General features: G+C 38.5%; 60 protein-coding genes and 1 tRNA gene (1 of these 61 running past the window's edge). 27 read left to right on the top strand and 34 right to left on the bottom strand.

The genetic code is table 11. The features are described 5' to 3' along the window. Positions 1 to 35 precede the first annotated feature (35 nt). The 11 genes from ABVM49_RS08025 to ABVM49_RS07975 all read left to right on the top strand — a co-directional run bounded on the left by ABVM49_RS08025 (position 36) and on the right by ABVM49_RS07975 (position 9,389). Complete coding sequence (locus tag ABVM49_RS08025; protein WP_035325323.1) at positions 36 to 413, top strand: PH domain-containing protein; 378 nt, start codon at positions 36 to 38, stop codon at positions 411 to 413. 325 nt (positions 414 to 738) lie between these two features. Beyond that, positions 739 to 3,159 carry a TonB-dependent siderophore receptor gene (locus ABVM49_RS08020; protein WP_405201432.1) on the top strand — a complete coding sequence of 807 codons (2,421 nt, stop codon included), beginning with the start codon at positions 739 to 741 and terminating at the stop codon, positions 3,157 to 3,159. Positions 3,160 to 3,218: 59 nt separating this feature from the next. After that, positions 3,219 to 4,358 (top strand): PepSY-associated TM helix domain-containing protein, encoded by a 1,140-nt coding sequence (locus tag ABVM49_RS08015; RefSeq protein WP_405201431.1) that lies wholly within the window; start codon positions 3,219 to 3,221, stop codon positions 4,356 to 4,358. A 304-nt stretch (positions 4,359 to 4,662) separates the two neighbouring features. Continuing rightward, positions 4,663 to 5,634 (top strand): PIN domain-containing protein, encoded by a 972-nt coding sequence (locus ABVM49_RS08010; protein ID WP_405201430.1) that lies wholly within the window; start codon positions 4,663 to 4,665, stop codon positions 5,632 to 5,634. Between the two features lie 141 nt (positions 5,635 to 5,775). Next, complete coding sequence (locus ABVM49_RS08005; RefSeq protein ID WP_405201429.1) at positions 5,776 to 6,549, top strand: hypothetical protein; 774 nt, start codon at positions 5,776 to 5,778, stop codon at positions 6,547 to 6,549. A 176-nt stretch (positions 6,550 to 6,725) separates the two neighbouring features. Then, positions 6,726 to 7,097, top strand: coding sequence for an NUDIX hydrolase (locus ABVM49_RS08000; RefSeq protein WP_405201428.1), 372 nt, complete (start codon positions 6,726 to 6,728; stop codon positions 7,095 to 7,097). Positions 7,098 to 7,109: 12 nt separating this feature from the next. After that, on the top strand, positions 7,110 to 7,241 hold the full coding sequence (locus ABVM49_RS07995; protein ID WP_405201427.1) for a hypothetical protein: 132 nt from the start codon (positions 7,110 to 7,112) through the stop codon (positions 7,239 to 7,241). 10 nt (positions 7,242 to 7,251) lie between these two features. Next, positions 7,252 to 7,563 (top strand): immunity 53 family protein, encoded by a 312-nt coding sequence (locus ABVM49_RS07990; RefSeq protein WP_021778320.1) that lies wholly within the window; start codon positions 7,252 to 7,254, stop codon positions 7,561 to 7,563. Positions 7,564 to 7,636: 73 nt separating this feature from the next. After that, complete coding sequence (locus tag ABVM49_RS07985) at positions 7,637 to 8,122, top strand: MepB family protein (RefSeq protein WP_405201426.1); 486 nt, start codon at positions 7,637 to 7,639, stop codon at positions 8,120 to 8,122. A gap of 75 nt (positions 8,123 to 8,197) precedes the next feature. Beyond that, entirely contained in the window at positions 8,198 to 8,761 is a 564-nt protein-coding gene (locus tag ABVM49_RS07980; protein WP_405201425.1) for a TetR/AcrR family transcriptional regulator, read from the top strand. Between the two features lie 70 nt (positions 8,762 to 8,831). Continuing rightward, on the top strand, positions 8,832 to 9,389 hold the full coding sequence (locus ABVM49_RS07975) for a carboxymuconolactone decarboxylase family protein (protein WP_405201424.1): 558 nt from the start codon (positions 8,832 to 8,834) through the stop codon (positions 9,387 to 9,389). A 150-nt stretch (positions 9,390 to 9,539) separates the two neighbouring features. Here the strand turns inward: ABVM49_RS07975 and asnB are convergent, their stop codons facing one another. Then, positions 9,540 to 11,210, bottom strand: coding sequence for an asparagine synthase B (gene asnB / locus ABVM49_RS07970; protein WP_405201423.1), 1,671 nt, complete (start codon positions 11,208 to 11,210; stop codon positions 9,540 to 9,542). A 252-nt stretch (positions 11,211 to 11,462) separates the two neighbouring features. Here asnB and ABVM49_RS07965 point away from each other — a divergent pair, with 252 nt between their 5' ends. Next, the gene (locus tag ABVM49_RS07965) at positions 11,463 to 11,999 is read left to right on the top strand and encodes a DUF2911 domain-containing protein (protein WP_405201422.1); all 537 of its coding nucleotides are present in this window, start codon (positions 11,463 to 11,465) and stop codon (positions 11,997 to 11,999) included. Positions 12,000 to 12,158: 159 nt separating this feature from the next. Here the strand turns inward: ABVM49_RS07965 and ABVM49_RS07960 are convergent, their stop codons facing one another. The 13 genes from ABVM49_RS07960 to ABVM49_RS07900 form a co-directional block, all read right to left on the bottom strand. Continuing rightward, positions 12,159 to 12,689 (bottom strand): hypothetical protein, encoded by a 531-nt coding sequence (locus tag ABVM49_RS07960; protein ID WP_375253434.1) that lies wholly within the window; start codon positions 12,687 to 12,689, stop codon positions 12,159 to 12,161. A 5-nt stretch (positions 12,690 to 12,694) separates the two neighbouring features. Then, positions 12,695 to 13,954, bottom strand: a complete 1,260-nt coding sequence (locus ABVM49_RS07955) for an asparagine synthetase B (RefSeq protein ID WP_405203665.1) — start codon at positions 13,952 to 13,954, stop codon at positions 12,695 to 12,697. Between the two features lie 156 nt (positions 13,955 to 14,110). Further along, positions 14,111 to 15,667, bottom strand: a complete 1,557-nt coding sequence (gene dnaB, locus ABVM49_RS07950; protein WP_021778311.1) for a replicative DNA helicase — start codon at positions 15,665 to 15,667, stop codon at positions 14,111 to 14,113. A gap of 167 nt (positions 15,668 to 15,834) precedes the next feature. Further along, positions 15,835 to 16,788: an acetyl-CoA carboxylase carboxyltransferase subunit alpha gene (locus ABVM49_RS07945; protein WP_021778310.1), complete on the bottom strand. Its 954-nt coding sequence runs from the start codon at positions 16,786 to 16,788 to the stop codon at positions 15,835 to 15,837. An 80-nt stretch (positions 16,789 to 16,868) separates the two neighbouring features. Continuing rightward, a complete protein-coding gene (locus ABVM49_RS07940) occupies positions 16,869 to 17,774 on the bottom strand; it encodes a DMT family transporter (RefSeq protein ID WP_405201421.1) in 906 nt (301 codons plus the stop codon). Then, positions 17,761 to 18,837, bottom strand: a complete 1,077-nt coding sequence (locus tag ABVM49_RS07935) for an LptF/LptG family permease (RefSeq protein ID WP_021778308.1) — start codon at positions 18,835 to 18,837, stop codon at positions 17,761 to 17,763. Before ABVM49_RS07935 ends, ABVM49_RS07940 begins: the two co-directional genes overlap by 14 nt. Continuing rightward, on the bottom strand, positions 18,838 to 19,968 hold the full coding sequence (tgt, locus tag ABVM49_RS07930; protein ID WP_021778307.1) for a tRNA guanosine(34) transglycosylase Tgt: 1,131 nt from the start codon (positions 19,966 to 19,968) through the stop codon (positions 18,838 to 18,840). Positions 19,969 to 20,043: 75 nt separating this feature from the next. Next, complete coding sequence (locus tag ABVM49_RS07925; RefSeq protein WP_405201420.1) at positions 20,044 to 21,279, bottom strand: Nramp family divalent metal transporter; 1,236 nt, start codon at positions 21,277 to 21,279, stop codon at positions 20,044 to 20,046. Continuing rightward, entirely contained in the window at positions 21,276 to 21,845 is a 570-nt protein-coding gene (locus ABVM49_RS07920; protein WP_405201419.1) for an RNA polymerase sigma factor, read from the bottom strand. The genes ABVM49_RS07925 and ABVM49_RS07920 overlap by 4 nt, the downstream gene beginning before the upstream one ends. Then, positions 21,836 to 22,951 (bottom strand): glycosyltransferase, encoded by a 1,116-nt coding sequence (locus tag ABVM49_RS07915; protein WP_405201418.1) that lies wholly within the window; start codon positions 22,949 to 22,951, stop codon positions 21,836 to 21,838. Before ABVM49_RS07915 ends, ABVM49_RS07920 begins: the two co-directional genes overlap by 10 nt. 12 nt (positions 22,952 to 22,963) lie before the next feature. After that, positions 22,964 to 23,161 carry a hypothetical protein gene (locus ABVM49_RS07910; protein WP_021778303.1) on the bottom strand — a complete coding sequence of 66 codons (198 nt, stop codon included), beginning with the start codon at positions 23,159 to 23,161 and terminating at the stop codon, positions 22,964 to 22,966. Positions 23,162 to 23,236: 75 nt separating this feature from the next. Beyond that, positions 23,237 to 23,998, bottom strand: coding sequence for an anti-sigma factor domain-containing protein (locus ABVM49_RS07905; protein ID WP_405201417.1), 762 nt, complete (start codon positions 23,996 to 23,998; stop codon positions 23,237 to 23,239). Next, positions 23,995 to 24,549, bottom strand: a complete 555-nt coding sequence (locus ABVM49_RS07900) for an RNA polymerase sigma factor (RefSeq protein WP_021778301.1) — start codon at positions 24,547 to 24,549, stop codon at positions 23,995 to 23,997. Before ABVM49_RS07900 ends, ABVM49_RS07905 begins: the two co-directional genes overlap by 4 nt. Before the next feature lie 123 nt (positions 24,550 to 24,672). Here ABVM49_RS07900 and ABVM49_RS07895 point away from each other — a divergent pair, with 123 nt between their 5' ends. After that, positions 24,673 to 25,185 carry a fasciclin domain-containing protein gene (locus tag ABVM49_RS07895; RefSeq protein WP_405201416.1) on the top strand — a complete coding sequence of 171 codons (513 nt, stop codon included), beginning with the start codon at positions 24,673 to 24,675 and terminating at the stop codon, positions 25,183 to 25,185. 65 nt (positions 25,186 to 25,250) lie between these two features. Here ABVM49_RS07895 and murB read toward each other — a convergent pair whose 3' ends face one another. The 3 genes from murB to ABVM49_RS07880 all read right to left on the bottom strand — a co-directional run bounded on the left by murB (position 25,251) and on the right by ABVM49_RS07880 (position 27,981). Continuing rightward, complete coding sequence (gene murB / locus ABVM49_RS07890; RefSeq protein ID WP_405201415.1) at positions 25,251 to 26,270, bottom strand: UDP-N-acetylmuramate dehydrogenase; 1,020 nt, start codon at positions 26,268 to 26,270, stop codon at positions 25,251 to 25,253. Continuing rightward, on the bottom strand, positions 26,270 to 27,460 hold the full coding sequence (locus ABVM49_RS07885) for a pyridoxal phosphate-dependent aminotransferase (RefSeq protein WP_405201414.1): 1,191 nt from the start codon (positions 27,458 to 27,460) through the stop codon (positions 26,270 to 26,272). Before ABVM49_RS07885 ends, murB begins: the two co-directional genes overlap by 1 nt. Before the next feature lie 134 nt (positions 27,461 to 27,594). Beyond that, positions 27,595 to 27,981: a DUF1573 domain-containing protein gene (locus tag ABVM49_RS07880; protein WP_405201413.1), complete on the bottom strand. Its 387-nt coding sequence runs from the start codon at positions 27,979 to 27,981 to the stop codon at positions 27,595 to 27,597. 180 nt (positions 27,982 to 28,161) lie between these two features. Here ABVM49_RS07880 and ABVM49_RS07875 point away from each other — a divergent pair, with 180 nt between their 5' ends. After that, positions 28,162 to 30,795 carry a valine--tRNA ligase gene (locus tag ABVM49_RS07875; RefSeq protein ID WP_405201412.1) on the top strand — a complete coding sequence of 878 codons (2,634 nt, stop codon included), beginning with the start codon at positions 28,162 to 28,164 and terminating at the stop codon, positions 30,793 to 30,795. A 74-nt stretch (positions 30,796 to 30,869) separates the two neighbouring features. On the opposite strand, the gene ABVM49_RS07870 is transcribed toward ABVM49_RS07875, so the two are convergent. The 6 genes from ABVM49_RS07870 to rsfS all read right to left on the bottom strand — a co-directional run bounded on the left by ABVM49_RS07870 (position 30,870) and on the right by rsfS (position 35,641). Beyond that, the gene (locus ABVM49_RS07870) at positions 30,870 to 31,130 is read right to left on the bottom strand and encodes an acyl-CoA-binding protein (protein WP_405201411.1); all 261 of its coding nucleotides are present in this window, start codon (positions 31,128 to 31,130) and stop codon (positions 30,870 to 30,872) included. Further along, a complete protein-coding gene (locus ABVM49_RS07865; RefSeq protein WP_405201410.1) occupies positions 31,130 to 31,780 on the bottom strand; it encodes a phosphatidylserine decarboxylase family protein in 651 nt (216 codons plus the stop codon). Before ABVM49_RS07865 ends, ABVM49_RS07870 begins: the two co-directional genes overlap by 1 nt. Next, positions 31,770 to 32,573 carry a phosphatidate cytidylyltransferase gene (locus tag ABVM49_RS07860; protein WP_021778293.1) on the bottom strand — a complete coding sequence of 268 codons (804 nt, stop codon included), beginning with the start codon at positions 32,571 to 32,573 and terminating at the stop codon, positions 31,770 to 31,772. The genes ABVM49_RS07865 and ABVM49_RS07860 overlap by 11 nt, the downstream gene beginning before the upstream one ends. A 1-nt stretch (position 32,574) precedes the next feature. Next, complete coding sequence (locus ABVM49_RS07855; RefSeq protein ID WP_021778292.1) at positions 32,575 to 33,189, bottom strand: LUD domain-containing protein; 615 nt, start codon at positions 33,187 to 33,189, stop codon at positions 32,575 to 32,577. 114 nt (positions 33,190 to 33,303) lie between these two features. Then, positions 33,304 to 35,259: an ATP-dependent zinc metalloprotease FtsH gene (gene ftsH / locus ABVM49_RS07850; RefSeq protein WP_021778291.1), complete on the bottom strand. Its 1,956-nt coding sequence runs from the start codon at positions 35,257 to 35,259 to the stop codon at positions 33,304 to 33,306. Between the two features lie 10 nt (positions 35,260 to 35,269). Next, complete coding sequence (gene rsfS / locus ABVM49_RS07845; RefSeq protein ID WP_035325363.1) at positions 35,270 to 35,641, bottom strand: ribosome silencing factor; 372 nt, start codon at positions 35,639 to 35,641, stop codon at positions 35,270 to 35,272. Between the two features lie 83 nt (positions 35,642 to 35,724). Between rsfS and ABVM49_RS07840 the strand changes: the two genes are divergently transcribed. The 4 genes from ABVM49_RS07840 to ABVM49_RS07825 all read left to right on the top strand — a co-directional run bounded on the left by ABVM49_RS07840 (position 35,725) and on the right by ABVM49_RS07825 (position 40,669). After that, a complete protein-coding gene (locus ABVM49_RS07840; RefSeq protein ID WP_375252068.1) occupies positions 35,725 to 36,456 on the top strand; it encodes a biotin--[acetyl-CoA-carboxylase] ligase in 732 nt (243 codons plus the stop codon). 73 nt (positions 36,457 to 36,529) lie between these two features. Further along, positions 36,530 to 37,405, top strand: coding sequence for a lipoyl synthase (gene lipA / locus ABVM49_RS07835; RefSeq protein ID WP_375252069.1), 876 nt, complete (start codon positions 36,530 to 36,532; stop codon positions 37,403 to 37,405). Positions 37,406 to 37,409: 4 nt separating this feature from the next. Further along, positions 37,410 to 38,411, top strand: coding sequence for a type I glyceraldehyde-3-phosphate dehydrogenase (gap, locus tag ABVM49_RS07830; protein WP_375252070.1), 1,002 nt, complete (start codon positions 37,410 to 37,412; stop codon positions 38,409 to 38,411). Between the two features lie 38 nt (positions 38,412 to 38,449). Beyond that, the gene (locus ABVM49_RS07825) at positions 38,450 to 40,669 is read left to right on the top strand and encodes a response regulator (protein ID WP_405201409.1); all 2,220 of its coding nucleotides are present in this window, start codon (positions 38,450 to 38,452) and stop codon (positions 40,667 to 40,669) included. Positions 40,670 to 40,705: 36 nt separating this feature from the next. Here ABVM49_RS07825 and lpxK read toward each other — a convergent pair whose 3' ends face one another. After that, positions 40,706 to 41,725, bottom strand: a complete 1,020-nt coding sequence (lpxK, locus tag ABVM49_RS07820; RefSeq protein ID WP_405201408.1) for a tetraacyldisaccharide 4'-kinase — start codon at positions 41,723 to 41,725, stop codon at positions 40,706 to 40,708. A 33-nt stretch (positions 41,726 to 41,758) separates the two neighbouring features. On the opposite strand from lpxK, the gene ABVM49_RS07815 reads away from it, so the two are divergent. The 3 genes from ABVM49_RS07815 (at position 41,759) to msrA (ending at position 44,439) form a co-directional block, all read left to right on the top strand. Then, complete coding sequence (locus ABVM49_RS07815) at positions 41,759 to 42,853, top strand: Nif3-like dinuclear metal center hexameric protein (RefSeq protein WP_405201407.1); 1,095 nt, start codon at positions 41,759 to 41,761, stop codon at positions 42,851 to 42,853. A gap of 3 nt (positions 42,854 to 42,856) precedes the next feature. After that, on the top strand, positions 42,857 to 43,636 hold the full coding sequence (locus ABVM49_RS07810; protein WP_021778283.1) for a zinc ribbon domain-containing protein: 780 nt from the start codon (positions 42,857 to 42,859) through the stop codon (positions 43,634 to 43,636). A 146-nt stretch (positions 43,637 to 43,782) separates the two neighbouring features. Continuing rightward, entirely contained in the window at positions 43,783 to 44,439 is a 657-nt protein-coding gene (gene msrA, locus ABVM49_RS07805) for a peptide-methionine (S)-S-oxide reductase MsrA (RefSeq protein WP_405201406.1), read from the top strand. On the opposite strand, the gene ABVM49_RS07800 is transcribed toward msrA, so the two are convergent. Then, positions 44,436 to 45,239: a class I SAM-dependent methyltransferase gene (locus ABVM49_RS07800; RefSeq protein WP_405201405.1), complete on the bottom strand. Its 804-nt coding sequence runs from the start codon at positions 45,237 to 45,239 to the stop codon at positions 44,436 to 44,438. The two genes, msrA and ABVM49_RS07800, sit on opposite strands and share 4 nt — an antisense overlap. Before the next feature lie 16 nt (positions 45,240 to 45,255). Between ABVM49_RS07800 and ABVM49_RS07795 the strand changes: the two genes are divergently transcribed. The 4 genes from ABVM49_RS07795 (at position 45,256) to ABVM49_RS07780 (ending at position 48,945) form a co-directional block, all read left to right on the top strand. After that, positions 45,256 to 45,909, top strand: coding sequence for a flavin reductase family protein (locus ABVM49_RS07795; protein WP_405201404.1), 654 nt, complete (start codon positions 45,256 to 45,258; stop codon positions 45,907 to 45,909). A 62-nt stretch (positions 45,910 to 45,971) separates the two neighbouring features. Next, positions 45,972 to 46,790: a 3-deoxy-8-phosphooctulonate synthase gene (gene kdsA, locus ABVM49_RS07790; RefSeq protein ID WP_021778279.1), complete on the top strand. Its 819-nt coding sequence runs from the start codon at positions 45,972 to 45,974 to the stop codon at positions 46,788 to 46,790. A 104-nt stretch (positions 46,791 to 46,894) separates the two neighbouring features. Beyond that, positions 46,895 to 48,340 carry an RNA polymerase factor sigma-54 gene (gene rpoN / locus ABVM49_RS07785; protein WP_405201403.1) on the top strand — a complete coding sequence of 482 codons (1,446 nt, stop codon included), beginning with the start codon at positions 46,895 to 46,897 and terminating at the stop codon, positions 48,338 to 48,340. Next, the gene (locus tag ABVM49_RS07780; protein ID WP_405201402.1) at positions 48,340 to 48,945 is read left to right on the top strand and encodes a hypothetical protein; all 606 of its coding nucleotides are present in this window, start codon (positions 48,340 to 48,342) and stop codon (positions 48,943 to 48,945) included. The genes rpoN and ABVM49_RS07780 overlap by 1 nt, the downstream gene beginning before the upstream one ends. Before the next feature lie 28 nt (positions 48,946 to 48,973). On the opposite strand, the gene ABVM49_RS07775 is transcribed toward ABVM49_RS07780, so the two are convergent. From ABVM49_RS07775 to ABVM49_RS07735, 9 genes are all read right to left on the bottom strand, one after another. Further along, on the bottom strand, positions 48,974 to 49,681 hold the full coding sequence (locus ABVM49_RS07775) for a porin family protein (protein WP_405201401.1): 708 nt from the start codon (positions 49,679 to 49,681) through the stop codon (positions 48,974 to 48,976). Positions 49,682 to 49,775: 94 nt separating this feature from the next. Then, positions 49,776 to 50,249, bottom strand: coding sequence for an ExbD/TolR family protein (locus ABVM49_RS07770; protein WP_405201400.1), 474 nt, complete (start codon positions 50,247 to 50,249; stop codon positions 49,776 to 49,778). A 24-nt stretch (positions 50,250 to 50,273) separates the two neighbouring features. Beyond that, positions 50,274 to 50,888, bottom strand: coding sequence for an ExbD/TolR family protein (locus ABVM49_RS07765; RefSeq protein WP_375252079.1), 615 nt, complete (start codon positions 50,886 to 50,888; stop codon positions 50,274 to 50,276). Between the two features lie 2 nt (positions 50,889 to 50,890). Next, positions 50,891 to 51,325 carry a hypothetical protein gene (locus tag ABVM49_RS07760; RefSeq protein WP_375252080.1) on the bottom strand — a complete coding sequence of 145 codons (435 nt, stop codon included), beginning with the start codon at positions 51,323 to 51,325 and terminating at the stop codon, positions 50,891 to 50,893. A gap of 31 nt (positions 51,326 to 51,356) precedes the next feature. Continuing rightward, positions 51,357 to 52,151 (bottom strand): MotA/TolQ/ExbB proton channel family protein, encoded by a 795-nt coding sequence (locus ABVM49_RS07755; RefSeq protein ID WP_405201399.1) that lies wholly within the window; start codon positions 52,149 to 52,151, stop codon positions 51,357 to 51,359. 699 nt (positions 52,152 to 52,850) lie between these two features. Beyond that, positions 52,851 to 52,935, bottom strand: a tRNA-Ser gene (locus ABVM49_RS07750). A gap of 99 nt (positions 52,936 to 53,034) precedes the next feature. Next, on the bottom strand, positions 53,035 to 54,057 hold the full coding sequence (locus ABVM49_RS07745; RefSeq protein WP_405201398.1) for an asparaginase: 1,023 nt from the start codon (positions 54,055 to 54,057) through the stop codon (positions 53,035 to 53,037). Further along, on the bottom strand, positions 54,054 to 55,175 hold the full coding sequence (locus ABVM49_RS07740) for a 1-acyl-sn-glycerol-3-phosphate acyltransferase (RefSeq protein WP_405201397.1): 1,122 nt from the start codon (positions 55,173 to 55,175) through the stop codon (positions 54,054 to 54,056). The genes ABVM49_RS07745 and ABVM49_RS07740 overlap by 4 nt, the downstream gene beginning before the upstream one ends. 70 nt (positions 55,176 to 55,245) lie before the next feature. Continuing rightward, positions 55,246 to 56,022, bottom strand: a complete 777-nt coding sequence (locus ABVM49_RS07735) for a TatD family hydrolase (protein WP_405203664.1) — start codon at positions 56,020 to 56,022, stop codon at positions 55,246 to 55,248. A gap of 124 nt (positions 56,023 to 56,146) precedes the next feature. Here ABVM49_RS07735 and ABVM49_RS07730 point away from each other — a divergent pair, with 124 nt between their 5' ends. Beyond that, positions 56,147 to 56,584 carry a retropepsin-like aspartic protease gene (locus ABVM49_RS07730; protein WP_405201396.1) on the top strand — a complete coding sequence of 146 codons (438 nt, stop codon included), beginning with the start codon at positions 56,147 to 56,149 and terminating at the stop codon, positions 56,582 to 56,584. 154 nt (positions 56,585 to 56,738) lie between these two features. Continuing rightward, positions 56,739 to 57,671 carry the 5' portion of a GH3 auxin-responsive promoter family protein gene (locus ABVM49_RS07725; protein WP_405201395.1) on the top strand. It continues 588 nt past the right edge of the window, so only the first 933 of its 1,521 coding nucleotides appear in the window; its start codon is at positions 56,739 to 56,741; its stop codon lies off the right edge, out of view.

Genomic DNA, 57,671 nt, shown 5'->3' with positions numbered 1-57,671 from the left:
AATAAAAATAACCACATAAAAAATCAAAAACACATATGGGACTTTTCAATAAAATTTTAGGAAATGCTAGCGAAGCATCAACAGAGAAACTCACAGAAAAATATGGCCGCCTACTGGTCGAAAATGAAAATATAGAACTAGGCTTTAAGCTCCTACGCGACACATTTATGTTTACAAACAAACGGTTAATAATCATTGATGTGCAAGGGCTTACTGGAAGCAAGAGTGAATATAAATCTATGCCTTATAAAAGCATCTCAAGGTTTTCTTTAGAAACATCGGGAACATTTGATTTAGATGCCGAACTAAAAATCTGGATTTCAAGCGAAAACACCCCTTCGGTTAGTAAAAAATTCAATAAAAGTATCGACGTTTATGAAGTTCAAAAATATTTGGCAAATAAAGTGATGTAACACAAATCTCAACATACAACGATACAAATAGAACTCAGAACATCTAAGGCTATCTAGGGCTTAGATAACTCTTATATCACAAAAACGGCCACCCTTTACTGGGTAGCCGTTTTTTTATAATGAGTACGCTTTCGCGAAAGCGTAATTACAAATCATATAATCAACAATTAACATCTCAAAACTTGAATAAACAACTAGACAGCCACTTGAAATCAAGCTGTTAAAAATTCTTATTTAGATTTATTATAAATAATTTGGTCAAAACCAAAGTCGCATATACATTTGCACAAAATTAACTATTTATATTAAGTCTAAATAAAAACAAATGAAAAGATACATACCAATCTTACTCTTTTTATTACTAGCAAACGTAGCGCTAGCACAAAAAGCAAGTATTACAGGAACTGTTAATGACAACACGCAAACACCCCTTCTAGGTGTGAATGTGATGCTTAAAAACACAACACAGGGAACCCAAACTAATGAAAATGGTGCCTTTACCATCTCAACTATTGAAGCAGGTGACTATACGCTCCAACTCTCGTATATGGGTTTTAAAACTAGAGAAATGCCTATCACTATCACAAGTGATCATATATCACTAGGCACAATAACACTGTATGAGGGTAACGAGATTTTAAACGAGGTGATTGTTGAAGGGGAGCGTCGTAATAAATTCTCAAGAAAGGAAACGGCTTATGTATCAAAACTACCACTTAAGGATATTGAAAACACCCAAGTGTACAGTACCGTTACGACAGAGATTTTAAAGTCTCAAGTGGTTACAAACTTTGATGATGCGTTAAAAAATGCTACAGGAGTAGAGCAATTATGGCAGTCTACCGGTCGCGGTGGTGATGGAGCAGGTTATTACTCACTACGTGGGTTTTCTGTACAGCCACAACTCGTAAACGGACTCCCTGGATTAACAAACGGAACAATCAACCCGGCAAACATTGAGCGCATTGAGGTTCTTAAGGGACCCTCTGCAACGCTTTTTGGTAACGCAGTGAGCTCATACGGAGGTCTCATTAATGTGGTGACAAAAAAACCTTACGTGGGTACAGGTGGCGAGCTTTCTTTTACTTCTGGAACTTACGGGCTTAACCAGATTGTAGGTGACTTTAATACAGCATTAAGTAAGGAAGATAATCTTTACTTTAGACTTAACACGGCTTATACGACAGAGCAGAGTTTTCAAGATGCAGGTTTTAGAAAGTCATTTTTTGTAGCGCCATCACTATCATACAAGGTAAATAATAGACTCTCATTTTCTTTTTACGGAGAGATCACTCAGGCAGAACAGACCAACCCAACATTCTTATTCTTAAATAGAAGCGCACCTACAGAGGCAGCAAATCTTGATGAGTTAGGGTATAACAACAAATTATCGTTTACAAGTAACGATTTGAGCCTACAGAACCCTACACAGAACTATAGAATAGAGATGGATTATAAACTGTCTGACACGTGGCAGTCACAGACCTTACTCTCAAAAAGTGCTACCTCTACAGAGGGATACTACTCATACCTATTTGATTTTGGGATTCTAGGTGGTAATACCTACTCTCGTTTTATTAGTAAGCAGAATGCAAACACGCAAACCACAGATATACAGCAAAATTTTATAGGAGACTTTAAGCTCGCGTCCCTACGTAACAGAGTGGTGATAGGTGTAGATTACTTTAATGAGACGGGTACAGATAATAGTACAGGCTATGCCTTTTACGGGAATGTAACCCCTAGTGGTGGTGCAAATGGCGATAACCCATTTACTGCAGACGTAGAAGAAGATAGCTACCCTTTATCTACCTCGGCGGTAGATGCAGCACTTGCGTCACAAGGAGTAAGCAATGCAAAATCTAAGTACCATATCTATAGCGTATATGCATCAGATGTGCTAGATATCACAGATAACTTCTCTGCTATGGTAGGGGTACGTCTTGACCATTTTGATAATGAGGGAGACCTTGCAAACCTAGATGATGATTATAACCAGACTACGCTCTCACCTAAGTTTGGGCTTGTGTACCAACCTATAAAGGATAAGGTTTCTGTTTTTGGAAATTACCAGAACGGCTTTACAAACGTAGCACCACAACTTGTAGGAGATCCTAGCCAGGGAGCACAAACATTACAAACGTTTGATCCAGAGCAGGCAAACCAGATGGAGTTTGGGGTAAAGACTAATCTCTTTAACAACCGTCTTAATGCGACGGTAAGTTATTATGACATTACGGTAAAAGACCGTGTGATTACAGACCCATCTTCTCCTTTTAATAAAATACAAGGTGGAGAGGTAGAGAGCAAAGGGCTAGAGCTAGAGATCAATGCAAACCCAGTAAAAGGATTAAACATACGCGCTGGTTATAGCTATAACGACAGTGAGACTACTAAGTCTGATAATCTAGAAATCTTAAACCGTAGACCACTAGAAGCTGGAGCAGAAAATCTTTACAACTTATGGGCTAACTATGAGTTTCAAGAAGGAAGCCTAGACGGTTTTGGTATAGGTGCAGGTCTTAATGGTGCTAGTGAGCGATTTGCTATAAACTACGCCTCTACGGGTGAGTTTATATTACCAGCATACACTATTGCAAATGCAACTGTCTTTTACCAGGCCGAAAAGTATAGAATTGGCCTTAAGCTCAACAACGCTTTTAACAAGGAATATTACAAAGGGTGGACTACCATAAACCCACAACAAGAAAGAGCACTCCTCGCAAACATTACTTATAAATTTTAATTAGCCAAAACTATAAGAGCAACCCCAGTTAGGGTTGCTCTTATTTAATTTTTAAAACAATGACGTTTAAAAAATTTGCATTTCAGCTTCATAAAATCTTGGGACTTGCCACAGGTATTGTGGTTTTTATAGTAGCCATCACAGGCTGCTGTTGGGCATTTAGAGAAGAGATAGAAAGTCTTTATGACGACTATAAAAAAGTAACTCCTCAAGAGCAAGCTATCTTAACCCCCACAGAGGCAAAAGAACTTGCAGAGGCCGTCTTGCCTAATAATACGGTACACGGCACGCTCTTTAAGAAAAAAGACGATGCAATAGAGGTCATCTTTTATGATGCCGAACCCGAGTTTTACCAAAGCGTTTTTTTAAACCCATACTCTGGAGAAGTGATACAAGTAGATGATCATCTTTCTGGATTTTTTGCATTTATATTAAAAGGACATATGCGTCTTTGGTTGCCTAAGGCTATAGGTGAGCAAGTAGTAGGCGTCTCTATATTGTTTTTTATACTCATCATTATCTCAGGTTTTATCATCTGGATACCTAAAAAGCGTAAGAATCTTAAACAACGTCTCAAATTTGATTGGAAAAAGACCACCCGCTGGAAGCGCAAAAACTTTGACCTGCATACCGTTACCGGTTTTTACATTTGCTCCTTTGCATTAATAGTCGCTTTTACAGGCTCTATGATATCGTACAACTGGTTAAAGTATGTGGTATATAAATCTACGGGAGGAGAAAAAAGCCCCTACTTTATCATACCAGAAAACCAGAGCACCCTCGCACAAAGAAATACCACCGTGCCTATGGATTACCTCATCACAAAGCTATCGCTAGAAAATCCAGAGGCCGAAAGTTATGAGCTGCACTACCCTACCACCCCAGAAGAGAGTATCTATGTAGAAGTCTCAAATAGCAAAGGCCTGTACTACGACTCAGATTACCGTTTTTTTGATCAAAACACGCTCCAAGAGCTGGAGACACCCAGTATTTATGGTAAGTACAGAAATGCAGGCATTGCAGATAAAATACAGCGTATGAATTATGACATACACATTGGCGCCATAGGCGGCATTGTAGGTAAGATCATTGCCTTTTTAGTAAGCCTGCTCACCGCAACTTTACCCGTTACTGGTGTTTTACTTTGGTACGGCAGACATTATAAAAAGAAAAAGCCCCTACCTCAAGTAAAGGCATAACCTCCTTTGCACCCCAACTTGACACAACCACCTTTTTACTTCTATAAAGGTGGTTTTTTTTGTAGTACGCTTTCGCGAAAGTTGTCACTCACAACCCTACCCCCTTTTTGTAGGAAAATGTTTATAAAAATGTGCACAGAATAAGGAAAACCGTAAAGAAATATGATAACAGTACTGTATTTTAGAGCACTGTAGCGTAGCGGTTTATAAGGTTGCGTTTATGCAATCAAAAACGAGATACGACCTATTAAACTAAAATAACTAGCTAGGACGCAGGTTTTACTGGGCTTACGGGCCATAGATAATGAATATATTAGTTAACGGAAATTTAAAAAACTCTATGACGAAAAAAATAGAAACAATTGATGCTTTAATATTCATTGATACAAATATTCTTCTTGACTTTTATAGAATCAGAAAATCCGATATTTCTATGAAGTATCTTGAACAAATTGAAAATCACTTGGAACTAATAATTACTTCTAGCCAAGTTGAAATGGAATTTAAGAAAAATCGTCAATCAGTTATTCTTGAAAGTATTGCCGAAATTAAAAAAATTGGAACTGTTACTGGAAAGGTTCCAGCAATTCTATCTGACAAAAAAACAGTTGATATGATTGCTAAATCAAGGAAAGACATCCAAAAACGTCAAAAAAAACTCAAAGTTAAAATTGAACAAATTTTAAAGAGCCCAGTTTATAACGACCCAGTTTATAAGTCGTTGCAAAAAATGTTTAGGCATAAATGCGATATCAATCTGAATCGGGAGAATAAGAAGAGAATAACAATAAGGAACTTGGCTAAAAAAAGATTTATTCTTGGTTACCCACCAAGAAAAAAATCAGATAATTCGATTGGAGATGCCGTCAATTGGGAATGGCTAATACATTGTGCAAAAGAATCTGGGAAACATATAATATTAGTAACAAGAGATTCTGACTTTGGCTGTCTTTATGATGGAGAATCATATCTAAATGATTGGTTACAACAAGAGTTTAAACAGCGTGTTAGCAGAAAAAGAAAAATCATCTTAACTGATAAATTATCTCGAGCATTTCAATTAGTAGAAATACCTGTTACTGAAGAAATGATTCAAGAGGAAAAGAAGGTTATTAAAGAATCATTAAAAAACTTTATGAATTATCAAATTCCAAATCATTTTATTGAATTTTCTAATGAATTAAATAATTCAGATTGGATGCATTCAATAAGACGTTTTCAAGAATTATCAAAAGGGTTTGGAATTAATAACGAAGACGATATTGAGCTCGAATAAACTATTCCTAACAATGCATAAAAACAATAATGCAAATAATGGTTAACACTATAGTTTCGATATTTTTTTTTTTGGAAAGTTGCTAAATGTTTCAAAATACTTTTCTTAGATGTCGCCATTGTGTGACCTTAAATAAAAACTATGATTGAAGATTTTAAGAAATCTGTGAATAATATTCTATACGAACGTCTTGTAAGCCCATTATTTGGAACATTTCTTTTATCTTGGTGTGTATGGAATTGGAAAATAATCTACTTGACACTTTTTGTAGATAACGAAGAAGTAAGCGGTAATAAAATTGATTTTATTATTTCTAATTACTATGACAACAATGACCTATTACTTTGGCCTGCAATATCAACTTTAATACTTCTTGTTATTTATCCTTTTCTTGCTGTTGGAGCTTATTATGTTTCATTGCGCTTTAAAAAATGGAAAATTGACATTCGTAACACTCAAGAAAACTTACAAGTACTAAATATTGAAGATTCGATTGAACTTAGAGAAAAAATCAGGAATCAAGCAATACGTTTTGACAATCTTCTTTCTAATAAAAATGAGGAGATTGAAACATTTAAAACAACAATTGAGAATTATAAAAACCAACTTGGTGCAATCAATAAGGGTGTTTCAGAATTGCCTCTGAATACTAGAGAAGATATTTATTTAGAAGAATATAATCAACTTAAAGCGAATGAAAAGTTATATGAATTATTTGGAAAGATAGCGCCAAGAGCGCAAAGAGAATTGACAATGTTTACTGACTCACTAAGATTATCAACTGCAGAAAGAAAAATGTTTGATTATTTCTTAGCTAATGATTTAATTGAAAAATTAAAAAGCAATCAATATAAATTTACTGAAAAAGGAAAATTATTCAACAAGTATCGATTGGATGATACAATCATAAATTAAAACTGATTACAACAAGAAACTAAGTTAAAAAACAACCTAAAAACCACCCACCCCAAAGGAACAGGTGGTTTTTTGTTTTCGCGAAAGCGTAATCATAGTACTTCATACTTTACGACCTATATAGCGCCATAAAGGGAATTAAGTAGGTATTTTTGCGTGCTACTTACGTTACCGCAATGCAACACTTAAAGACACACTATCACCCAGATATCACAAGCCTAGAGGGCAAGTCTATCATCAAGCGGCTTACCACAAGGAGCATCGCGATGCAAGGTGATTACATACTACTTATGTACACTGCTCGTTATGAAGATTACAGCCTGCCTGGCGGTGGTCTTGATGAGGGGGAAGATATCATCACGGGTATGATGCGTGAGTTGCGAGAGGAGACAGGAGCGATGGGTATTACAAACATTACTCCCTATGGCACCTATGAGGAGTACAGGCCGTGGTATAAACCCACGCACGATATACAGCATATGATCTCTTATTGCTACACCTGTGAGGTACATAAAGAACTGGGCACTGCAAGCCTAGAGCGTTATTAGACGAGCAACGGGATGAAAGCCGTATGGATCCCCATACAAGAGGCCATTGCTCATAATGAGCATATCATAGCAACGAGTTCAAAAAAAGGGATGAGTATAGAGCGCGAGACCTTTTTACTCAAACACATTGCAAAGACCTTATAAAACACACCTTATGAATGATACCATACTAGACTGGATACAACAGTGGTTTTTAAACAACTGTGACGGCACCTGGGAGCAAGGCGAAGCCATACAAATAAACACCACAGATAACCCCGGCTGGGAAGTAGAGATAGATGTGTCTAACACCTCGCTGGCTACACTCGCTATCCCACAAATACTTAACGAGAAAAATAAGAACGACTGGTATAGTGTCAAGATTGAAGATAAAACCTTCAGCGCCTCTGGAGATGCACAAAAGCTACAGTTTTTACTTGGGCTCTTTAAAGAAACCATTGAGAAGATAGAAGGCATCGAGCCCTAAAGAAAAGTAGATGTAGTGGTGCCAGCTGCTACGTTCACCCAGACCATAAAAACAGCTGCAAGCTAACTCATAAATGCATCCATCGCTCTGCACACTTATAGACGTGTTTTTTGATCCACATCATCTGGAGCTGTCTAAGTATACAGAAGATCCAGAGAGCAAAGCATATGAGGGCTGTAGCTTTATAGTCGGTCAAAAAACCATCATCTACAGAAAAGCCAAACAGACGCCAAAAAAAGTAGGGCAGTTTGTGACCTCTTGGAAAAGAGCGGGCATAGCACCTATTGCACCTTTTCACATAGATGACCTCTTTGATTATTACATCATCTATGCAAGCAACGAGACCGAGGCGGGCGTATTTGTTTTTACAAAAGACCGCTTGCAAGACAAGACGATAGTAAGCACAGCTCACAAAGAAGGAAAGCGCGGTTTTCGAGTCTATCCTCCCTGGGATGTACCTACGAGCAAGCAAGCCATAGCCACACAAAAGTGGCAAGTACCGCATTTTTACAAACTAGATAATGCTAGTGATCTTAACAAACTAGCACACCTCTTCTAGCCACCATACACTAAATAAACGTTAAAAACTTGGCAATAACTAACCAAGTGGTTAGTTTTGTATCGTATTACAAATATGGCAAGAAAAAAAGCATATAGAGAAGACCTGGTGATCGAGAAAGCGATGAACCTTTTTTGGCGTAACGGCTATGAGGGTACCTCTATGCAAATGCTTGAAAAGGAAATGGGGATTAATAAATTTTCTATTTACTCAAGCTTTGGCAGTAAGAACGGTGTTTTTTTAGAGAGCATTGCTTGTTATAAAAAGAAACTGTACACGCTAGTAAATGAGCTCAAGGCAACACAAAAAGGCGTAGCAGGTATAAAGGAATACTTTTACAACTTTATAGCTTTTACCAGAGAGACCGAGTACGGTAAAGGATGCCTAGTGACAAATACGGCAAATGAGATAGGCCCAGATGCAGACCAAGGTATTAAAGATGCACTAGCGAGTTTTACCGGTGAGATTAAAGCCACATTTGCAAGCATCATAGCACAAGATGGCAATAAGACGTCGCAAGAGATTACAGCCCAGGCAGATTACTTGCTTATCGCAATGTTTGGACTCTCATCTGCCACAAGGATGTTTACACAAGAGCAATTATCACATTATATAGAAAACATATTTAAAAACCAGTAACGGTTTTTTTTAACCTAAAACTAAACGATTGTTTAGATATAATTAACAATAACTAGAAAAAAGAAAAATTATGACTACTTTAAAAATTCACGACATTGACTCTGCACCACAAGAAAGTAAGCCTTTACTTGAGGGATCTCTTAAAGCTTTTGGAATGGTACCAGGCCTACACGGCGTACTAGCTGAGTCACCTCAACTACTAGAAGCTTACCAGACACTTCACAAATTATTTGGTGAGTCTTCTTTTGATAATGATGAGCTTACCGTGGTATGGCAAACTATTAATGTAGAGCACGAGTGTCACTACTGTGTACCGGCACACACAGGGATTGCACATATGATGAAGGTAGACGCTGCCATCACAGATGCCCTACGCAACAAGACTACCTTACCGTCTGAGAAGCTTGAGGCACTACGTAACTTCACACTTACAGTAACTCGTAACCGTGGTAATGTAACTCAAGAAGATCTTGACACATTTTATGCTGCAGGATATGGTGAGAGACAAGTGCTAGATATCATTTTGGGTCTTTCTCAAAAGGTGATAAGTAACTACACAAACCACATCGCAAATACGCCAGTAGATGAGCCTTTCCAAAAATTTGCTTGGAAAGCCGAGACCGTATAAATACCCTCTCCCCCACTTAATGATTACAAAGCCTTAGTCCCTACTAAGGCTTTTTTATTTTTTGGGTATGAGTCCGCTTTCGCGAAAGCGTAAAAAAAACCCACTCATTACAAGTGGGTTCTTTACAATTAAACTAATAAAACAAAAGTCTTAATAGGCATCATCGTGCACAAAGGCTACTGCCCTACCCGATGGATCGTTCATATTTTTAAATGCCTCATCCCACTCTAGTGCGATAGGTGTACTACACGCCACACTAGGTACAGATGGTACACAAAGCGCTGCAGCATCACTTGGGAAGTGCTCTTCAAAAATACTGCGGTAGTAAAACTCTTCTTTGTTTTGTGGTGTATGCGTTGGGAAGCGGTGGTGTGCGTTTTCCATTTGGGTAGCACTTACTGCTTGATCTACCACATCCTTAAGTGTGTCTATCCACGAGTAGCCTACACCGTCAGAAAATTGTTCTTTCTGTCTCCAGGCTACACTTTCTGGAAGGTATTTTTCAAACGCCTTACGTAAGATCCACTTTTCCATACTGCGGCGTTCTTTGGTAATCATTTTATCTACTGGGTTGAGGCGCATTGCCACATCCATAAATTCTTTATCTAAAAAGGGTACACGTCCTTCTATACCCCAGGCAGCAAGTGACTTGTTTGCTCTTAAGCAATCATACATATGCAACTTGTCTAGCTTGCGTACGGTCTCCTCGTGAAAATCTTTTGCCGTAGGCGCTTTGTGAAAGTATAAGTACCCACCAAAAATCTCATCTGCACCCTCACCAGAGAGTACCATTTTTACTCCCATAGACTTGATGACTCTTGCCATAAGGTACATAGGAGTGCTAGCTCTTATGGTAGTGATATCATAGGTCTCTAGGTGATAGATCACATCTTTTATGGCATCTAGTCCTTCTTGTATCGTAAACTCTATAGGGTGATGTACAGTGCCTATATGGTCTGCCACTACTTGAGCAGCAGCAAGGTCGGGGGACCCCTTGAGCCCTATACTAAAAGAGTGTAACTGTGGCCACCACGCTCCGGTTTTATCTCCAGACTCTATACGCTTCTCAGAGTAGAGCTTTGCCACGGCACTAGTAATAGAGGAGTCTAAACCTCCAGAGAGTAATACCCCATAAGGTACATCACTCATAAGCTGGCGTTTTACAGAGGCTGCAAGTGCATCGTGTAACTCTTCTATACTAGACTCGTTATCTTTTACATTATCATACTCCATCCAGTCACGGGTGTACCAGCGTGTAAGCTCTCCCGTTGTACTAGAATAATAGTGTCCCGGGGGAAATAATTCTATTTTTGAACAAACACCTTCTAGTGCCTTAAGCTCTGAGGCTACATAAAAAGTACCGTGTTGGTCCCATCCCATATATAAAGGGATGATACCCATATGATCACGAGCTACGAAGTACTCATCTTTTTCTACATCATAGAGTGCAAACCCAAAAATACCGTTGAGCATATCACAAAAATCGTGACCGTACTCTTTATAAAGCGCGAGTATAATCTCACAGTCTGATGCTGTTTGAAACTCATAGTCACCCGTAAGTTGCTCACGCAGCTCTTTGTGATTGTATATCTCCCCATTTGCCGCAAGCACAAGGCTTTTATCTTTTGAAAACAAAGGCTGCTTTCCAGAAGCGGGATCTACTATAGAGAGACGCTCGTGAGTCATTATCGCATTCTCATTATTAAAAACTCCATTCCAATCCGGTCCTCTATGACGAATTTTTTTAGACATTTCTAATAATTGGGGGCGTAAATCTTCGGCTTTCTCCTTTAGATCAAAGGCGCATACAATTCCACACATAATACTTGTTTTATTTGTTATTGATAAGTCAAAGATGCACTTACACTTTCATTAATAAAACACAAATATCATTTATGGTTACAAATTATAACTATATATGATATTAGTATGCAAATGTATAGGTATACGCTTTCGCGAAAGCGTACTTTAAAAACATTTTGAAAGTTTTAATAAATATTGCCGACCTACATCTTAACTTTACACTATAACCCAAGGCCTTATAAGCCTCATTAACTCAAAAATTAATTAACTATGAAAAATGTACTTATGACTGCGATGGTTGCTCTTGCCTTTGTTGCAGGACCATCACTTAATGCTCAAGATTTTAAAGTAGACAAGAGTCCTATGGACCAAGCGGCTTTCCCTACAAGTTATAAAGAAGCAAATAAAGATATTAAAGTAACTTACAGTAGACCGCAACTTAAAGGACGTGAGCTTTCTAAACTTGCTCCAGAAGGAAAAGTATGGAGACTAGGTGCAAATGAAGCTGTAGAGGTGACATTATATAAAGATATGAAACTAGGTACGACACCGGTAAAAGCTGGAACGTACACAATGTATGCAATGCCTAATGGTAATGAGTGGACGGTAATCTTAAGCTCAGACCTTAATGTATGGGGATCTTACTTTTATAAACCAGAAAATGACGTAGCACGTATCACTGTACCAGTTACTATGGAAGATGAGTCTATAGAGTATTTTGGTATGGAGTTTACTCCAGAAGATAAAGGTGCTCACTTACATATGGCGTGGGGTAATGCGCGCGTAGAAGTACCGTTTTACAACTAAAAACAGGCTTTAGGCTTTAGGCTTTAGGCTTTAGGCTTTAGGCTTTAGGCTTTAGGCTTTAGGCTTTAGGCTTTAGGCTTTAGGCTAAGAAACAGAAAACTGGATTCTCAAAAATGAGAATCCAGTTTTTTTTATGTGTTAGAATGAGTATTTAGTTTTCTATTCTTCAAAGTTGCCATCGAGCCATCTGGCTACTCTAAGCTCCCATTGTACTTCTTTCATATGATCTATAGAGTGGTTAGACTCTTTATCAAATAACTTTTGGGTAGCAATGCGCTCTTGTTCTACTTCTTGGTAAATGGCTTTTATTTCTTCTAGGCCATTTTCTGTAAAATTATAGGCAGCAATGCGTGCCTGGAGTTTACGAGCATAGACTTCTGTAATATCAAAATGTGTTTGCTCGTGTGCGAGCAGGTGTTTTGTTTTTTCTTTATGTCGCACCCACGAGTATTCTGGATAAAAATGTGCGGTTACTGTAATGCTATTTTTATCTAAAAAGCCTTGACCATTTGAGGCATACCCCTGACTCATACCCGTACTAGAACTAGCTGCCCAGCCATCTAGCGTACCCGGTGATCCTTTAAAATCTGACCACTGCAACGCACGTGTCTCACTCCAAGCAAATCGCTCTGGAGCATCTGCAGTGGCCATAAGTGCCACTGCACAAAGTATGTAGACTAGGCGTAACAATGTAATCAGGTTTTTTGTTTTTTCTTACGAGCCGCAGGAAACAATACATTATTAAGTATAAGACGATACCCAGGTGAGTTAGGATGAAGCTCAAGCTCTGTTTTTGGGTCTCCCACGCGGTGACGGTAATCTTCTGGGTCGTGCCCTCCATAAAATGTAAAGAAGCCCTTACCTTTTATACCGTGTATGTAACGTGCCTCACCATTAGTAAGATTTTCGCCCATCACGAGCACATTAGATTTTATAACCTCTGAGTCATAACTCGTAGTTTGCCCCATAAATCCTTTTACTAGTGCCGTATGGTTCTGGCATAACATTGTAGGGATAGGGTCCCACTTTGCGCTATAATCTTTGAGCGTAAAATAATCTGTACTAAAAGGAATCTTACGTTTACGAGTCATATCTATAGATGAGAACTCATACATAGTAGGCGATCGCTCTAGGGTGAAATTCTTAAACGCAAAGGTCTTTTTAAAATCAATCTTTGAGCTATAACTAGGGTCACTAGGATCTCCGTCAAACATAGGTTCACAAATATCTACACCCTCTGCAGCCAGTGCAATATCAAAACTATCTGTCGCGCTACACATTGCAAACATAAAACCACCGCCCACTACGTAGTCACGTATTTTTAAAGCAACATCTCGCTTCTCTTCAGACACTTTGCTATACCCTAGCTCGGCAGCCAGTGCTTCGGCGGCTTTCTTTTCTTCTATGTACCAAGGTGCTGCTCTGTAGGCTCCATAAAATTTTCCAAACTGGCCTGTAAAATCCTCGTGATGCAGGTGTAACCAGTCGTATAATATAAGTTGGTCGCTTAGCACCTCTTTATCATATATAGTCGTATAAGGAATCTCTGCATAAGTAAGTACCATTGTCACGGCATCATCCCACGGCACTTTACTATCTGGCGTGTAAACGGCAATTTTTGGTGCTTTTTCTAATACGACAGCCTCCATATTTTGCGATGGGCTCGCAATCTCTGTAAGAATCTTTTCGGTCTGACTATCTGAGAGTACCTCATAAGAGACACCACGTATGGTGCACTCACGGCGCACCTCCTCTGTGTCTGGTAATAAAAATGACCCACCACGATAGTTGAGTAACCATTTTACCTTCTGGCTTTTATTAAGTGACCAGTAGGTAATCCCGTAGGCTTTGAGGTGTTCCTTTTGTGCCTCTACATCCATAGGTATGAGGATGTATGACGCTTTCGCGAAAGCAAAATTCAATATCAAAAAGGAGAGTATAAAGAGTTTTTTCATCATCAATTTTATAACGTGAAATTTACGGATTTGTTATGACAAGCAGCGTGCCAAAAGACATCCTAAACAAGATGAACTCTAGATTGTGGATTGTTATAAAAACAAAAAGCCTCGGTAGCGATACTATTGAGGCTTTTTCTGTAATTACATTATGTTCTAAAATGGAACTCCATCATCTTCTTCTTCACTAGGTAGTCCTGGTGCTGGGCCGCCAAAGGCGTCATCTGCACTAGGTAATGCATTAGGGTTAAAGGTATCATCATTTGCAGCGGCGTTCATACTACTTGCAAACTCATACGGTGTTGTAAAGTCGTCTAGGTTATCAAATTTACCTAGGTGGCCTATAAACTTAAGACGGATGTTATCTAGACCCCCGTTACGGTGTTTAGCCACGATAAACTCTCCTTGACCTTCAGTCGGGCTGCGCTCCTCATCATCCCACTCCTCTATCTTATAATATTCTGGACGGTAAATAAATGATACAATATCTGCATCCTGCTCGATCGCTCCAGATTCACGCAGGTCAGACAGTAGTGGTCGTTTACTACCACCACGCGTCTCTACCGCACGCGATAGCTGCGATAGTGCGATTACAGGTACACTAAGTTCTTTTGCAAGTGCCTTAAGGTTACGAGAAATCATCGAGATCTCCTGCTCACGGTTACCACCGCCTTTATTTGCAGATCCTCCCGTCATAAGCTGGAGGTAATCTATCATTATGATTTTTATACCAAACTGCGATGCTAGACGTCGCGCCTTTGCTCGTAAGTCAAAAATAGAGAGCGACGGAGTATCATCTATAAATAGTGGTGCTTTCTCAAGGCTCTTTACCTTTACGTTAAGCTGTTCCCACTCGTGTTTTTCTAGTTTACCAGTACGTAACTTCTCAGAAGAGAGCCCCGTCTCAGACGAGATCAAACGTGTGATGAGCTGTACAGAAGACATCTCCAGGGAGAAGAAGGCTACAGGCACATTCTGATCTACCGCCATATTACGAGCCATCGTAAGGGTCATAGCCGTTTTACCCATACCTGGACGAGCCGCCACAATAATTAAATCTGATGGTTGCCATCCTGAGGTAAGCTCATCTACCTTATGAAAACCAGTAGGTATACCCGAGAGCCCCTCTTGGTTTGCTATTTCTTCAATTTTCTTTTTGGCTTGTATTACGAGACTCTGCGCACTTTCTGAACTACGCTTTACATTACCCTGTGTTACCTCGTATAACTTGGTTTCGGCAGTGTCTAGTAGGTCAAAAACATCTGTGGTCTCATCATATGCTTCTTCTATAATCTCATTTGAGATTTTAATAAGTGATCGCTGTATAAACTTCTGTAAGATGATACGTGCGTGATACTCAATGTGTGCAGAAGAGGCTACTTTTTGAGTAAGTTGTATAAGGTAATAATCACCTCCAGCCGCTTCCAGCTTTGCCATTTTCTTGAGCTGCTCAGAAACGGTTAATAAGTCTACTGGCTGCCCTTCTTCAAAGAGTACGCGTATCGCCTCAAAGATGTGTTTATGCTGTTCTTTATAAAAAACCTCTGGTGATAAGATGTCTATTACCTCATCTACACCCTTCTTATCAATCATAAGCGCACCTAGCACAACTACCTCAAGATCAAGTGCTTGTGGCGGTATTTTACCTTTTTCAAGGCTAATTACCTGACCCTTAGAAGTATTATATGCTGGTTTTGGCTTGGTTTGTTCCATAGCTACGAATGTAAAAAAATAGTTATGCGAGTTACGCTTTCGCGAAAGCGTAGTACTCACAGGTCATTAACAATGCAACTGTTAATAACTTGAAAATATTGTTAATAAGGGTAAAAAAATCCGCACTTACAAAGTGCGGATTATGGCATCAAGTGAAAAAGGTCTTGTTAGCCCTTGAAGACTCCCATTTGAGAATACTTTTCCATACGCTGATCTACTAATTCTGTTGGTGATAAGTTCTTAAATTCATCAAACGCTTTCAGAATTGAATCTTTTACTGTAAGGAAAGTCTCAGGACGATTTGCGTGAGCACCACCTAGTGGTTCTTTTACGATCTCGTCTATGATTTTTTGCTTTTTCATATCTTTTGCAGTAAGCTTAAGCGCCTCTGCAGCCTGCTCCTTAAACTCCCAGCTTCTCCATAATATAGAAGAACAAGACTCTGGTGATATTACAGAGTACCACGTGTTTTCTAGCATTAATACTTTATCTCCTACACCTATACCTAAGGCTCCACCACTGGCTCCCTCACCTATAATCACAACGATGATAGGCACTTTAAGGCGTGTCATCTCTAAGATGTTACGAGCAATTGCTTCTCCTTGACCACGCTCTTCGGCTTCAAGACCTGGGTATGCTCCTGGAGTGTCTATAATAGATACTACAGGTACTCCAAATTTTTCGGCGCTTTTCATAAGGCGTAATGCCTTGCGGTATCCTTCTGGGTTTGCCATACCAAAGTTACGGTACTGGCGTGTTTTTGTATTATAACCTTTTTGCTGCCCTATAAACATAAACGACTGGTCGTCTATTTTACCTAAGCCACCTATCATCGCCTTATCATCTTTTACATTGCGATCTCCGTGTAGCTCTAAGAAAGTATCTCCACAGATGGCGTTTATGTAATCTAATGTATAAGGACGGTTAGGGTGTCTAGACAACTGGACACGTTGCCAGGCTGTAAGATTTTTATAAATATCTTTTTTGGTAGCAGCTAGTTTTTTCTCTATTTGCTTGCAAGTCTGGGTTACATCAACATCGCTTTCTTGCCCTATTAAGGCACATTTCTCCAGTTGTTCTTCAAGCTCTTTAATGGGTAATTCGAAATCTAAATATTCCATCTTCAGGGTTTTATGGTGCTATACAGCACTATATATTCGGTTAGGATTAGTCTACAAATATAATGGTTTTCTTAAGAGACTCAAGCCTCTTTAACAGCCTTGAATTTTTTAGTGTTTTTTAAGATACCATTTGCGATTACCACGGCCAGTATAACTATGGCTCCATAGTAAAACTCTGTACTCATTTGCTCTGCATCTCCCAGCACTATAAAGGCTAGTAAGATACCATAAACAGGCTCTAGGTTTATAGTAAGCATTATAGTGTATGGACTCAAATGCTTCATCACAGCTACGGCAGCTATAAAGGCATAAGCCGTACATACAGAGGCTAGTATGCCTATGTAGACCCAGTCCATCGTAGGGAGATTAAAAAACTCCATAGAAAAAAAAGTAGCTGGCTGTGCTATGACAAAATATAAAGTGATGCAAGCTGTACCTATAAGCAACTCATAAAATGAGATCTTAGTAGGATTATGATTTGCAATAAACTTCCCATTTATCAAGGTAAATACAGCAGATAAAAAAGCAGACAGTAAGGCTAGTAATATCCCTGTACGATATGCCGTCTCTACCTCAAAAATCATATATAAAGCAGCTATTACAATTCCTCCAAAGAGAAGCTCATACCAGATTAATTTTCGTTTATAAAAAATAGGTTCAAGCAAGGCTGTAAAGAAGGCCCCAGTACTCATCATAGCCAGTGTTATAGATACATTAGATGCCTTTATCGCTCCAAAAAAGGTAAGCCAGTGTATGGCAATGACCAGACCTGCAATAGCGAAACCCAGTAACGCTTTTCGCGAAAGCGCAAGAGAGATACCACGTACTTTTATATAGATAAATATAAATAAACTGGCGAGCCCCATTCTAAACCATACAAGCGGTACTGCATCTATGGTGATAAGCGCGCCAAGTACGGCCGTAAAGCCCCAGATAAAAACTATAAGATGAAAATGTAAATAGGCTTTGAGTCTATCGTTTTGCATTTTGGAGGAGGTATGCTGCAAGTATTGCAAATAGAATATTAGGCGTCCAGACTGCTACCAGCGGCGGGAAGTCTGACTGCTCTGCTAGAGTACCGAAAACTTTATCAAAAAATATAAATACAAAGGCTAACACAATACCAAAAGCGAGGTTGATACCCATACCTCCACGACGCTTCATTGCACTTACGGCTACTGCTATAATTGTGAGTATGTATGCGGCTACAGGTAGACTGTAACGTTTTTGTAACGTTACCTCATAACGACTTATGTATGAAGACCCTCTTGCCTTCTCCTTTGCTATAAATTCTCTAAGCTCTGGTGTGTTAAGTGTTTCTGCTATGTACTCTACTGGGGTTAGATCATCAATATCAAACGCAAAGGTGGTGTCTATTTTTGCTTGTTTTATAAGAACATCTCCATCTTCTCCTATAATGCGTTTTTTAAAACCATAGAGTGTATAGGTCGTATCTTCTTCATTAAATCTTATTTGAGTCGCACTCATCTTATAGGTCATTTTATTACCTTCAAAATGCTCCCAAGTAAAATTACGACCACGTTTTGTGCGCGGGTTAAAGCTACTCGCGTAGATATAATCACCAGCATCTATCTGCCTATAGACGTCTCTAGTGTCTCTATCATTTTTTTTCTTTTTGAGATACTCAAAGATAAACTCATTGTAGCCCTTATTTGCTCGCGGTGCTAGGTAGGTTCCCATTACAAAAGCTCCTGCACACACTACTGTGGCACCTATAAGATAAGGACGTAAGAAGCGTGTAAAAGACACCCCACTACTCAAAAAGGCTATCACCTCAGTATTGTTTGCCAGCTTAGAGGTAAACCATATCACCGAGAGAAATAAGAACAAAGGAAATAACAGATTTGCAAAGTAGATTGTAAAATTAAGGTAGTACAAGGCTACTTCTCCAAAGGGTACCTCGTTTGCCAGAATTTTATCAATCTTTTCTGCAAGGTTTACAATAATCCCTATAGGTATAAATAGTACAAGCATCGTGACAAATGTCCCGATGTAGCGCTTTACGATATACCAATCTAATATTTTCAATTATAAACGATTATCCATTTGTTTAACCATTTTCTCTTTCCAAGTTGAGAAATCTCCAGCTAAAATATGCTTTCTTGCCTCACGCACGAGCCACATATAAAATCCTAGATTATGTATAGTAGCAATTTGCATACCTAATAACTCGTGACACTTAAACAAGTGACGTAAATAAGCCTTACTATACTCTGTATCTACCCAAGTAATACCCATCTCATCTATAGGAGAAAAATCGTCTTCCCACTTGAGATTTTTAATATTGATACTACCGTGAGCGGTAAATAACATACCGTTACGTGCATTACGGGTAGGCATCACACAATCAAACATATCTACACCTAACGCAATATTCTCTAAAATATTTATAGGTGTACCCACCCCCATAAGGTATCTAGGTTTTTCTTCTGGTAAGATGGCTGTTACGACCTCTGTCATACCATACATCTCCTCTGCTGGCTCTCCTACAGATAGACCACCGATGGCATTTCCAAAAGCACCAGCATTTGCAATATACTCTGCAGACTGTGCACGTAAATCTTTATACGTACTTCCTTGTACTATAGGGAAGAGTGCTTGCTCGTGACCATATAATGCAGGGATCTTATTAAAATGATTAATACAACGATCTAGCCATCTATGAGTCATATGCATAGAGCGTTTTGCATACCTATAATCACAAGGATATGGTGTACACTCATCAAAGGCCATCATAATATCTGCCCCTATCTGGCGCTGTATTTCCATCACATTTTCTGGAGTAAAAAGGTGCATAGACCCATCTACGTGTGACTTAAAACGTACTCCTTCTTCCTTAATCTTACGTCTATTAGAAAGCGAATATACTTGATACCCTCCACTATCTGTAAGGATAGGGCGATCCCAGTTCATAAATTTATGTAATCCTCCTGCGCGCTGTAAGATATCCATTTTAGGGCGTAGGTAAAGGTGATAGGTATTACCAAGTATAATATCTGGATTTATATCTTCTCTCAACTCGCGCTGGTGCACCCCTTTTACCGAAGCAACGGTACCAACAGGCATAAAAATAGGTGTCTCAATAACACCGTGATCTGTAGTAAGTTTTCCCGCTCTCGCTTTTGAAGCAGGATCTGTAGTAAGTAAGTCAAATTGCATAAGGCGCAAAGATAGTTTTAAACGAGTAAATACACGCACTTGAGCAATAGTTAAAATGGCAAGTTATGCCAGTGACTAAAACAGCGTAATGACGTACCAAATACTAAAACCCACTAAGGCTATAATACTCACAATACTCAACACCCGCATACCTAAAGATAATCTATACGCCTCCGGAATCTCTTTATCTCTAAAAGCAAGGTAATTACAAATTGCATAAAACGGGGCCGTGAGAAAAGAAAGAATTGTAGCCAGCTTTACTAAGACCCCCATCTCACTAATTAAGAAAAACAAGATAACGCAAGTACCCAATATCAGTACAAATAGCCAGAAAAGATACCCTTTCTTTTTAAACCCAATACCGAGCAATCTAGTGGTTGCTTCTAGCGCTCTAGGCGATGCATCTAGCGTAGTAAGTGTGGTGCTAAACATAGTTGTAAAGGCCGCTATGCCTATAAGTACGGTTGCCCAAGCACCTAGACTTGCCGTGTACATATTAATAAGCTGGCCGGCAAAAACGCCTCCTTTTGATGAAAATGTCTCACCACTACCATACATCACAAGAGCTCCCAGCGTCATAAAACAAACACCCAGCACCACAGCACCTGCATACCCTACATTAAAATCAAAAATAGAATTACGCACTGCTTCCTCACCTTTATCTCTTTTTTCAAGTGTCCATAGCGAGTGCCATATTGAGATATCCAGCGGTGCCGGCATCCAACCCATAAAGGCGATTAAAAAAGCAATTGCCGCACCATCTGTGGGAAGTAGTTGGATTAAATCTGTCGTGGTACCAGTACCTTGATTTGTTACGCTTTCGCGAAAAGCGAAAAAAACCGCAAACAGTGTACTTATAGTTAGTGTAATGATGATAACCTTCATTAGTTTATCCAAGATTCTATACTTCCCTATTGCTAAAATAGCAGCACATAATAGCGTAATTGCTACACTCCAAACCGCAATATCATTAGAAATACCAAATAACTGGACCGCTATACCAGCCGTGACAATCGTTACAGCCGTCTGTATGGTAAACATTGTGCCTAGGGTTAAAAAAAAATATACCCACAACACTGGTTTACCGAGCTTATAATATCCGTCAAGCAAACTTTTACCAGTAACAGATGCATAACGAGGCCCCATCTGAAAAAAAGGATACTTAATGATATTAACTAAAAAAAGAGCCCATAGTAGGCCAAAACCAAAATCTGCACCTGCCCTTGTGCTTTGCACAAGGTGAGATACACCTATGGCCGCACCAGCAAAGAGTAAACCGGGGCCCAGCTTTTTAAAAGGAATAGCTTTCAATGACCTGTTTTTTTTATAATATCTGCCAGTAGCCTCCTTGCACGTAGTAGTTTTACTTTTACATTACTCATAGGTTCGTCTAGATACTCTGCCATTTCTTTATAACTCATCTCTTGAAAATACCGTAAATTAATCATCTCTTGATAATGAGGCTTGAGCATCTTCACAAAATTTAAAAGTTGTGCTAGGTTTTGCTCTTTAATGAGCACATCTTCTGGCGAGGGATTAAGGTCTGCAACTTTGTAAACCCGTTCTTGGTCACTATCAGAAATTCTAGAGCGTATAGAGGACTCTTTCTTTCGAAGAATATCAATTTGAATATTTTTAGAAATAGCAATGAGCCAAGTAGCAAATTTATATTCCTCCTTAAAAGTATCTATTTTTGAAAACGCTTTTGAAAATGTCTGTATGGTAATATCCTCTGCATCATACGCATTTCTTGTACGCTTGAGCTGGAAGCCGTACACTTCACTCCAGAAGGAGTTGAGCAAGAAGTTAAAAGCACTTTGCTCCCCAGCTTTTGCTCTTTTAATTTCAAGTTGAATTTTTTCTGGAGTTACTTCCACTTAGTGGGCTTTGAGATAAGGTTGCTTATAAAGATACTTAATTGCACGCATACAAGTACCATCTCAAATATAGGATAAAAATAAGCCACGTCTTTCTCTCGTAGTTTACTAGCACTAAAACCTATTGCAAGCCAGGCGACAAAGTAACGTACTCCTATTACTGCAAGAACTAACTCCCACTTGTACATTATAGCAAGTACTGCTATACCTACCATAAAAAATAACAACTGGCTCACGTAAAAAAGACCTAATAAAAATTTCTCTAGAAACTTGTAATGACTAGCCGTAGTTATGTGTCTACGCTTTTGAGTAATCCAGGCATCAAAAGAGGTTTTAGGTGTACTTATTGTAAAAGATTCTGGATGGTATTGTAGCGCTGTATTCTTTCTAGTGCTTGCTTGATTTACAAACAGATCGTCATCTCCACTTTTAATCTTCATATGGCTTATAAACCCTTTTTGCTCATAAAATATAGCTGCAGTATACGCAAGATTACGCCCTACACCCATATAAGGTCTACCGGCCTTTGCATAAGTAAAATACTGTATGGCGGTCATTAGAGTTTCAAAACGAATAAGTTTATTTATAAATGACCCCTTTATTTTTTGATATGCTCCGTACCCTAGTACGATCTCTTTTTTAGCTACAAAAGAGCCTGCCATATGCCTAAGCCACTTTGGTGAGGCAGGCACACAGTCTGCATCTGTAAATATCATATGCGCATAACTAGCGCGTTTTATGCCTAGAGTGAGCGCATATTTTTTATTACCCCAGAAGGCTTCGTTATTGACCACATTAACTTGGTGTACATTTTTATGCGCAAGAGCATAGGCCTCCATTACCTCTTCTGTATCGTCACTTGAGGCGTCGTTTATGAGTATAATTTCAAATTCTGGATAGTCTTGTTCAAGAATGAACGAGACATTCTTTTGTAAATTTTGCGACTCGTTTTTTGCGCAAATAATAACAGAAACTGGTGGTAATGATTTATTTGGTTTTTGAGACGCTTTCGCGAAAGCGAACAACCAGTAGAAAACATAAAAAGCCACGTTTACAAACGTGACTCCTATTAAAGTATAAAATAGTGCGGGATAAAAATGTTCCAATAGCTGAAAGGCTTACTTATCTCCAGAACAATCACCCATTTCTTCGGGCATTTTACCACACATACCGCAAGGCTCTCCACTCTTATTAAGAAATGGACTCTGGCTGGCACACGTACCTGCAAACTTACCGTCTTTTTTTGCCCAGATTTTTATCGCAATGCCTGCTACCGATAGTGCTAGAAGGACTAATGTTATCAAGAGTAATTCCATTACAAATATTTTCTACAAAGATACAGAAACCTTGTAGCACCTAAAAGTTTTTTACGGGATAGGTATTTACTGTTCTTAGTCAAACTTAATGGTAGCAACCTCATTTGCCTTAGTAGCTTCTTTACTACCTCCCTTAGGCTCTATCGTGACATTTATACTTGCCATACGCTCCTCATAAGGTATTTCTACAAGGTTATCTTTTGTTACTTTTAAGATATCTAACGGCACAAGTTTACCATCTACAGAGGCCCACATCTGGTACACCTGCTCATCTGGAAGCTCTGGTAGTGTATTTACGTGTACATAAGATCTTTTTTCTAGTTCATTAATATAAGCTACAGCCTCTAGTCTATTTGCTCTATTATTACCCTTGAGAATATATTTTTGAGTTGCAGTGTTATTAAGTATCATAAACTGCTCCTCTACAGATTGTAACATTTGCCTGTTTGAAACAATGTCATCATTAAGATTTTCTAGCAAGTTTGAAGTAAACTTTCTGTCTTCTAGAAGTTCTTGATTTTGATTATAAATCATTATTGCGACAAGTCCAAAAAGAGTTGCTATAGTACAAGCTGCAATAGCCAGAAGTGGCAACGCACGTTTAGGCTTTGCCTTAGTTTGTTTTAAAATCTTTGCACGTACATCTTTAGGCACATCTACAGCATAAGATGCTGCATAGTTTTCTAAATTTTCTTGCAACTCATTATAAGTAGTTTTTACCTCAGGAAACTTTGCTACAAAGTACTCAACCTCTTGAGACTCCATAGGTGAAGTTGTACCCATAAGGTAACGCTCCAACAAATCGCTTTCTAAAAATTGTGACACTCTATCACTCATAACACACTTATCATCAAAAATAAAACTCCAAATAATTTACGCAGTTCCCTCAAGCCTATTTTTAATCTTGACTTTACGGTTCCCAGCGGGATGTTTAACTCATCACTTGCTTCTTGCTGAGTCATACCCTGAAAAAACAGCGCATCTATCACCACACGATACTTATCTTCTAGCCCATCTGTATGCTCTTGCAAATCCATATGCTCTATAGCCAGTGATGTAGACTGTAAATGATATACGTTAGAATCGTCTGTTTGGACTTCTTTATTCATTTTTCTTTTACGACTACGTACTTTATCTATAGCCGTGTTTTGAACCACCCTAAAAAGCCACGTAAATAGACGCGCTTTATCTGCATCATATTTATGGGCATTTTTCCAGATTTTTACAAAAGATTCTTGAAGTACATCTTGTGCAAGCTCCTCATCGTGTGTCACTTTTATAGCCACTCCATAGAGCGCAGGCGCATAATGGTCATATAATAACCCTATGGCTCGCTCGTCTCCAGTTTTAAGAAGATCTACAATATGCTTCTCAACAAATGTCTTCAAATAGCGTAGTTTTTATGAATTAACGAAAATTTAGCAATACACTTTCATCCAATGGGCAAAGTTAGTACGTACATCTAACATAGAAAAAGATTCTATCATAAACTCACCAAGCCTCACTTTAGTATGCAAATCACAAAAAATCTCTCGCTACTTATAATCATCTTATTATCAACCACTAGCTATGCACAGTCTGACATAATAGACCTTACCGTCACCTCAAAAGACCACACAACACTCGTAACCGCCATAAAAGCGGCAGGGCTCGTGACAACACTTAAAGAAGATGGACCATACACCATATTTGCCCCTACAAATGAGGCCTTTGATAAACTACCTCCAAAACAACTGGCAAACCTTCTCAACCCAGAAAACAAAGCAACGCTCGCATCTATTCTGTCATATCACGTAATAGCTGGATTATTAACCGAAACAGAAATAATAAATAAAATAAAATTAGAAAATGGCAGTTTTACATTACAGACAGTAAATGGCCAGCAGCTCGTGGCTACTCTAAAGGATAATAGTATCGTAATCACAGATACAGCGGGTAACACTTCGCTTCTCACTAAGACCAGTATCAATGGAAAAAACGGCATCATACACGTGGTAGATACAGTGCTAACACCTAGCAACTAAAATTTAGTTTAGTTGGAGGCCTCACGCGAGTGGGGCTTTTTTTTACGCTTTCGCGAAAGCGCAATCTATATCACATTCACCTCTGGAACAATCTTTATCCCAAACTTCTCCTCTACTGCCGCTTGTACTTTCATCGCTACTTCCCACACTTCTTGACCCGTAGCATTACCGTGATTTACGAGTACTAGGGCCTGCCTATCGTGTATACCAGCATCGCCAAAACGTTTCCCCTTAAAGCCTGCTTGCTCGATAAGCCACCCAGCGGGCACCTTGATTTGCTCATTGCCTATGGGATAAAAAGGGATTTCTGTATGCACTTTTCTAAGTTGAGTAAACTGCGCTTGTGAGATCACTGGATTCTTAAAGAAAGACCCGCTATTCCCTATTTTCTTAGGATCTGGAAGTTTAGACTGTCTGATGGCTATAACAGCATCTGACACGTCTTTTAATGTAGGCGCTGTGATTTCCTTTGCTTTAAGCGTGTCAAAAATAGCACCGTAGTCTGTATTTATATTATGATTACTCTTTGTGAGTTTAAAGGTGACCGAGGTAATGACATAGGCATCCTTAAGCTCATTTTTAAATACGGAATCACGATAGCCAAAAGCACAATCTTCTAGCGTAAACACCCTCACCTCTTGAGTGTCTCTATGCACAGCCTCACACTCATAAAAAGTATCTTTAAGCTCTACACCGTAGGCACCTATATTTTGCACTGGTGATGTACCTACATTACCTGGAATAAGCGATAGGTTTTCTACACCTCCCAGGTTATGCGCTACACAATAGAGTACAAACTCGTGCCAGTTTTCGCCACCAGCAACTTTAAGAAGCACTTCATTTTTTGAAAACGAATCATCAATAAGTGATATACCTTTAATATCGAGATGTATCACAAGTCTATTTACATCTTGTGTGAGTAACATATTACTCCCTCCGCCTATAACAAAAGGATTAGGATATCTAGCGTCTCCCAGCAACTCTTGCAATTGCTGTACAGAAGAAACGCTCGCAAAAAAGCGAGCGTTTACATCTATACCAAAGGTATTGTATGCCTTAAGCGATACGTTTTCTTGTACTGTCATTAATTTTGGTATTGTTCTAAAGCAGCTTTAAGAATCGTAACTGCTTCTTTAAGATAGTTTTCTTCTAGCACATAAGCAATTCTCACTTGATTAAGACCTACATTATCACTACTATAAAAGCCTGCCGCTGGTGCAACCATAATGGTTTTTCCATCTAGATCATAAGACTCAAGTAACCACTGTGCAAAGGCATCTGCATTTTTTATAGGTAACTCTGCAATACAGTAAAAGGCACCTTTAGGCTTTGCTACTTTTACTCCTGGTATTGCTTCTAGTCCTGCTACAAGTGTATTTCTTCTTGACACATACTCTTCTATTACATCGTCAAAGTATGATTGAGGTGTGTCTAATGCCGCCTCAGATGCTATTTGTGCAAATGTAGGAGGACTTAAACGTGCTTGTGCAAACTTCATCGCTGTGCTCATAAGTTCTTTATTGCGACTTACTATACACCCTATACGAGCGCCACACATTGAGAAACGTTTTGATACAGAGTCTATCATAATAGTATGAGCATCTATATCACGCTGCTTCATCACTGAGTGATGCTTGTGACCGTCGTAAGCAAACTCGCGATATACCTCATCTGCAATGAGGAATAGGTCGTGCTTCTTTACAAGCTCTGCAAGCTGGCGTATCTCATCTTCTGAGTATAAATATCCAGTAGGGTTACCCGGGTTACAGATAACGATAGCCTTTGTTTTATCTGAGATTAACTTCTCAAAGTCTGATATAGGAGGCAAAGCAAATCCCTCTTCTAGTGTAGATATTACAGGAACAACCCTAACACCACTCGCCGTTGCAAAACCGTTGTAGTTTGCATAAAAAGGCTCTGGTATTATAATCTCATCTCCTGGGTCTGTAACAGACCCCATTGCAAATAATAAGGCTTCAGATCCTCCTGTAGATATGATAATATCTTCTGGCCAGACATCTATACCGTGGTTGCTATAATAGCTAGCTAGCTTATCTCTATAAGACTGAAATCCTGCACTGTGACTATATGCTAAAACTTCAAGGTCATTATTCTTTACAGCATCTAGCGCTACTTGTGGCGTCTTGATATCTGGCTGGCCGATGTTAAGTTGGTGAATTTTAATTCCTCTAACCTTTGCTCCTTCTGCAAAAGGTACGAGTTTACGTATAGGCGATTGAGGCATTGCGAGCCCCTTCTTTGATATTGCTGGCATTGAATATTTTTTTATACAAAAATGAGGAAATTATTGTGGTTTTTAAAACTAGAAGGTGGGTATTTTGCTTTCGCGAAAGCGCATAAAAAAAGACCGTTATAAAACGGTCTTTAGTTGCTTTGTATAAAGTAATGTTACTCTCCAGCTTCTGGCTTTACTGTTCCTTTAATCTTTAAACTGTAAGGCACTTCAGAGGCATTAGAATATACCGTTATGGTTTTTCTAATAGGCCCAGGGCGCTTTGTGTCATACTTTACTTCTATCTCACCTTTTTCACCTGGCTGGATAGGGTTTTCTGGTTTTTTTGGGATTGTACAACCGCAAGTAGAATATACTCTTGCTACGATAAGTACGTCATCTCCTGTATTTGTAAATGTAAATTTACGTACACCGTCACCACCATATTCTACCTCGCCATAGTCTACTACGTCTGAGTCAAAAGTGATTTCAGCCTTCTTTTCTTGTGCTTGTACACTTACTGCTAGCATTGTAGCAACAAATAAAAACATTAATTTTTTCATAATTTTTAATATTTGAGGGAATCCAAATGTAGTCACAAAATACCTGCCTGCCAAAAAATGATATTAACATTAACAGGTGGCAATAACTTACATCTGCGCCAAAAATAGCACGTAGACTATATATTAATCCTACTGTTATCCCTACTTTTGCCATCTATAAGACAATAATCAGACCAAACTATGAGCATAGCGTCAAAATATGATTCTACACAGGTAGAAGATAAGTGGTACAGCTACTGGATGGAGCATAATTATTTCCATTCTACACCAGATGATAGAGAACCATACACCATTGTAATCCCACCTCCTAACGTGACAGGTGTCTTACATATGGGACATATGCTTAACAACACGATACAAGACGTATTAATACGTCGTGCAAGATTACTAGGTAAAAATGCGTGCTGGGTACCCGGTACAGACCACGCATCTATTGCTACAGAGGCAAAGGTAGTTTCCAGACTTAAAGAGCAAGGCATCAAAAAATCTGACCTTACTCGCGAGGAATTTCTTGCCCACGCCTGGAAGTGGAAAGAAGAATATGGTGGCGTTATACTTGACCAACTTAAAAAACTAGGAGCCTCTTGCGACTGGGATCGCACAGCCTTTACTATGGACCCAGCAATGTCTGAGTCTGTGATAAAAACATTTGTAGATCTTTATAATAAAGGATTAATATATCGCGGTTACCGTATGGTAAACTGGGATCCAGAAGCAAAAACCACGCTTTCTGACGAGGAGGTAATACACGAAGAGCGACAAGGCTTACTCTATTACATAAATTATAAACTAGAAGGATCTGAGGAGTTATTAACAATAGCCACTACAAGACCTGAGACTATTTTTGGCGATACAGCGATTTGTATTAACCCAAATGACGAGCGCTTCACACATCTTAAAGGGAAGAAAGCCATTGTACCTATAAGTGGTCGCGTGATTCCTATTATAGAAGATGAGTATGTAGATCTTGAGTTTGGTACAGGTTGCCTTAAGGTAACACCAGCACACGATGAGAATGATAAGATGCTGGGTGACAAGCATAAGCTAGAAGTAATAGACATCTTTAATGATGACGCTTCTCTTAACAGTTTTGGGCTTCACTATGAAGGTCAAGATCGTTTTGTAGTGCGCAAGGCTATAAAAAAAGAACTTGAAGAACTAGGTGCTCTGGTAAAGACAGAAAACCACATTAATAAAGTAGGAACATCTGAGCGTACAAAGGCAGTAATAGAGCCTAGACTATCTGACCAGTGGTTCCTTAAAATGGAAGAGCTTGTAAAGCCTGCCATAAAAGCCGTACTTGAGACAGGAGATGTAAAGTTATTTCCTAAGAAGTTTGAAAATACCTACCGTCACTGGATGGAGAACATACGTGACTGGAACATCTCTCGCCAGCTATGGTGGGGGCAGCAAATCCCTGCCTACTACTATGGAGAAGGAAAGGAAGATTTTGTAGTTGCCGAATCTATTGAGGATGCTGTTACGCTTTCGCGAAAGCGTACCGGAAACGATTCCCTCACTGCCGAAGATTTACGTCAAGACGAAGATGCTATGGACACTTGGTTCAGCTCTTGGTTATGGCCTATGAGTGTTTTTGACGGAGTGCGCAATCCAGATAACGAGGAGTTTAACTACTACTACCCTACTAATGATCTTGTAACGGGACCAGATATTTTATTCTTCTGGGTAGCGCGTATGATCATAGCGGGATATGAGTACACAGATAAAAGACCTTTCCAAAATGTTTACCTCACAGGTTTAGTACGTGACAAGCAGCGTCGCAAGATGTCTAAGTCACTAGGTAACTCACCAGATGCACTAGAACTCATTAAAGAATATGGAGCAGATGGTGTGCGCGTAGGACTATTATTAAGTAGTGCTGCCGGTAACGACCTTATGTTTGACGAAGATCTTCTTAAACAAGGAAAAGGATTTATCAAGAAAAACTTGAGCGCTTTTAGCCTCATACAGGGATGGGAGATAGACGAGACTATACCACAACCAGCACATAGCGCGCAAGGTATTGAGTGGTATACAAACCGTTTTAATCAAACACTTCTAGAGATAGAAGATCACTTCTCAAAGTACCGTATCTCAGACGCGCTTATGGCGAGTTATAAAGTGGTATGGAACGACTTCTGCGGGTGGTTACTAGAGATTATAAAACCAGCATACCAGCAACCTATAGATCGTAAGACCTACGATGCGGTAATTGCAGCTTTTGAAAATAACCTACGCATATTACACCCATTTATTCCATTTGCATCTGAAGAGATCTGGCAGACTATCGCTACACGTACTCCAGAAGAGGCTTTGATTATCAATAAATGGCCAGAAGGTGGTGCGGTAAATGAAAAAATCATTGCAGATTTTGACTACGCCTCACAAGTGATTTCAGGTATACGAACTATTAGAAAAAGTAAAAACATCGCTTTTAAAGACGCTATAGAAGTGCACGTTTTAAGCAATGAAGAAGTTTCTAGTGATTACAATAGTATCATCTCAAAACTAGGTAATGTGAGTGAGATCGCTTTCGCGAAAGCGCCACTAGACGGAGCATTGTCTTTTAGAGTAAAATCTAATGAGTACTTCATACCTCTTGCGGGAGCTATTGACGTAGAAGCCGAAGTTGCAAAAATTGAGGAAGAACTTAAATACACAAAAGGATTCTTAATGTCGGTTTCAAAAAAGCTATCTAATGAGCGCTTTGTAAGCAACGCACCAGAGAAGGTGGTCGCTATCGAAAAACAAAAGATGGCAGATGCCGAAGCAAAAATAGAAGCGCTAGAAAAACGACTGGCTAGTTTGTCTTAATATACTTACATATATCACATAAAAAAGGCGTCTAAATTAATTTTAGACGCCTTTTATTTATGTTATTTTTCTAGCTAGAGGTACTTCTTTGCAGCTTCTACATAAGCCTCCATTGCCTCATCTTCCGTCATACTCTTTACCTGAAGTAGCGCGTTGATTTTAAAAGCACTCACAAGCTCGTGTTCACCTTCATTATGGCTAAAGGTGTTCTTTTGCGTAGCTTGTTTGTAAAGCGCATAAAACTGCAGCAATACATCTGGAGGAAATTCTTGAGAAGAATTACTCACCCTACGGAAGGCATCTTCAAACTCCTTATGAAGTACCTTCTTATCCATTATATTGATGCTATTACCGATTGCGCTCCTTTTACTACTTGATTAAGCTCTACATCTAATTTTGTCCCAATAGGTAAATATAGATCTACACGAGAGCCAAAACGTATAAACCCACTATCCTCACCTTGCTGTACCATTTGCCCTTCTTCGGCATAATTAATAATACGCTTTGCTAGCGCGCCAGCAATCTGACGGTAAAGAACATCACCAAACTTTTCTGTACTTACCACGACGGTTGTGCGTTCATTTTCTGTACTAGATTTAGGGTGCCAGGCTACAAGATATTTTCCTGGGTGGTATTTACTATATGCAATCTTTCCCCCAGATGGGTATCGTGTTACGTGCACATTAAGCGGCGACATAAACACAGAGACTTGAAGACGTTTATCCTTAAAGTATTCTGCTTCATACACCTCTTCTATTACAACTACCTTACCATCTACTGGTGATGTGATTACATTAGAATCTAAAGGCGCTGTACGATCTGGGTTTCTAAAAAACTGAAGTATAAGATATAACAATACTCCTAGCGCTAAAGCTACTAAATAGAACAACCAGTTTTTCTCAAGAAACTTATTTGCAAGCAAGATAAGGCCTGTAAAAATCACTAATGCTATTACAATAATCTTATATCCTTCTTTATGGAACATAGTCAAGTACAATTAAAAATAAGTATAAAAATGGTGCTGCAAATATGATACTGTCTAACCTATCATATAGTCCTCCGTGGCCAGGCATAATACGACCACTATCCTTTACTCCAGCCTGACGCTTAAGTTGTGACTGTATCAAATCTCCTAAGGTGCCAAAAATTGAGGTCACCAAGGCGATAGTAATCCACAACTTAAGACTAAGCAAGTCTGTAAAATAATAAAATAGAACACTGGCAAGACAACAAAAAACAAGTCCACCTATAAATCCTTCTATTGTCTTTTTAGGTGAAATGCGCTCTAATAATTTGTGCTTACCCATACTCTTGCCCACTATAAATGCAAAGGTATCGTTTATCCAGATCAATGCAAAAACACTAGCAACTAGAAGCGACGTATATTCTCCTCTGTATGAGGGTAATAAGATTGTAAACACAACACCTCCAACAATATAAAAAATAGTGTAGGCGTATTTTTGTGATACTGTAATATAACGTTCTGATGGACGTATTAAATTTTTAATGAGATATAAATTAACTGTTATCGTGAGTGCCAAGAAAATAAGTGTCGCAAGTCTATCTAATTTAAAATAACAAAATACCGCCACGCACGTAAACAGAAAAATATAAGGTAAGAAAGACTTGATACCTACAAGCTTTAAAAACTCATATAACACTACAACACCAAGCCCTAAAAAGACAAGAAGATAGGTAGTCTCTAATGAGAATATAGCTAAGAGCAACAGGGTAACGTAAAGCAGCCCTGAGAGTGCACGGATTAATACTTCACGCATACTAAAGATCTTCTAGCAAGAGTAGATATACATTTTTTGTACTACTACCATAGGTCATAAAATTCTTATCATTTTCTTTACTCTGAAAGTTTTTGATAGTCGTAATATTAGTAGGAATACTACCTGCATTTCTATTTTTTATAAGTCTTAAACCCTCACCTATAGTATTTACAATCTGGCTTGTGGTTCCGAAAACGATTACATCTTTTGGAAAATCGTGCAATTTAAGCTCTTTGAGTTGCTTTGAACAAACGAGTAGTGAACCATCGTTTGCAACGAGACTCTCGCAAGTAGTCAAGAAGAATGAAGCATCTCGATTTGTTCCAAAATCTAGATTATAACCAGTAAAAGCTTTTTTTAAATTATCATCTGTGCAAAACACACTGCTCTCGTACCAATCGTTTTCTAAAAGAATATTGTCAAAGTTATCATTAATCTCCTCTCTGTTAAGCGCATATAGAAATCTCCCTCCATTAAGAATAAAGTTTTTTGTGAATCGCTCATCTGCAGGTGTGTCTATGTCTGGCATATACTTACTGCGAGCTTCACCTTCTTTATTCTGACGGGGGTTGTCAACGTTTGATGTGCTTCCGAAGATTTTTCTAAATAGACTCATCTATAGGTTTTCTCAACTCTTTTGGTGTAATAGTCAAATATAAAAAATCTTGACTGAACCTTTGGCGCAATCAAGACTTTTTGACATTTCTAATTTAAGAATGTATCTAACTCCTTAAACTACAGGTTTTGCTTCGTCTTCAATTTTCCCGAAAGGGCGCTCTCCAAAAATATCTTGAAGATTATCTTTAAAGATTACTTCCTTTTCAAGTAATAACTCTGCAAGTTGAGTAAGCTTATCCTTTTCTTTTGTGAGTAAATCTATAGCGCGTTGATATTGCTCCTCAATAATGTTTGAAATCTCTTTATCAATCACCTCTGCTGTTTGCTCACTATAAGGTTTTGTAAATCCATTATCAGATTGCCCAGTTGAGTCGTAATAAGTAAGGTTACCTACTTTATCATTAAGACCGTAAACTGTTACCATCATTCTAGCTTGTTTAGTAACTTTTTCAAGATCACTAAGAGCTCCAGTTGATATTTTATTAAAAATCACCTTCTCTGCTGCACGACCTCCTAAAGCTGCACACATCTCATCAAGCATTTGCTCTGGACGTACGATTAAGCGCTCTTCTGGAAGGTACCAAGCCGCACCAAGTGATTGCCCTCTTGGAACTATTGTAACTTTTACAAGTGGTGCTGCGTGCTCAAGCATCCAGCTCACTGTAGCGTGTCCAGCCTCGTGAAAAGCAATAGCACGTTTCTCATCTGGAGTGATTATTTTATTTTTCTTCTCAAGACCACCTACAATACGATCTACCGCATCTAAGAAGTCTTGTTTACCTACTGCCTTCTTGCTTTTACGAGCAGCGATAAGTGCTGCCTCGTTACACATATTTGCAATATCTGCACCAGAGAAACCTGGTGTTTGTTTTGCAAGAAAATCTACATCAAGCTCTTCATCTACTTTTTTGAGTGGACGCAGGTGAACCTCAAAAATTTCTTTGCGCTCACGCACATCTGGAAGATCAACATAAATCTGTCTATCAAAACGACCAGCACGCATAAGTGCTTTATCTAGTACATCTGCCCTGTTTGTTGCAGCGAGTACAATCACATTTGTGTTTGTACCAAAACCGTCCATCTCAGTAAGAAGTTGGTTAAGTGTGTTCTCACGCTCATCATTACCTCCAGAAAAATTATTCTTACCACGAGCACGACCTATTGCATCTATCTCATCTATAAAAATAATAGCTGGTGATTTTTCTTTGGCTTGTTTAAAGAGATCACGTACACGTGATGCCCCTACACCCACAAACATCTCTACAAAGTCAGAACCTGATAGTGAGAAAAATGGCACTTTTGCCTCTCCTGCTACTGCTTTTGCGAGCAAGGTCTTACCAGTACCTGGCTGCCCTACAAGCAATGCTCCTTTAGGAATTTTACCACCTAAGCTCGTATATTTTTCTGGATTTTTTAAGAAATCTACAATCTCTTGTATTTCTTCTTTTGCACCTTCAAGACCTGCTACATCCTTAAATGTAGTTTTGATATCTGTTTTCTCATCAAAGAGTTTTGCCTTAGACTTCCCTATGTTAAAGATTTGACCTCCTGGGCCTCCTCCTCCTCCAGAAGACATACGACGCATAATAAAAATCCACAATCCGATAATTAAGATAAATGGTAAGAAGCTAGCAAGTAAACCCCACATATCTCCCTCAGTCTCATATGACACACGTGTGTCAAGACTGTTTGCATCTATAATCTCATTTATGTCATTTTCAAAATTTTGAAGATCACCTATCTCAAAGCGATAGTCTGGCGCTCCAGCTGCTGGCTTAAAGAATCCAGTACCGCGTCCTTTGTTATGAACTTCTTTAGACTCTGCTTCCTTTGTTAAATAAACCTTTACAGAATTTTTATTTACAATCTCTACGCGTTGTACATCACCGTCTTGTAGATACTGTTCAAATTGATATAAAGATGTCTTTTTTGCCTCACCTATTCCAGTGCTACCTGTAAGCATACTTATAGCAATAAAAATTACTACGATGAGTCCATAAATCCAGTAAGAACTAAACTTAGGTTTATTTGGCGGCGTGCCGCTATTTTTCTTTTCTTCTTTAGCCATTTAATATTTTTTAGTAATTGGATGGGATTGAAGTAATCTTTGCATCTCCCCAGAGGCTTTCTATATCATAAAACTCACGAATGTGTTTTTGAAATACGTGCACAACTACGTTTACGTAATCCATAAGTACCCACTCTTGGTTTTCTGTACCCTCTATGTGCCACGCTTTTTCTTGCAGGGCTTTACTTGCCGTTTTTTGTATAGAGCTTACTATCGCCCCTACTTGCGTGTTTGAAGTACCGTCACAAATGATAAAATAATCACAAACCGTATTTTCTATCTCTCTAAGATCTAGTATATCAATATTTTGACCTTTCACATCCTCAATTCCCTCAACAATTTTCGCTATCAATTGATCTGTGTTCTTTTCCTTATTTGCCATTAAATTCTTTAATTTACACAAAGTTATTACAAATTTACATTACTCTGCGGTCTTAACACAAGTTTAGACTAGGTGTTTTCCATATGCGCATAGACAAACTCCATACCATCGACTCAACAAATAGTTACCTCAAACGTATTTCTAAAGAAGAAGATGCGCAAGAAGACATCGTGGTATGGGCGCTTGAGCAAACTGCCGGAAGAGGCCAAATGGGCACTACCTGGAGCGCAGAAAGCGGTAAAAACCTAACCTTCAGCGTTTTTAGAAAAGTAAAACGCATTACAATAAGTGAGCAATTTTATGCACTTATGGCAGCTTCACTCGCTGTAAAAGATGTGCTTTCAAAACTTTTGATTAAAAATGTACGTGTCAAGTGGCCTAACGACATATTGACAGATAACGACAAAATATGCGGCATTCTTATAGAGAGTGTCATAAAAAGAGGAAAACTAGACGCAATGATTCTTGGTGTGGGCCTCAATGTAAATCAAACCGAATGGAAAGACACACCCAGAGCCACTTCCATAAAATCTAGAACCGGCATTCACTTTGAGCTAGAAGAAATCTTATCAATGCTTCTCAAGCAGTTTCACCACTATGTAGATTTACTTTTAAAGGGGCAATTTGAAACTATAAAGAATGACTACGAGCAGCATCTCTTTAAAAAAGACAAACCCGCAACATTTATTGCTTCAGATGGCACACAATTTGTCGGTATTATAAAAGGAGTTTCAGAGACGGGTAAGTTAATTTTACTCCAAGAAGATGAAGTTGTAAATGAGTATGATTTAAAAGAAATACAGTTACTGTATTAGTATTGCGCTTTCGCGAAAGCGTAACACCTCTCATTTCTTTATTTACTATCTTTGTAACGCTTGAAAAAATGCTATGCAAGAAGAACTAACAATTACAAAACCTGAGAGAGTTGCAAAGCCAAAATGGCTGCGAGTAAAACTCCCTACTGGTAAAAAATATACAGATCTACGTAGCCTTGTAGATAAATATAGTCTTAACACCATTTGTACGTCTGGAAGCTGCCCAAATATGGGTGAATGCTGGAGTGAGGGCACCGCTACCTTTATGATTTTAGGTAACGTATGTACACGCTCTTGTGGTTTTTGTGGTGTAAAAACTGGACGTCCAGAACAAGTAGATTGGGAAGAACCAGAAAAGGTAGCTCGATCTATAAAGCTTATGGACATCAAACACGCGGTAATTACATCTGTAGACCGTGATGATATAAAAGATATGGGTACCATAATCTGGGCAGAAACTGTGCAGGCCATACGACGTATGAATCCTAACACGACGCTTGAAACCTTAATTCCAGATTTTCAAGGAAGAGAAGATTTACTTGACAGAATTGTACAAGTAGCGCCAGAGGTAGTATCACACAATATGGAGACAGTAAAACGTCTTACGCGTGAGGTGCGTATACAAGCTAAGTATGAGCGTAGCTTAGGCGTATTAAAATATCTCAAAGACAGCGGCATAAAAAGAACTAAGTCTGGTATTATGCTAGGCCTAGGAGAAACCGAAGAAGAGGTTATACAAACCCTAAAAGACTTGCGCGAGGTAAACCTTGACATTGTAACTATAGGTCAATACCTTCAACCTTCAAAAAAACACCTCCCTGTAAAGCAATTTATTACTCCAGACCAGTTTCAGAAATATGAAAAAATAGGCCTAGAGATGGGATTCCGTCACGTAGAGAGTGGTGCGCTTGTACGCTCTTCATACAAGGCTCAGAAACACCTTACCTAGATTTATGTCAAGACTTAAAATTGCTATAAACGGTTTTGGACGTATAGGAAGAACTGTTTTTAGGCTCATAGAGCAGCATCCCGATATGGAGGTTGTTGCCATAAATGATATTGCAGATGCAAAGACGCTTTCTCACCTCCTTAAATATGACAGCATACACGGTGTTTTGCACAAGGAAATAAGCGCCGGAGAATCTTCCATAGTAATTAACGATAAGGACATCCCTCTTTATTGTAAAAAGGAAATTTCAGAAATTCCTTGGGGAGATACCGCTCCAGATTTTGTAATCGAAAGCACAGGTAAGTTTAAAACTAAAGACGAGCTTCAAAAACACATCGCTGCTGGTGCAGCTCGTGTTATTTTAAGCGTTCCTCCGGTAGACGAAGACATCCCTATGATCGTTATGGGGGTTAATCACACAGAAATTACTAGTACTGATACTATTATCTCTAACGCTTCTTGTACTACTAATAATGCAGCACCTATGGTGCAAATTATAGATGATTTATGCGGTGTAGAGCAGGCTTATATCACTACAATACACTCTTACACAACAGATCAAAGTTTACACGATCAACCCCATAGAGATTTGAGGAGAGCTCGCGCGGCAGGACAAAGTATTGTACCTACTACTACGGGAGCCGCAAAAGCACTTACGAGTATCTTCCCACATCTATCTGACGTAATAGGTGGTTGTGGTATACGTGTACCTGTACCTAATGGATCACTTACAGATATCACTTTTAATGTAAAAAGAGATACCACTATCAAAGAAATTAATGATGCTATGAAGACAGCGGCAAATGGTAGACTTAATGGTATCTTATCATACACAGAAGACCCTATAGTATCTATAGATATAGTGGGCAACACAAGCTCGTGTACTTTTGACGCTCAAATGACATCTGTAATAGGAAAAATGGTAAAAATTATAGGTTGGTACGATAATGAAATGGGATATTCTAGCAGATTAGTTGACTTAATTCTATACATTTCTACAAAATAATTTATCTTGCACAAAGATTTTAGATAAAAACTATGAATGTGAATGTACTCTTAGTACGTTTCTTTTTTGCACTACTCCTTACTTATCCTATGATAAGTGTTGCCCAAAAGAGGGAAACTATTGAGGAAACACTTGTAAATAATAAGATAGACTCGCTTCTTAATAGAGCGGTTATAGCTGTTTCTGAAAGTGATTACACGCAAGCCATAGATATTTTAAACTACTCTCGAGATCTTGCAACAGATATAGGTCATACTAAAAGAGTGGGCTTAACATCAGGAACACTAGCAAAATTATATTTTGAACTTAATGACTACGAGAGTGCAAAAAGAGAAAATAAAAAAGCTCTTAAAGCACAAAAAGAAGCAAATAGTCCTGACCTTTTAGGGCAAAGTTATATTACCGCCACTGAGCTTTCGCTTGTAGATGGAGACCAACGAGAAGCTAATAACAACATCACAAAAGGACTGTCGATACTTGAAGATAGCAGTCGTGATGATTTAAAATCACAACTATATAACTTAAGAGGTACTATATTACAATCAAGCAGCAATCATATAGATGCAATACAAGCATATGACCAAAGTATCACACTCGCATCTCAAGCAAATAATGCATACTTAAAAACACAATCACTTGCTAATAAGTCTGTAAGCCTTGCCACAGTAGGAAGACTAGAGGAAGCGGATGAAACCTTGCTAGAAATAGAGGGCTTTGCAAACGGCAAAGATCTTCCTTACATCACAAATACATTATACAAGACAAAACATCTCATAGCACAAGCTAGAGGAAATTACAAAGAAGCAAATAATTATCTTACGATGTACTATGCATCAAAAGATGACACCGATTTAAGAGCTCCAAGTCAAGTATTGCCTAATGGACCAAATGAGGAACTAGATGCAATGGTTACTCAACTTGAAAAAGATGTGCTTATTGAAAAAGATCGAAACTCAAAAGCAATGCGATTAACACTAGTGCTTAGTATTGCACTGTGTTCTATTCTAGCCTTACTTACATTATCGCTTTATAAAAACAACAATTTAAGGGCAAAAGCAAATGAACTCTTACAGGCAAAAAATGTCGAGCTTGTTATTGCTAGAGATAATGCCGAAAAAGCATCTACAGTAAAAGCACAATTCTTATCTACCATTACTCACGAGCTGCGCACACCTATGTATGCAGTAACAGGCCTCACACACCTACTTTTATCAGAAAACCCTACAGACGAGCAAAAAAAGCATCTTGACTCGCTCAAATTCTCTGGAGAGTACTTACTCTCACTCATAAATAATATACTAGACCTTAATAAACTAGAAGCAAACAAAGTAGAGGTAGAAGAAACGAGCTTTAATCTCAAGAAGCGTATTGAAGATGTACTTTTTGCATTAGGGAAGTCTGCTAGAGATAAAGGTAACAAGTTACACCTAGAAATAGATCAAGATATACCTCTTGAGGTACTAGGAGACCCTCTTATGATATCGCAAATACTTATAAATCTTGTAGGTAATGCTATCAAGTTTACGAGAGATGGTGATGTGTGGATACGCGTTCAAAAAATAGCGCAAGGCGAGGCAGACATAAGATTACATTTTGAGATAGAAGATAATGGTGAAGGAATCTCAAAAAAGAAACAAAAGACCATTTTCCAAAACTTCACTCAAGGTTCTGTAGCAATAAACAGAAAATTTGGGGGTACTGGGTTAGGGCTATCTATTGTAAAAAATCTATTAGACTTACTTAATAGTAAAATATCTCTAGACAGTACGCTAGGAAAAGGAACAACCTTCAAGTTTGACCTTAAATACAATCTAACGCAGGCATTACCTGGTGAAGACAATCCTCATAATATTATTTATGACATTGATTATGTCGCACTAGAAAATCGTCATATTCTTGTGGTAGAAGACAACAAGATTAACCAGATGATTACTCGTAAGATTCTTGAAAAAAACAAGATGACTTGTGATACTGCAGATAATGGTGAGATTGCTGTGGAAAAGGCAAGAACAAAAAAATACGACCTCATCCTTATGGACATCCATATGCCAGGCATAAGCGGTATGGAGGCGACAGAACAAATACGCGAGTTCAATAAAGAAATTCCTATTCTAGCTCTTACTGCTGTTACTATAGATGAAAATATTGACGATTTTTATGCAGTAGGTTTTAATGATATTATACCTAAACCGTATAAGGTCGAAGAGTTCTTCCAGAAAATACACAACGGCCTTAGAAACAGTAAAGTATTAAACTAGTTTTTTAAGCTTTCGCGAAAGCGTAACAGAAACTATTTACTTTACATTATACTCATTTACAAAACCAGTAATGCGTCTATCAAAATTTTCACTACTATTTAAAAATGCCACTTTTATAGGCAAGTAATATAAATGTCTCATTGTAAGTAATGGGCGTAGCCTTACGTAATCCTTTTCTGTGGTGAGGATACAACCTAGTTTTTCTAACTCAACAATCTCTGAAGCAGAAAAATTATGATGATCACCATATGACTTATGATTAAAAGACAAGCCATCGCTTGTTAAGTAATTTACTAGAGGCTCAGGGTTTGCAATACCCGTAACCAGAGTTACATTATGCACTTTTAAACTATGTAACTGCACATTGCCATTTGCTCCATAAACACAATCGTCATAAGCTATTTTTGTAAAAAATACTTCTTGGCCTGCTGTAGTTTTTAGATCTCGTATTATATTTTCTTGCTCAACCTTACCTAGTTGTGAGGGGCACTTTGTAACCACAACCACATCTGCTCTACTTGCACCAGATCTAGGCTCTCTCAAATTACCTGCAGGCAATAAATAATCATTACTATACAAATCACCGTAGGCAGTTAATAAAATAGAGAATCCTGGAGTTACCTTTCTATGCTGGTACGCATCGTCTAGAACTATGACTTCTGGTATATTTTCCTTACCTAGTAACCTTGAGATACCAGCCTGTCTATCTTCACAAACGGCTACTTGAATAGCATCAAATTTTTGAGCAAACTGTAATGGCTCATCTCCTACCTCTGTCGCTAGGCTTGTAGGTAAGACATCTCTATACCCCTTTGTAGTACGTCCATAACCGCGACTCAGCGTTGCAACACGTTTATGTGCTTGCAGCAGCCTTATGACATACTCAGTCATTGGGGATTTACCAGTACCTCCTACGCTTAAATTACCTATACAAATAACGGGCAGGTCATACTTTTTTGAAGATAAAATACCCGCATTAAAGAGTTTATTTCGCGTAAGCGTAATTGCATAGTACACTCCCGCAAAAGGAAATAATAAGAGACGTAGTTTTCTCATAAAACGAAGGTATCATTTTTTATCTTTACGATTATGACAGTACAAGAGGTAAGTAATATATTAAATGAGTGGGCTCCCCTAGCCTATGCCGAAGATTTTGACAACGTAGGTTTGCTTGTGGGTGATTATAACCAGCAGGTGAGCAATATATTAGTCTCTCACGACGCACTAGAAAATGTGGTTGATGAGGCTGTTGCAAAAGATTGTAATCTTATTGTATGTTTTCACCCCATCATATTTTCTGGTTTAAAAAAACTAACGGGTGGCAACTATGTGCAGCGAGTGGTTCAAAAAGCGATAAGAAATGACATCTCCATATTTGCAATTCACACGGCTCTAGACAATGTAGAACACGGGGTGAATTACGGAATGTGCAAGGCTCTAGGACTAGAAAATGCAAAAATACTAAGCCCAAAAAAGAATCATATTTTAAAACTAACTACATATGTTCCTCACAAAAATGCACAAGCACTCTCTGAAGCTTTATTTAACACTGGTGCGGGTAGCATAGGTAATTATGAGGAGTGTAATTTTCAACTAGAAGGGAAAGGGACTTTTAAGGGCAATGACAAGTCTAACCCTGTTATAGGAACGGCTGGTATGCGCCACACAGAAGAAGAAACTCAAATAAATATTACGTTTGAAAAGCACTTACAATCTAAGGTCCTCAAGACACTTTTTACACATCACCCGTATGAGGAAGTGGCCTATGAGATTACACAACTAGAAAACAGACTACAAAATGTGGGAATGGGTATGATAGGTGAGCTTGAGACCGCAATGCCTGAAGGTGATTTTCTTTCTTACACAAAAACTATATTTAAAACGGGAGGTATACGTCATTCTGCACTAAAGGGATCCAGCATAAAGAAAATTGCTGTTTTAGGTGGTAGTGGCGCATTTGCCATAGGTGCAGCAAAGGCTCAAGGAGCAGATGCACTTATCACTGCAGATCTAAAATACCACGACTATTATCAAGCCGAAAATAAGATATTGCTATGTGATGTGGGACATTATGAGAGTGAACGCTTTACGAAAAACTTAATTGCCGACCATCTTACAGAAAAAATTAGTACTTTTGCAATCATTTTATCTGAGGAAAATACCAATCCTATCAACTATTTTTAACGTATGGCAAAGAAGAAAGAAGCAACAGTAGAAGAGAAACTACGCTCGCTTTACGATTTACAACTTATTGACTCACGTGTGGACGAGATCCGCAATGTACGTGGAGAACTTCCTCTGGAAGTAGAAGACCTTGAAGATGAAGTAGCTGGTCTTAACAAGCGCATCGAGAAGTTGGAGAACGACTTAAAACTGGTAGATGACTCTATCAAGGCTAAAAAAATACAAATAGATGACTCTAAAGCAGCTATCAAAAAGTATTCTGAACAGCAAAAGAACGTACGTAACAACCGCGAGTTTAATGCATTAAGCAAAGAGGTAGAGTTTCAAGAACTTGAAATTCAACTTGCAGAAAAAAACATACGCGAGTTTAAAGCTCAAATTGAACAAAAAGGTGAAGTAATTGCTCAGACCAAAGAACGTCTAAGCGAGCGCAAGGAACACCTTAAGCACAAAAAGAGTGAGCTAGACGCTATTCTTTCTGAAACAGAAAAAGAAGAAAAAGCACTTCTAGCAAAAAGCGAAGAGTACGAAAACAACATAGAAGAGCGCCTTGTAAAAGCTTACAAGAGAATACGATCTAGCGTACGTAATGGTCTTGCCATTGTACCTATAGAGCGTGGAGCTTCTGGAGGATCTTATTTTACAATACCACCACAGGTACAAGTAGAGATTGCAGGTCGCAAGAAGATTATTACAGATGAGCATTCTGGTCGTATCCTTATAGATAGCGAACTAGCAAATGAGCAAACTGAAAAAATGAATACACTTTTCAGTAAGCTGTAATCATCTTTTTAAATAATATTTAAAAGCCTTCTCACCAGAAGGCTTTTTTTATGCAACAAGTTTAACCTACTCCCTATACTGTCATTAACATAACCCTAACAATAACGCACCACGTTATAGTATAGCTTTGTAATAAAATTATCGTTATGAAAATTATTGCAGCAATCACAGCTCTTATCACATTATTGAGTTGTAATTATGACACAAAACCTATAGCAGAACCCACTGCTATGCTTGAGCCGGTAGAGGTTGCCACCCAAGACGGGATGCGCAAGGCATACTTTGCAAGCGGCTGCTTTTGGTGTGTAGAAGCTATTTTTGAAAGTGTAAAAGGTGTAGATGAAGCCATAAGTGGTTATAGTGGAGGCACAGAAGACAACCCAACTTACAAGCAAGTAAGCTACGGAAAAACAACACACGCAGAGGCTGTAGAGGTGATTTACGACCCAGAGGTGATAAGCTATCAGCAATTGCTAGATGTCTTTTTTGGATCACAAGACCCTACGACCAAAAATAGACAAGGACCAGATGCTGGACCACAATACAGATCTATTGCTTTTTACCAAAATGAAGAAGAGAAGAAAATTATAGAAAATACCATTACGGAATTAAATGAGTCTACATACGACGGCCGTATTGTAACGCAAGTACTTCCTTTTCAGAAATTCTGGATTGCAGAGGCATACCACCAGGATTATGAAAAGAACAATCCAAACAACCCGTACATTCAAAACATATCTGTGCCTAGGTATCAAAGGTTTGCAGCTAAGTTTCCTGAGTTACTAAAGGATGATGCTCACTAAATTTTTACAGCTTTAATTTCAAAAATTAAAGGATACAAACGGTCTTTACTCACGTAGAGGCCGTTTTCATTTTTTACCAGATCTGGCAACACATCATATGGAGCGCCATCGTGCTCTCGCATATATTGTATCTGTAAGCCAGCCCCTGCTAGGGCAGTCACAACCTCCCCTAGACCGTGATTCCAGCCATATTCTTTACTCACCATCTGGGCATCTTCTTGCGCATATGTACCCTCGTACTCTTCATAAATCACTTCTTCTTGTGCATAACCATAACGCATCTCAGGTTGTGCTTTTGTATAATCAAACATCCAGACTATGGGATGAAATTCTACCATATAAAACTCCCCTCCCACCTCAAGACGATCTGCGATAACTTGCGCCCACGGTTTTAAATCTGGGAGCCAGCCTATCACCCCATAACTTGTAAATACAATATCAAATTTTTCGTGTACGTAGCTATTTGTATCAAGTACATTACAGCACACAAATTTTGCCGATAGATTAAGTTCTTTATTTAGCTTTCGCGAAAGCGTAATCGCCTCATCACTTATATCTACACCCGTACACAGGGCTCCCATCCTTGCCCAGCTCAAGGTATCTTGTCCAAAATGGCACTGCAAATGCAAGAGTGATTTACCAGTAACATCACCTAGTGCATCAAGCTCATATGAGTTAAGCGAACTTTTACCAGACATAAATCCCTTCATATCATAAAAGTCACTCGCTGCGTGTATAGCTACCTTTTTATTCCAAGTTTCTTTATTAGTAGAGAAGTAATTTTGATGGTCTTTTGACATATTCCGTATTTTTGAAATGATGAAAAAGATACTACATTTTAATAAAGAAGCCATTAATGCAATGCCCTCTCGGTACAGAGCAAATTTTATTAATAGCATTACGGGTTTTAAGAGTGCAAACCTTATAGGCACCATCTCTCCAGAGGGAACAGAAAACCTAGCAGTTATAAGTAGTATCACGCACATAGGCAGCAACCCGCCACTACTGAGCTATATCACAAGACCTACTACAGTAGCTAGGCACACGTATAGCAATATAAAAGAAACAGGAGTCTTTACCGTAAATCACATACATAGCAATATCATAAACCAGTCACACCAGACGGCTGCAGCTTATGACAGTGACACATCTGAGTTTAACGCCGTGGGGCTTACCGCAGCATATCGTGATGATTTTAAAGCTCCTTTTGTAAAAGAAGCACACATACAGCTTGCGTGTGAGTACGTAAACGAGTACGAGATTAAAGAAAATGGCACCATACTCGTCATAGGTGCAATTACAAATATTACCATTCCTGAAGAGACTTTATATGAAGATGGCTGGGTGCATTTACAAAAGGCAAACGGCGTAGCTATTAATGGGCTAGACGGATATACTTCTCCTCAAATAATAGACAGATTTACCTACGCAAAGCCAGATAAAAAAGCGACATCTATTTTAGACAAATAGAAGTAACTAGGCTGTATAGAGTATCTTTGTTACGCTTTCGCGAAAGCATAAAAATTCACATTATGAAACTATCAAGCATTCCTAAAATAAAACACACAGAAGCAAATAACTTCTTCTTACTCTGCGGCCCTTGTGCTATTGAGGGAGAAGATATGGCTATGCGCATTGCCGAAAAGGTGGTAACCATTACAGATAAGCTATCTATTCCTTACGTTTTTAAAGGAAGTTTTAGAAAAGCAAACCGTAGTCGCATAGACAGTTTTACGGGCATAGGTGATGAGAAGGCTCTTGAGATACTCGCAAAGGTTTCTTCGGCATTTGATATTCCTACGGTAACAGACATTCACGAAAGCTCTGATGCTGCACTCGCTGCACAGTATGTAGATGTACTTCAGATCCCTGCTTTTTTAGTTCGCCAGACATCGCTAGTCGTTGCGGCGGCAGAAACAGGCAAAGTGGTAAACCTCAAGAAAGGGCAGTTTATGTCACCAGAGGCAATGCAGCACGCTGTGCGCAAGGTACACGATAGTGGTAATGAAAATGCCTGGATTACAGATAGAGGCACAATGTTTGGCTATCAAGATATGATTGTAGACTTTAGAGGAATCCCTACGATGCGCTCATTTGCTCCTACCGTGCTAGATGTGACACACTCACTACAGCAACCTAACCAGTCTAGTGGTGTTACGGGAGGAAGACCAGATATGATAGAAACTATTGCCAGAGCAGGTATTGTAAATAATGTAGACGGATTATTTATAGAAACTCATTTTGACCCGGCAAATGCAAAGAGTGATGGGGCAAATATGCTTGATCTCGCTCACCTAGAGCGACTACTTTCTAACCTTGTAGCGATTAGAAAAACAATCACGAGCTTATAATTATAAGACACAAATTTAGATTGCTATAGACAATAAAGGGCACGTATCTTGCTTAACAAATATTTCGCAACTACATCTACTCCTTTTTTGTAACTTCGTTTCATATGTTAAAACAACAGCTCAATTTTAAACTTTCTCAAAAGCTATCTCCACAGCAAATACAGCTTATGAAGCTTATCCAGCTTCCTACGCAAGCGTTTGAGCAAAAGATAAAGCAAGAGCTAGAAGAAAACCCTGCCCTAGATAGCGGTAAAGAAGAGGTTCAAGATGACTTTGAAGAGTTTGACAACACAGATGATTTTGACGAAGCACCAGAGGTAGAAATTAATGTAGATGACTATCTCAGTGATGATGAGATACCAGAGTATCGCCTAAGCGCAAATAATTACAGTGCAGATGACGAGGATAAACAAGTACCCTATGCCTCAGGAACATCTTTTAACCAATACCTAAAAACCCAACTCAACACGATGCGTATCTCACCAGAGGAGCGTAGCGTTGCAGAGTTTATTATAGGCTCACTAGATGAAGCTGGATATTTAAGGCGTCCCATATTAGATCTGATGGATGACCTAGCATTTACCCAAAACATCTACACCACAGAAGAGACTATAGAGAAAATGCTTTTTAAAGTACAAGATCTTGATCCTGCGGGCGTAGGAGCGCGCAATCTTCAAGAGTGCCTTGTACTACAACTAGACAGAAAAACTCCTACAAAGTCTATCTCACTGGCTATAGAAATACTTGAGAAGTCTTTTGACCATTTTAGCAAGAAGCATTACAAAAAGTTAATGGCTAAGTTCCATATCACAGAAGAAGAACTTAAAGACGCCATACACGAGATAGAACACCTTAACCCGAGACCAGGCGGATCTTACTCGAGCAATACAAAAATAGTAGAGCACGTAGTACCAGATTTTACCATAAGAATTGTAGACGGAGAACTTGAACTATCACTTAATGGCCGCAATGCTCCAGAGCTTAAAATCTCTAGAAATTATAGTAATATGCTTAAAGGGTATAAAGAGTCTAAAGAGCGCACAAAAGCACAAAAAGATGCTGTGCTTTTTATAAAACAAAAACTTGATGCCGCAAAGTGGTTTATAGAAGCCATTATACAACGCCAGCAGACCTTATTTGTCACGATGAGCTCTATAATGAACTACCAGAAAAAATACTTTTTGACTGGTGATGAGCGCAATCTACGCCCTATGATTCTTAAAGATATAGCTACAGAAATAGGTATGGATGTCTCTACAGTATCACGTGTAGCAAACAGTAAGTATGTAGACACACCTTACGGAACTAAACTCATTAAAAACTTCTTTTCTGAAAGTATGACTAATGATCAAGGTGAAGAAGTATCTACACGTGAGATTAAAAAAATACTTGAAACGGTTATCGAAGAGGAAGATAAGCGCAAGCCACTCACAGATGACAAGCTTGCCGGCATTCTTAAAGAAAAAGGATATCCTATAGCCCGCAGAACGGTTGCCAAATATAGAGAACAGCTAGAACTGCCAGTAGCACGACTTCGAAAGCAAATTTAATGAAGTTTTTCATACGTAGCTTTTCGTATATTTTTCACCCACTTTTTATGCCATTAGTAGGTGTGTTACTTTACTTCTATATTTCACCTAGATATTTCAATCCTGAATTTTTATACTCAAAAGTTTTTGCCACAGTCATTATGACTACTGTCATTCCTATTTTGAGTTATTTTATGCTTAAAAATCTGCAACTGGTAACAAGCATACATCTCTCTAATGTAAAAGAACGCAGGTGGCCTCTTTTATTACAAATGCTCTTTACATTTATTCTTATTAGGCTCATTTTTGATGGATATGAGATTCCCGAACTATATTTCTTTTTTGTAGGGATACTTGCGGCTAGCACCGGTGCATTTTTAATAGCGCTCTTCAAATTTAAAGCGAGTTTACATATGATCGCTCTCTCTGGTGTGCTATTCTTTATAATAGGTCTTAGTTTACACTTTGGCAAAAATCTATTACCACTCATAGCAGCATTTATTTTTGCGTGTGGAGCCACGGCAACATCTAGATTAGATATGCGCGCACATACCCCAGCAGAGCTTGTAGTAGGGTTTATTGTAGGTGCAGTATCACAATTTATGGTCTATAGTTACTGGATATAGAAAATGACGCTTTCGCGAAAGCGTAACATTATAAAAAGTAAAAAACTAACCCTAGACGGATCACTTGAATGCCTACCTCTTCTGTATTGAGTAATGCATTATCATTAAAAAGGGTATTTAAACCGTAATATCCTTGAAAATTAAACGCACCATACCCAAAAGAAAAAGAGGGGCCATATTGAAACTTATTTATTTCTGGTATATCTGTGCTTGTAATATCTAATACATCGTCTTGATAGGTTGTGTTAAATCTAACTATATACCCGAGTTTCATACCTACGTGTATACGCCAAAAGCTATATTTTGTAGCCGTAGATGTTCTCCACCTATACTCAATAGGCATTTCTAATGTGTAGCTAGTAAACCTATTTGTAACATTCTCTACACTCTCATCTACTATTTCAAAAGTTGAAGTAGTGCCTTCTTGATCAGAAATAAATAGGTTTTGATTATAGGTATCTAATGCCATCCCGAAACCGATACCTATCGCTTTATTACGCCTTTTATTAATAGGAAAATCCCTAATAAATCCACCTTGTATACCAGCGCTGAGACCATTTTGCTCAAAACTAGAAGGCTTATTACTTAATAAGTTAAAAGTTATACCTATGTACACTTGATCTTCTCTATATAAAGAATCTACGACCGGGGTATCTAGCATATCAACATCTTGTGCAAGTGTCGCAATGGTACTTAAACCTATAAAGATGTAAAGAAGAAATTTCAAGAGAATCATTTGTTGCAAATATAACAGAATTGCCGCTGGCAATATTGCATAAAAAAACACCTTAAGTTACCTCAAGGTGTTTTTTTACTAATTTAACTATCGACTACTGACTTACAGCGTCTTCAGTTTGAGTAGTGATGTAAATCACTTTTAACATATTAGCTTGTCTTAATTCTTGCTTTACGTCATACACAAGACCAGAGTTAGTTTCCTTATCTACTTTAAAGGCTACCATTACTCTATCTTTAAGCTCATCTCTAAGCTTCTCACGTTCTTCAAGAATAGCAGGCTGTACTTCGTTTATATTTACGAATTTGTCTCCTATTTGAATTTTACCTTCTGTACCGAACTGCTTATAACCCTCTCCAGGTTTCCCTCCAAAGATGTATACACTTCTGTCCTTCTGTAGCTTCTCAGTTTGATCTGCTGCTGGTAAAATCTGCGCCACTTTTACGTCATTTTTACGTAAAACTGTTGCCACCATAAAGAAGAATAATAACATAAATACGATATCTGGTAGGGAAGCCGTGTTTACCGCCGGCACTTCTTTGGCTCCACCTTTTCTAAATTTTGACATAATACTTTTATTTTATGATTCTACTTATGATTGAGGATCTATCTCAGAAAGTTTCTGAGGGTACATTTTCTTGATAACATCAAGTTTTTCTTTTGCACTCTCTTCGTTTCCTTTATAAACTCCTTCGTCTATAGCTTTCTTTACTTCTGTAAACTTCCAGCCATATAGACGTTGTGACTCTCTATCACGTAAGAAATTGTATGCTCCTACAAGCTCGTTTTGCACTGTAATATATGTCTCGTAAGAAGTCTCACGATCATTTTTTACAGTTACAATAGCCTTGTCTGGAAAGTCTGACGAACTAGGGTCACGCTCTCCTTGACAGTAATCACAATACCCTTCTTGCCCCTTTGGCACTCCTCCATTATCTAAGAAGGCGATAGCTGCCTCTTGAAGATCTTTCATCTCCATAGGCTTATCTTCTACCAAGAGTTCATCGTTTTTATTTACGATAACTACAAAAAGGTTTTTTTCTTTAATGATAGGAGGCTCCACATTTTCAGGCTGCTCTGGCGGTAGCGCTCTTACTAGACCTCTATCTTTCTCAATGGTAGTTGTTACCAAGAAGAAGATAAGTAGTAAGAATGCGATGTCTGCCATAGACCCTGCATTAATTTCTGGTGCATTTCTCCTAGCCATAATTATTTATTTACAAGTTTCTTAGCTCCTGACACTAGCATAAGTATAATTGCAATTGCTGCAAGAATAAAGAATGCATTGATACCAGCACTTACCCACTGTGAACCACTAGCAGAAAGAACTTCTCCGTCTTTCATTGGCACTTCTTCTGCTCCGCTTGCAGCGAAATAAGAAATTGCAACAATAAGTAAGAAAGCTCCTGCTCCTACAAGTGTATTTTTTGCATTACCCGAGAATAGACCTTTGAGAACAAAGATTACTACGAGTACTAAAGCGATACCAATTACCACCCACGCAAGGAGGATCATAATATCAACAAGGTTCTGTGAATCACCACCTACGATGGCATCATTGTTTGCCCATACCATACCTGCAACAACTAATGCTGCAATACCTACGATAGCTACAATGAATTTTAAAATTTTATGTAATCCCATAATATGTATGAATTTTTAAGATTACTATATATTACTTCTTGTAACGTACAAGCATATCCATCAATGTGATAGATGCATCTTCCATATCGTTTACGATACTGTCAATTTTTGCAATAATATAGTTATAGAATATTTGAAGAATAATAGCCACAATCAGTCCAAATACTGTTGTAAGAAGTGCTACTTTAATACCTCCGGCAACAAGTGCAGGGTTCATATCTCCAGCTGCTTCAATTTTATCAAAGGCTTGAATCATCCCGATTACCGTACCCATAAACCCAAGCATAGGTGCAAGAGCGATAAATAATGATACCCAAGATACGTTTTTCTCAAGTTGTCCCATTTGAACACCTCCGTAAGCTACTACAGCTTTTTCTGCAGAGTCAAGACCTTCGTCTACTCTATCAAGACCTTGGTAGTATATAGATGCTACTGGCCCTTTTGTGTTACGACATACCTCTTTTGCTGCTTCTATTCCACCACTGTTAAGTGCATCTTCTACTTCTTGCTGAAGTTTCTTTGTGTTAGTAGAGGCTAAGTTTAAATATATAATACGCTCAATTGCAATTGCAAGACCTAATATTAAACATAAAAGTACAATTCCCATAAATCCAGGGCCTCCTTCTATAAATCGTTTTTTCAAATCTTGTGTAAAAGAAAGTTCCTCTGCTGCTGTGTCATCTTGAAAAGAAGAACCAGCATCTACATTTGCAACTATTTGTTGAATCTGTACTGGAAGTGTTGTTTGTGCGTTGCTTGCGTTAGCGGTAAATGTGCTTAACACTACTACAGCGGCAACTGCCATGATAGAGAATAATTTTTTCATTGCTCTTGATCTTAAAGTTTAAATTAGTAAAGGGTTAAATATAGTAATTAATTAGATTATGTGTAACAAATATAAAAAAGCATCGTCTTATTTTATTTACAATTAATTTAGTATGTAATTACTAAATCATACAGTGAATGTGTAAAACAGATACCAAATATTTACTTCACAAAGTTTAGTACAAGTAATAACCCAAGTATATTACTCGTAGAATCAGCAAGTATAGCAAAGTAAAAGGGGAATATTAGCATAGCAAGCTATTTTTTTACTAGAAGCAATCAACATTTTAACAAACGCCAGTTGTATTGCTTTATTAATTAACAGTTTAGTAATATGTTAATGGTGATAACTAATCAACCTAACTCCTACACCACTCCAAAACAAAGAAACCCTGTTAGACAATTCTGTTAAAATATTATAGAGCTAAGGTTCAACACCAAAGACTTCAACCGGGGGTATTTTAAATGTTATAATACAATTACAACATTGCTACATATTAAGGTAATGCAATTGCACTATGATCGTTAGACAGCCCACCTCTAACAAAGTAATTTAAAACTTAGGAAAATGTAAGTGCCTTTAACGACGAATTTGGTTAAGCTAGCCTGTTTTGAGTTGCAAGTTAAATTTTTTTTATGCCCCTTTTTATGCCCCTCAAATCAAGAACCCCTATAACCAATGGGGTTCAAGAGGTTATCGCAGAAAGGAAGGGATTCGAACCCTCGATACGTTTCCGTATACACGCTTTCCAAGCGTGCGCCTTAAGCCACTCGGCCACCTTTCTATTATTAATTTTCGCGAAAGCGTACTAAAAACAATCGCTATATATTAAGGAGTGCGAATTAACAAAAAAACCTCGGGGCACTCAAGGTTTAACTCATAATTATGACATCTCCCCACGCAGTGATGTTTCAAAAACTGTTTTGAAAACTTTTGGCCCTAAATTTTGTCCTAAGAGGTACATCATTTTTGCTATTGCGGCTTCAGAGGTGATATCGCCTCCATTAATAACTCCCATTTTTTTAAGGGCGACGCTGGTTTCATAATTACCCATATGAACACTGCCTGAGATACATTGTGTCACATTTACTAAAGGCACCCCCCTCTTTATAGTTGCCTTAAGTGCATCTATAAACCACTGCTCTGTGGTAGTATTACCGGCTCCAAAAGTTTCTAACACCACACCTCGCACGCAAGGCACATTAAGCATTGCTTCTACAAGGCACTGCGAGATACCTGGATATATCTTAAGCAGCAAGACTTCTGTAACTAGTTTTTTATGAACCTTGAGTTGCTTTTTATTAGGTTTCCAGAGAGCGTCTTCATTAATTGTGAGATGCACACCTGAGGTTAAAAGCTCCGGATGGTTAGGCGAAGTGAAGGCCTCAAAATTTTCTGCACTTATTTTTGATGTACGGTTTGCCCTGTAAAGCTTATACTCAAAATACAAACATACTTCGGTTATGAGTGGCCTATTCCTTTTTCTTAAGGCAGCTACCTGTACGGCTGTTATAAGATTCTCTTTTGCATCTGTGCGTAAGTCACCTATAGGCAACTGCGAACCTGTAAATACAACGGGTTTACTTAAATTCTCTAGCATAAAACTCACTGCAGACGCGCTATAACTCATCGTGTCACTCCCGTGCAAGACTACAAAGCCATCATATGCATCATAACCTTGCTCTATAAAATCACATAATTGATTCCAGTATGCAGGATTCATATTAGACGAGTCTATTACGGTCTCAAAAGAGGCGGTGCTTATCTCACAATCCAGTAACCGTAGCTCTGGTATTTTATCTAGTAGCTCATCAAAATCAAAGGCTTTGAGCGCTCCCGTCTCATAGTCTTTAATCATACCTATGGTACCACCAGTGTATATTAAAAGGATTTTTGCTTTACTCATAACTTTTCGGCTTGCAATACGGGGTTTGCGTACATTAATAAGAAGCTGTCTACTTCCATTTGCTTAGACAAATCAACACGTACTTCTAGCCTACGCTCGAAATGACGCAGTTCCTTAGTATCATATTTGTCCTTATACTTATCTATTTTATGATAAAGATCATAAGCGATGTAGTTTGTAGGCCAGAGCTTATAATTCTTCCAGATTACTTTATCTAACTCACTAGCTAAGGCTTGTAACTTCTCATTGTCACTATCATATTTGTCTTCAATATCATCATATACCTTTTCTGGCAACGGTGATGCGGCTATGTGAATGTTACGTTTATTGCCTAGCGCTCCTTTAAGTATGCTATTAAAATCTTCATTTGCGGTTTTTATGTAAGGTAGGTTCTCTCTTTTGGCAACAATTTCTGGCACTTTTAATATATCTGTAGGATCATACTCATAAGATATTGCCACACCTATGACGCTCAACTCTCGCAGGTAAGTCATAAGCGGTGTCTTACCACGAGCCATCGTAATCATTTTAAGAACACCCTGCTGCGTTTTATCAAGACCATCTTTTGTTCTTCCCTCTCGCTGTGCTACCCATACAGATCTATTAGACTGTAGTAAAAATTTAATATAATTAGAAAGCAGCTTAGAACTCATAAGCAACTCCCTAGGCGACTGATCTCTTAAGACTAAAAAGTTTCTATTAAGTTTAGACAACTCCATTAAGAAATCTTTTTGCACCAGATTATCACCTATAGCAGAGGCTGTGGTGATAAGTTTATGATCTATAAGCGTCATATTGAGTAATGACGTATCTAAGACAATATCACGATGATTTGATAAATAGAGGTAAGATTGCTTTCGCGAAAGCGCACTAAAACCACTTTGACTAAACCCTTCTGAGCTTTTGTCAAGTAGGTTACTCACAGACTTATAAATCACCTTCTCTTGAAAATCTGCAATAGAGTGACACGTTTTAAGCACTTCTAGAATTTGCTCTTGCGAGAAATCTGGAAATGTAAATTGTAATAACACTCTAAACATAGGGTGTCTGGCTGCTCTTAAAAGTGCCTCATTAACCTCCTGGTCGTGGTATGGGCGTATGTGATCGTATCTGTTCAATTTAGTTTGGATTGGTCCCCACAAAAGAACAAAATATTTTATGCCTGAGTTACCTATTTACAATAAGATACTATGCGTGCTTTGTAAAAAAAATGTTATCTGCATTTTTACTGGTAATAGCAGCAATCTCGTCTAGCGGTTTTTGATAAATAGTCGCTAGCTTTTCTGCCACGAGCACTAAGTAGCTACTCTCATTTCTCTTACCGCGATATGGTACGGGACTTAAGTAAGGAGCGTCTGTCTCTAGCACTATATGCTCCAGCGGTATTTCTGCAAGAAACTGATCTATCTTACCATTTTTAAAGGTCGCTACACCTCCTATACCCAACTTCATATTGTAGCTTATCGCTTTTTCGGCTTGTTCTTTTGTGCCCGTAAAACAATGAAAAATCCCAAAAAGATCATCACCCTTCTCACATTCCAATATTTCAAAAACCTCGTCAAAAGCCTCACGACAGTGTATCACTATGGGTTTTTTATATTTTTTTGCTAGTTGGATCTGTCTAGTAAATGCATCTTGTTGTATCGCTAGAGTAGACTTATCCCAGTACAAATCAATCCCTATCTCCCCTACCGCATAAAAGTCACGTGTTGCAAACTGCGCTTCTATGTGAGCAAGTTCTTCTTCATAGTTTTCTTTTACGTGAGTGGGATGTAATCCCATCATAAGGTACACGGCATCTGGATGTGCCTTTTCTAGCGCATACATACGCTCTGTATATGCCGAGTCTATTGCTGGTATAAAAAAACGAGTCACGCCAGCATCTATGGCGCGCTGTATCATCTCTGCTTGATCTTCGTCAAAAGACTCACTGTATAAATGGGTATGTGTATCTGTAAAAGTCATAGATGACAAAAGTACTTTGCCACGAGAAGGAAGTAAAATGATTTTGCCTCTTTTTTCAAAAATCATTTAGTTGCCACGCGGTGTACAAACGATTGTATTATTTTTGATAGAAATCACATACCATATGCCCTCACTACGCCAGTTTTTATTATCAAAAGGTTATTGCCGCTCACGGCTGTTTCCTACCGTAACAAATCACCTCGAGATGAAGGCAAAAATTAATGGTGTAGAAGGGTCTTTTATACTAGATACTGGCGCCTCTAGTTCTTGTATAGATTTTAGCCACGCAGATCTTTTTGGCTTATTACAAGAAGATAGTGAGGTACTAGCTGCAGGCGCGGGAGCAACAGGTATGGAGACCAAACTCTCTCGCAATAATTTCTTAAAAATCCAAAAGTGGCAGTATAAAAAACTTGATATCGTTCTCTTTGACATGTCACACGTAAATACCGCATTAATCGCTCACAATGCATCACCTGTACACGGTATTCTGGGTGCAGATGTTTTAAACGCAGGCAAAGGCATTATAGATTATCAATACAATTGTTTATACCTCAAATAGGAGATAAGTGTGAGATGGTTTTTTTACGCTTTCGCGAAAGCGTAATTATCTCCACAACAAAGCTCCTATATTTTTCATAATTGTTCCTTAAGATTGGGTTAAAGACAGTTAGTTAAGCGGGTTTATTTAACATATTTGTAAAAAACCAACTCATATGGCTATTCTAGGTTCTATCATAAAAGGTGCAATTGATCTTAAAGACACACTCACCACCAGCTCAAACCCAGTTGAAGAGCAAGAGAACGTGTTACGTACAATGCTCGACACAGCAAAGGATACATCCTTTGGCATCTATTACGGCTTTTCAAAAATTCTAGAAGAAGATAATGTGGGCGAGGCTTACAAAAAAGCAATACCCTACCACGACTATAATCAAATGAATGATATGTGGTGGAAACGCATCAAGGAAGGCCTAGAAAATATCACCTGGCCTGGTAAGCCCCATTATTTTGCATTATCAAGTGGGACTACAGGTAAAACTAGTAAACGCATACCTGTAACCGAAGATATGGTAGCAGCTATAAGAACGACTAGTATCGCACAAGTATCTGCGCTGGCACATTATGACTTACCTACAGACTTTTTTGACAAAGAGGTTATGGCACTAGGAAGCTCTACAGACCTCGCCGAAAATGACGAGTTTCTTGAGGGAGAAATAAGCGGTATCACAGCTAGCAATATCCCCTTCTGGTTTAAAGGTTTTTATAAACCTGGAGAAGAAATAGCAAAAATAGACAACTGGGATGAGCGTGTTAAAACCATCGCAGAAAATGCAAAGTCTTGGGATATAGGAGCCTTAAGCGGCATCCCATCTTGGATGGAGCTTATGCTCAAAGAAGTAATAGCCTACCATAATGTAGATAATATACACGACATCTGGCCTAACCTGCAGGTCTTTACTAGCGGAGGTGTAGCTTTTCAACCCTATGAAAAAAGTTTTAGACAGTTACTAGGTCGAGACATTACCATTATAGACACCTACCTAGCTTCAGAAGGTTTTATGGCGTACCAGAGCAGACCAGAAACCGAGTCTATGAAGCTCAGCACAGATGCCGGCGTCTATTTTGAATTTGTACCATTTAAACCT

The sequence above is a fragment of the Dokdonia sp. LLG6352-1 genome (assembly GCF_045055815.1).
Taxonomy (GTDB): Bacteria; Bacteroidota; Bacteroidia; order Flavobacteriales; family Flavobacteriaceae; genus Dokdonia; species Dokdonia donghaensis.
This window is presented reverse-complemented; position numbering and strand designations above follow the sequence as displayed.

Bases quoted from the DNA above. Each gene is read 5' to 3' on its own strand.
- ABVM49_RS08025 (WP_035325323.1), top strand. From the start codon at position 36: ATGGGACTTTTCAATAAAATTTTAGGAAATGCTAGCGAAGCATCAACA.
- rsfS (WP_035325363.1), bottom strand. From the start codon at position 35,641: ATGGCAAATAAGGAAAAGAACACAGATCAATTGATAGCGAAAATTGTT.
- ABVM49_RS08000 (WP_405201428.1), top strand. From the start codon at position 6,726: ATGCAACACTTAAAGACACACTATCACCCAGATATCACAAGCCTAGAG.
- ABVM49_RS07755 (WP_405201399.1), bottom strand. From the start codon at position 52,151: ATGAAAAAATTATTCTCTATCATGGCAGTTGCCGCTGTAGTAGTGTTA.
- ABVM49_RS07770 (WP_405201400.1), bottom strand. From the start codon at position 50,249: ATGTCAAAATTTAGAAAAGGTGGAGCCAAAGAAGTGCCGGCGGTAAAC.
- rpoN (WP_405201403.1), top strand. From the start codon at position 46,895: ATGTTAAAACAACAGCTCAATTTTAAACTTTCTCAAAAGCTATCTCCA.
- ABVM49_RS07815 (WP_405201407.1), top strand. From the start codon at position 41,759: ATGACAGTACAAGAGGTAAGTAATATATTAAATGAGTGGGCTCCCCTA.
- ABVM49_RS07990 (WP_021778320.1), top strand. From the start codon at position 7,252: ATGAATGATACCATACTAGACTGGATACAACAGTGGTTTTTAAACAAC.
- ABVM49_RS07940 (WP_405201421.1), bottom strand. From the start codon at position 17,774: ATGCAAAACGATAGACTCAAAGCCTATTTACATTTTCATCTTATAGTT.
- ABVM49_RS07860 (WP_021778293.1), bottom strand. From the start codon at position 32,573: ATGCGTGAAGTATTAATCCGTGCACTCTCAGGGCTGCTTTACGTTACC.
- ABVM49_RS08015 (WP_405201431.1), top strand. From the start codon at position 3,219: ATGACGTTTAAAAAATTTGCATTTCAGCTTCATAAAATCTTGGGACTT.
- ABVM49_RS07955 (WP_405203665.1), bottom strand. From the start codon at position 13,954: ATGAAAAAACTCTTTATACTCTCCTTTTTGATATTGAATTTTGCTTTC.
- msrA (WP_405201406.1), top strand. From the start codon at position 43,783: ATGAAAATTATTGCAGCAATCACAGCTCTTATCACATTATTGAGTTGT.
- ABVM49_RS07875 (WP_405201412.1), top strand. From the start codon at position 28,162: ATGAGCATAGCGTCAAAATATGATTCTACACAGGTAGAAGATAAGTGG.
- ABVM49_RS07735 (WP_405203664.1), bottom strand. From the start codon at position 56,022: ATGACTTTTACAGATACACATACCCATTTATACAGTGAGTCTTTTGAC.
- ABVM49_RS07905 (WP_405201417.1), bottom strand. From the start codon at position 23,998: ATGAGTGATAGAGTGTCACAATTTTTAGAAAGCGATTTGTTGGAGCGT.
- ABVM49_RS07795 (WP_405201404.1), top strand. From the start codon at position 45,256: ATGATGAAAAAGATACTACATTTTAATAAAGAAGCCATTAATGCAATG.
- ABVM49_RS07885 (WP_405201414.1), bottom strand. From the start codon at position 27,460: ATGCCAGCAATATCAAAGAAGGGGCTCGCAATGCCTCAATCGCCTATA.
- kdsA (WP_021778279.1), top strand. From the start codon at position 45,972: ATGAAACTATCAAGCATTCCTAAAATAAAACACACAGAAGCAAATAAC.
- ABVM49_RS07995 (WP_405201427.1), top strand. From the start codon at position 7,110: ATGAAAGCCGTATGGATCCCCATACAAGAGGCCATTGCTCATAATGAG.
- ABVM49_RS07855 (WP_021778292.1), bottom strand. From the start codon at position 33,189: ATGAGTCTATTTAGAAAAATCTTCGGAAGCACATCAAACGTTGACAAC.
- ABVM49_RS07975 (WP_405201424.1), top strand. From the start codon at position 8,832: ATGACTACTTTAAAAATTCACGACATTGACTCTGCACCACAAGAAAGT.
- ABVM49_RS07880 (WP_405201413.1), bottom strand. From the start codon at position 27,981: ATGAAAAAATTAATGTTTTTATTTGTTGCTACAATGCTAGCAGTAAGT.
- ftsH (WP_021778291.1), bottom strand. From the start codon at position 35,259: ATGGCTAAAGAAGAAAAGAAAAATAGCGGCACGCCGCCAAATAAACCT.
- murB (WP_405201415.1), bottom strand. From the start codon at position 26,270: ATGACAGTACAAGAAAACGTATCGCTTAAGGCATACAATACCTTTGGT.
- tgt (WP_021778307.1), bottom strand. From the start codon at position 19,968: ATGCAATTTGACTTACTTACTACAGATCCTGCTTCAAAAGCGAGAGCG.
- ABVM49_RS07800 (WP_405201405.1), bottom strand. From the start codon at position 45,239: ATGTCAAAAGACCATCAAAATTACTTCTCTACTAATAAAGAAACTTGG.
- ABVM49_RS07870 (WP_405201411.1), bottom strand. From the start codon at position 31,130: ATGGATAAGAAGGTACTTCATAAGGAGTTTGAAGATGCCTTCCGTAGG.
- ABVM49_RS07985 (WP_405201426.1), top strand. From the start codon at position 7,637: ATGCATCCATCGCTCTGCACACTTATAGACGTGTTTTTTGATCCACAT.
- ABVM49_RS08020 (WP_405201432.1), top strand. From the start codon at position 739: ATGAAAAGATACATACCAATCTTACTCTTTTTATTACTAGCAAACGTA.
- ABVM49_RS07760 (WP_375252080.1), bottom strand. From the start codon at position 51,325: ATGGGATTACATAAAATTTTAAAATTCATTGTAGCTATCGTAGGTATT.
- ABVM49_RS07780 (WP_405201402.1), top strand. From the start codon at position 48,340: ATGAAGTTTTTCATACGTAGCTTTTCGTATATTTTTCACCCACTTTTT.
- ABVM49_RS07775 (WP_405201401.1), bottom strand. From the start codon at position 49,681: ATGATTCTCTTGAAATTTCTTCTTTACATCTTTATAGGTTTAAGTACC.
- gap (WP_375252070.1), top strand. From the start codon at position 37,410: ATGTCAAGACTTAAAATTGCTATAAACGGTTTTGGACGTATAGGAAGA.
- ABVM49_RS07765 (WP_375252079.1), bottom strand. From the start codon at position 50,888: ATGGCTAGGAGAAATGCACCAGAAATTAATGCAGGGTCTATGGCAGAC.
- ABVM49_RS07895 (WP_405201416.1), top strand. From the start codon at position 24,673: ATGCAAATCACAAAAAATCTCTCGCTACTTATAATCATCTTATTATCA.
- ABVM49_RS07865 (WP_405201410.1), bottom strand. From the start codon at position 31,780: ATGTTCCATAAAGAAGGATATAAGATTATTGTAATAGCATTAGTGATT.
- ABVM49_RS08010 (WP_405201430.1), top strand. From the start codon at position 4,663: ATGAATATATTAGTTAACGGAAATTTAAAAAACTCTATGACGAAAAAA.
- ABVM49_RS07810 (WP_021778283.1), top strand. From the start codon at position 42,857: ATGGCAAAGAAGAAAGAAGCAACAGTAGAAGAGAAACTACGCTCGCTT.
- lpxK (WP_405201408.1), bottom strand. From the start codon at position 41,725: ATGAGAAAACTACGTCTCTTATTATTTCCTTTTGCGGGAGTGTACTAT.
- ABVM49_RS08005 (WP_405201429.1), top strand. From the start codon at position 5,776: ATGATTGAAGATTTTAAGAAATCTGTGAATAATATTCTATACGAACGT.
- ABVM49_RS07730 (WP_405201396.1), top strand. From the start codon at position 56,147: ATGCCCTCACTACGCCAGTTTTTATTATCAAAAGGTTATTGCCGCTCA.
- asnB (WP_405201423.1), bottom strand. From the start codon at position 11,210: ATGTGTGGAATTGTATGCGCCTTTGATCTAAAGGAGAAAGCCGAAGAT.
- ABVM49_RS07945 (WP_021778310.1), bottom strand. From the start codon at position 16,788: ATGGAATATTTAGATTTCGAATTACCCATTAAAGAGCTTGAAGAACAA.
- lipA (WP_375252069.1), top strand. From the start codon at position 36,530: ATGCAAGAAGAACTAACAATTACAAAACCTGAGAGAGTTGCAAAGCCA.
- ABVM49_RS07965 (WP_405201422.1), top strand. From the start codon at position 11,463: ATGAAAAATGTACTTATGACTGCGATGGTTGCTCTTGCCTTTGTTGCA.
- ABVM49_RS07840 (WP_375252068.1), top strand. From the start codon at position 35,725: ATGCGCATAGACAAACTCCATACCATCGACTCAACAAATAGTTACCTC.
- ABVM49_RS07910 (WP_021778303.1), bottom strand. From the start codon at position 23,161: ATGGAATTACTCTTGATAACATTAGTCCTTCTAGCACTATCGGTAGCA.
- ABVM49_RS07980 (WP_405201425.1), top strand. From the start codon at position 8,198: ATGGCAAGAAAAAAAGCATATAGAGAAGACCTGGTGATCGAGAAAGCG.
- ABVM49_RS07745 (WP_405201398.1), bottom strand. From the start codon at position 54,057: ATGAGTAAAGCAAAAATCCTTTTAATATACACTGGTGGTACCATAGGT.
- dnaB (WP_021778311.1), bottom strand. From the start codon at position 15,667: ATGGAACAAACCAAGCCAAAACCAGCATATAATACTTCTAAGGGTCAG.